Source organism: Leclercia sp. LSNIH1 (assembly GCF_002902985.1).
In the GTDB taxonomy this organism is placed as follows: Bacteria; Pseudomonadota; Gammaproteobacteria; order Enterobacterales; family Enterobacteriaceae; genus Enterobacter.
Map to the genome: position 1 here is coordinate 2,112,722 of NZ_CP026167.1, position 55,747 is coordinate 2,168,468.

The following is a 55,747-nucleotide window of genomic DNA, read 5'->3' on the forward strand; positions in this document are numbered from 1 at the left end:
GGTACAGTGCGCCGAATACGCCGATGCGGGTGCGGTCTCCTGTGTGGGGATCAACGATGTCGACGCCTCCCAGCATGTGGTCAGCCGTCTGGCCGACGGCGGGCGACAGCGGATTGCGCTTATCAACCACGATCTGAGCTACAAATATGCCCGCCTGCGCGAGCGGGGCTATAAAAGCGTGCTGCATCTGCGCGATCTGGCGTATCAGGCGGTAGAGTATGCGAGCGATCTGAGCGCGGCGGCCGGGATGACGGCGATGAGCAAACTGCTGGCAACAGAGCCGCGCCCGGATGCGGTATTTGCGGTCTCCGATACCCTGGCCGCGGGAGCGTTACGCGCTATCGAAAAGGCCGGGCTGCGCGTGCCGGAAGATATCGCGGTGGTGGGTTTCGATGGCACCGAGCTGTCGGAGATGGTCTCGCTGACCACCATTGAACAGCCATCGCGGGATATCGGGCGCAAGGCGGTCGATCTGCTGCTGAACAAAATCGACAACCCCGATGCGCCCACGGAGCGGGTGATGATGAACTGGCGCTTTATTTCCCGCGCCAGTACCTGATTATTTCGCCAGCACGCCGGCCAGGGAGCGAATATCGTTCCCGGTGGGCGACTGGTGAATACGCAGGCCAAATTCATCGATCACCGCAAAAATATGGTCGAAAATATCGGCCTGAATCGCCTCATATTCCGCCCAGATGACGGTGTTGGTGAAGGCATAGATTTCAATCGGCAGGCCGTTGGCGTCGGGGGCTAACTGGCGCACCATCAGGGTCATATCCTGGCGAATACGCGGATGGTTGCGCAGATATTCATTCAGATAGGCGCGGAAGGTACCAATATTGGTCATCTTACGCAGGTTCAGCACCGATTCGCCTTCCCCGTTTTGCTGATTCCACAGGGTGATTTCCTCATGGCGCGTGGCCATATAGGGCTTGAGCAGCTTCGCCTGAATCAGCCGCTGCTGTTCCTGTTCGTCGAGAAAATGAATGCTGGTGGTATCAATATTCAGGCTGCGCTTAATCCGTCGTCCGCCGGAGGCTGACATGCCGCTCCAGTTGATAAAAGCGTCGGAGACCAGCGCCCAGGTCGGGATGGTCGTAATCGTGTTATCAAAATTGCGCACCTTGACGGTGGTCAGGCCGATATCGGTCACCGTGCCGTTCGCGCCATATTTCGGCATCTCCAGCCAGTCGCCGAGCTTGAGCATATCGTTGGCCGAGAGCTGAATACCCGCCACCAGCCCGAGAATGGGATCTTTAAACACCAGCATTAATACGGCTGCCATCGCGCCCAGGCCGCTAATCAGAATGGCGGGAGACTGACCGATCAGCAGAGAGATAATCAGGATCCCCACCAGAATGGCGCTCACCAGCTTGATCCCCTGGAAGATGCCTTTCAGCGGCAGCTGGGAGGCGGTCGCCATTTTTTGCGACAGGTTGAATATCACGTCCACCAGCGAGAAGAACGCCAGCAGGGCGTAAATCATCACCCACAGCTTCGCGCAGGTGGTTAATATCTCTGCCGCATCGCTGCCTTTTTGCAGCCACAATACCGCCTGAACGTTGACGATGATCCCCTGCAGGGTAAAGGCCAGGCGGTGAAATAATTTATTCTGGGTGATGATCTGCAGCCATAAATGGCTGCTGGCCCGGGCCCGTTTCTCGAAGGCCCGCAATACCACTTTGTGCAGAATAAAGTGAATAATCAGCGAAGTAAGAAAAATAATTCCAAAGATAATCACGAGGGAAGTGGTGTGATTAATTTCAATTCCTGACTCTTCGACCAGGGAAATAAACTCCTGCATAACATCTCCTGTATTAAAGCAGCCGCCATAATGGCGGCTGCGGATCGATTATGCAAACCCAGGGGCTTATCGGGACGCGTGGCAGGCTTTCGTGACCGGCAGGCTAAGACGATGGCGCAGCCGCAGGGTCGCCAGCGCCAGCACCACCATCATGCCTGTTTCTACCGCCAGGAAGAGGTTAATCGCCTCCGCGTAATCCCCGTGATGGTTTTGCAGGGCGTGGAGCAAAATCGCGCCAAATATTGCAGGCCCCAGGCCGAGCGCCGCCTGTTGCAGGGTGCTGAGAATGGCGCTGGCGGCCCCGGCGTCATCGGGCTGAATATCGCGCATGCCGATACGGTAGAAACTGTTCACAATCAGCGCCTGGCCGTAGCCCACCAGCCCGGTGGCCGGGGCGAGGGTCAGGGCGGTGTTCTCCAGTCCCCAGATGCGGAAGGCGGCGATCAGCGCCAGCAGGCCGGTTATCTGGATTGCCAGGCCGGTAAGCAGAAGGGTGCTGGTGCTGTAGCGGGCAATCAGGCGCGGGGCAAACCACGCCGAGACAAAATAGGTCACGCCCAGGGCGATAAAGCTGTTGCCGGACTGCCACGGCGCCATCCCCAGACCGGTCTGCATGGTCAGCGCCATGCAGAACATAAACCCGGACCAGACGCTGAAAAAGAGCAGCGCAATCAGCACGCCAAAGCGGATGCTGCCGAGCTGCATTAAGCGTGGCGGGATCAGCGGGTGGGCCCCTTCGCGCTCTTTTTTACGCGCGTTCAGCGCCATCAACCAGGCCAGAGGGACAATAGCGACCAGCATCGCCTTCAGCGGCCACGACCAGTGCCACTGGGGCCCCAGCGCCATCGGGAACAGCAGGCAACAGAGGATCGCGGCCAGCAGCGCAGTACCCGGCCAGTCGATGCGCGACGGCGTATCGCGACGGGTTTGCGGAACAAAACGGCGGCTCAGGGCCAGCACCAACAGGCAGATCGGCACGTTGATAAAGAAGGCGTTGCGCCAGCCCAGCCCGGCGATATCCGCCGACACCAGCCAGCCGCCGCCCATCTGCCCGACAATAAAGGCGATCCCGCCGATGCCGCCAAACAGGCTGATGGCTCTGGCGTGGGCGGTGCCTTTCAGGGTCACGTGAAGGGTGGCAAGAATTTGCGGCACGATCAGCGCTGCGCCCGCGCCCTGCACGATGCGCGCGGCCAGCAGTTGCTCGATATTGCCCGCCATCCCGCACAGCAATGAGGCCAGGCCGAAGCTCGCCACGCCCCACATAAACAGACGGCGGCGCCCGAGGTTATCCCCCAGCTTGCTCCCGAGCGCCAGACAGACGGCGAAGGCCACCCCGTAGAGCGCCACAATCAGCTCCAGCTCGGTGGCGGTGGCATGCAGCGAGTGGGTGATGGAATCCAGCGCCACGTTGGTGATCGAGGTATCGATCAGCGGCAGCATCTGGCCGGTTAACAGCAATATCAGGCCTGCCCGGCCCGGTGAAACAACTGACCTATTCATGGTGACTCCATTGCGTCAAACAGCGTAGCGTCGTAGCATCAACCATCTGATAAACGGGTACCAGTTCTTGCTTATACTGGTATTGGCACTACCATGCAGGGGGCACTATGGCGCTGATGTCTGAACCGGTCACCGCACTGCAGGATGACACCCGAAAACAGTTGGGGGCTTTTCTACGCGCCCGACGCGAAAGCCTCGATCCGCAGCGTCTTGGCCTGCCGCGCAGCGGTCGCCGCCGCACGCCGGGCCTGCGGCGTGAAGAGGTGGCCATGCTGGCGGATGTGGGCGTCACCTGGTACACCTGGCTCGAGCAGGGCAGGAATGTGAATCCGTCCAGCGCGGTGATGGCGGCGGTAGCGAAAGCGCTGCAATGTACCCCGACCGAAGCCCGCCACCTCTTTCTGCTGGCCGGCCTGCCGCCGGGCGAAGCGCCGCAGGCGGTCTGCTGTGAGGGGATCAGCGAAGGCACCCGCCGTCTGCTCGATACCCTGATGCCAAAACCCGCCAGCATCCAGAAACCGAATTTCGATATCGTGGCGTGGAATGACAGCTTCGGCCACCTGATGGGCGTCGACTTTAACGCCATTCCGCCGGAAGATCGCAACTGTATCTATCTCTTCCTCACCCATCCCGCGTGGCGCGCCCGGCTGGGCAAGCGTGATGACGTGTTGCCCATTTTTGTCTCCTATTTTCGCGCGGCGATGGCCGAGCACCGGGGCGACCCGCAGTGGGAGGCCAAACTGGCACGCTTCTTTGCAGTATCTGAAGAGTTTGAAACCCTGTGGCACCAGCGCAACGACGTGCGCGGCGTGGAAAACCAGCTCAAGCTCTTTACCCATCCCGAACTGGGCGATTTTCATCTCCAGCAGATGTACTGGTACTCTGCTCCGCGCAACGGCTCGCGGCTGCTGGTCTATCTGCCGGTGGATGAGGCGGGAGAGAGGGCAATGGCGTGGCTGGCTGCACAGAAATAATTTCTGCGAGGGGCTTTCAGGGAATAGAAGTCACTCCGGTCTGACCTGGATAAAGGGGGTAAGGTAAATCACGAAAGGCAAAATTAGCCTTTAATGCAAATTGCCTTACATGCTAATATCTTCAGGGATGAAAAATCGTGTTCAGACTTATCGTTCATCAGGCAGTCAGAGAAGAGATCCTCTCGTTGCCTGCAGGCGTACAGGCGAAGCTGATTCGTCAGCTTGATAAATTGCGTGCTAACCCAACGGCACTTCGGGAGCCCGACAGCAAGCCATTACCCCATGGTTTGTTTGAAATAAGAACCGTCGGTCTGATTCATAGTCGCGGGATCTATGTGTATCAGCGGGAAAAAACAATTTATCTGTTGCGTGTATTTATCAAGAAGATGAAGAAAACGCCTTCTGCTGAAATCCGTCTGGCACTGAAAAGACAACAGGAGATGTTGGATGAGCAAGAAGATCATTGACTGGGATACGTTAAGAGCGGAGCTGTTAAGCGATTCAGATGTGCAGGCTGCCTTTGACGCCGAAGAGCGTAAGGCGCGGCTGCAGGAGATGCTGGCACAGTGGCGCAAACAGGCGGGACTGACGCGTGCTCAGGTGGCGGAGCGCATGGGGGTCAGCGCGCCAACCGTCTCCCGAATGGAAGCCAATATTACCCGGGCGAGTCTGGATACCTTAACGCGTTATGCGTTGGTGTGCGGCGTTAAGCATCCGCAGATTACGCTCTATTGAAAACAGGCACGCCGGAACCCAGCGTGCCAGTAGTCATTAGCACTCAGTCACAATCGTGCTCAGCGGCAGACGCGATTTCGGCAGCGTGGCGTTGAAATCTTCCACGCTGTGATGCCCGACCGGCACGACCACCAGGCTGGTGAAGCCTTTCTCTTTCAGACCAAACTCTTCGTCGAGGATGGCGGCGTCGAAACCTTCAATTGGCACCGCGTCCAGACCCATTGCGGCCACGCCCAGCAGGAAGTTGCCGACGTTCAGGTAAACCTGTTTTGCCATCCACTGGTGGTCATCTTTCAGATCGACACGGTGCATATCGGCGAAGAAGGTGCGGCCCTTGTGGTTAGCGGCTTTCGCTTCCGGGGTGGCGAAACGGCCATCGGCCTCTTCCTGATCCACCACGCGGTTCAGCCAGGCATCGTCCATCGCGGTTTTGGCGCAGAACACCACCACGTGAGAGGCATCCAGCATTTTGCGTTCGTTGAAGACAAAGCCACCGGCTGCGGATTTCGCCACGCGCGCTTTGCCTTCTTCGGTGCTGGCGACGATAAAGTGCCACGGCTGCGAGTTGGTACTCGACGGGCTGTACTGCAGCAGGGTTTTAATCTGTTCCGCCTGGTCGGCAGTCAGTTTTTTACTCGGATCAAAGGCCTTCGTTGAGTGACGCTTTAAGGCAACAGAGATGATATCCATAACGACTCCTGGGGTTTAATGCAAAAGGGAAAATGATACAAAGGGAAAGGAACAAAGGTAAGGGCATTCCGAGCGCTTAAGGGCCCGGACGCAGACGTTTTTGCTCTTTTTTTGGCAACTTATCCACCACCAGATGCCACGAATCATTGACCAGATCGGCTATCAGCTCAGGAGTGATATCCTCCGCCGCGTAAACCGAGATCCAGTGCTTTTTATTCAGATGGTAGCCAGGCTCAATGCCCCGGTAGATCTGCTGGTTGAGCAGCGATTTTTGCGGGTCGGACTTCAGGCTGACATGCAGGCGCCCGTGTGCGACGCCAATCAGCATAAAAATCTTGCCGCCAACCTTAAACACATCGTAGTCCGGGCCAAACGGCCAGCACTGTTCGGTAAAGGGCAGCTCCAGGGCCACCTGTTTTGCGCAGGCGGCGAGGGTTTTACTGTCCATCGCTATCCTCTTCGGCCAGCGCGCGCCACATCGCTTCAAAACCCAATGCCTTAAATTCGGCTGCGCGGGCCGGTTCGCGAGTAGCGAAGGACATGGTGGTCTCCGCCAGGGATAAAAAGAGCGCGTCGCCAAACAGCCGGAACTCTTCCGACATAAACACCGGGCGGATATGGCGACGGCACAGCTCGTGCAGCTCCGGGAACATCTCGTGTACCGCCTGCTCGGTTTCGGCGTTGATCTTCTCGCTCACCCCAAGCTGGCGGATGGCGCCGTGGGCCACCGGATTGCGGATCCCCCAGTCAACGTAGCTGTTCCAGATATTGCGGGTATGCTCTTTTGGCTGGGTCAGGGCGCGATCCATATTCGCCAGCATAGTCTGGCACAGATCCTGCTTCAGGTGCAGGTAGAGGGCGTTAAGCAGGTCGTCTTTGGTAGCGAAATAGCGAAACAGGGTGCCTTCTGCCACGCCCGCACTGCGGGCGATTAACGCGGTAGAAGCCGCAATGCCGGACTGGGCAAACGCGCTGGTTGCCGCGTCCAGCAACGCCAGTTCTTTATCTTCACTTTTCGGACGAGCCACTGCATTTCCTCCAGGTAATGTGCAAAAACCCCGATTGAATCATGCCCTTTGTGGGGCTGCAACGTGGAATGTCAAAGATCTTAAAACGTCTTGACGACTTTCACATCACTTCTATAATGAGTGCTTACTCACTCATAATCAAGTTTTGCCCGCGCAGGCCATCGGATGGGGCGCGAATTCGGGTCGGGATATGAAAAAGCGTTTTATTGTTAGCGTGGTGGTAGTGATGATGATTGCATCCGCGGCGAGTTTGCCGTTTGTACTCAATGCCGGGTTCGGCCAGCCGCCACAGGGCGCGCAGCTGAATGAGTTTGCCGCCTCGCCGCAATATCGCGACGGCCAGTTCCATAACACCTTGCCGACGCCCGGCTTTACCGGCAATAAGAACATGCTGGCGGCGTGGTGGGATTTTCTGGTGACGAAGCGTGAGAACGCGCGTCCGGCCCAGCCGCTGCCGCTGGTGAAAACCGATCTGGCGCAGCTGCCCCTGGATCAAGAGACGCTGGTCTGGCTCGGCCACTCCTCGTGGTATCTACAGCTGGCAGGCAAACGCATTCTGATCGATCCGGTATTCAGCAACTATGCCGCACCTTTCTCTTTTCTCAATAAAGCCTTTGCCGGGGAGTACCCGTGGCGTGCCGAAGAGATGCCCGATATCGATCTGCTGATTATCTCGCACGATCACTACGATCATCTCGACTACGCCACCATCAAAGCCCTGTTGCCCAAAGTGAAGCGCGTGGTCACGCCGCTCGGGGTGGGATCGCACCTGCGCTACTGGGGCATGGAGCCCTCGATCATTGAGGAGAGGGACTGGGAGCAGTCGGTGCGGATCAGCGACGATCTCACCGTACATGTCCTGCCGGCGCGCCACTTCTCCGGGCGCTGGCTCAAGCGCAACCAGACGCTGTGGGGCAGCTTTATGTTTGTCACCCCAGAGACGAAAGTGTTCTACAGCGGTGATTCTGGCTATGGCTCGCACTTTAGCGCCATTGGCGAGCGCTTCGGCGCCGTCGATCTGGCGATCATGGAGAACGGCCAGTATGACCAGGACTGGAAGTACATCCACATGCAGCCTGCCGAAACGGCGCAGGCGGCGGCGGATCTTAATGCCAACGCGGTCGTACCGGGCCACTCCGGGCGCTTTGTGCTGGCAAAACACACCTGGAACGACCCACTGATCCAGCTTACGCAGGCCAGCAAGGATAAAAAATATCGCCTGCTGACCCCGGAGCTTGGTGAGCCGGTCAGGGTAGATGATGCCACGCAACAATTTCGTGCGTGGTGGGAATAATGTTAAATCGAAGAGCAGAGGGGGAGAGCAGCATGACTATTTCCGCTCAGGTTATCGACACCATTGTCGAGTGGATCGACGACAACCTTCATCAGCCGTTGCGTATCGAGGATATCGCCCGACATGCGGGCTACTCCAAGTGGCACTTACAGCGGCTGTTTATGCAGTACAAAGGCGAGAGTCTGGGGCGCTATATTCGGGAACGTAAGCTGCGGCTGGCGGCGCGGGATCTGCGTGAATCGGATGAAAAGGTCTACGATATCTGCCTGCGTTACGGCTTTGACTCCCAGCAGACCTTTACCCGCGTCTTTACCCGCACCTTTAACCAGCCGCCTGGGGCGTATCGCAAGGATAACCACAGTCGCGCGCATTAACGGCAGGCTTAATGCGCAAACCAGCGGCGCCAGATGAACCGCAGAATAAAGAATTCAATGGCGCCGAGCAGTAAAAACCACAGGCAAAAGATGATGGTGTAAAGCTGATTCAGATCCATCAGATGGAAGAGGGTCATCAGCTTTTGCGCCACCACCAGCCCCAGCGACGGCGCAGGCAGTAACAGAACGGAGAGAAAGGCCATCAACAAAATGCCGCCTGCCGTTAACAGCGATTCTAACGGGTGTCTCATGATTATGTTAATCGTCAGTTAAAAATAACATTGTCACGGATAGGGCTTCGTAAAGCAATATCAACCGTCAGACGCAGGCGCGATAAATAATTGTCCGCTAATTCACTGTTATTTCCCCCGCCAGAAAGATCTCTATTCAATTAACCTGCATTAATGTCAATTATTGTCACCCTCCGGCAAAGACTTTTACAAAGGTATAGGTGCTCATTCCAATTAACGTCGCAATAACAATGGCAACGAAAATATATAACGCCAGACGTCGTCCTCGATAAATCCCAAACATGGTTCCCTCTCGTTTAGTTTCGGTTTAGAAATAATTTGTAAAAATCGCTCTGGTGAAATGAGACGTTACCGGTTTAATGCCGCCGACAACAATAATAGTGCGATAAATTAATTTTCCTGACAACTCAATATTGTCGACAGATTTATAAAAGCAGAGATGGAATTCAGGCTTTTGCTCACCGCAAACTGAAGGAGCTGAAATATGACCAAAATGCACCACACCCAGACGCCGCCTCCTACCACGCCAGACATGGCCTATCAGCAGACCGTAGAGCAGACGCTTGCCGCGCAGCAGAGCACCGCGGCGGGTCTGAGCCGCGCACAAGCACAGGCGCGGCTGGACAAACATGGTCCCAACGCGCTGCCGGAGAAAAAAGCCAGACCGGCCTGGCTGCGTTTTCTGGCTCATTTTAACGATGTGCTGATTTATGTATTGCTGGCCGCTGCACTATTAACGGCAATAATGGGCCACTGGATCGATACCCTGGTTATTCTGGGTGTGGCGGTCATTAACGCGTTGATTGGTCATATTCAGGAAAGTAACGCCGAAAAATCACTGAACAGCATCCGGAATAAGCTCGCCAGCGATGCCCGTGTTATTCGTGACGGCGATCATGAAACAATACCCACAACTGAAATAGTTCCCGGGGATATTATTTTCCTGCGTGCCGGGGATCGTATTCCGGCCGATATGCGTTTAATTGAGGCACATAATTTACGCGTTGAAGAGGCTATTCTCACCGGCGAATCGACGGTGGTGGATAAACACACCCAGCCGCTGAACGGGGAATTACCGCTCGGCGACCGCACCAACCTGGTCTTCTCCGGTACCACGGTGAGCGCAGGCGGCGGCGTTGGGGTGGTCATTGCCACCGGCCAGGAGACCGAACTGGGCCACATTAACCAGATGATGGCCGGGATTGAAAAGCATCGCACCCCGCTGCTGGTGCAGATGGACAAACTCGGCAAGGCCATCTTCGGGATCATCATGGCGATGATGGCCGCGCTGTTCGTCTTTAGCCTGCTGCTGCGCGACATGCCGATCGGCGAGCTGCTGCTCTCTTTGATTAGCCTGGCCGTGGCGGCGGTGCCGGAAGGTCTGCCTGCCATTATCTCGATTATCCTGTCGCTGGGCGTGCAGGCGATGGCCCGCAAGCGCGCCATCATCCGTAAACTGCCCACAGTCGAAACGTTAGGAGCGATGACCGTGGTCTGCTCGGATAAAACCGGCACCCTGACCATGAACGAGATGACCGTTAAGGCGATCATCACCGCCGACAGCTGCTACCGCGTTGAGGGCGACAGCTATGCCCCGGAAGGCAACATCTCTCTGGAGGGCAGCGACGAGCCGGTGAAGATCCAGCCCGGTACGGTGCTGGAGCACTATCTGCGTACCATCGACCTGTGTAACGACAGCCAGATGATTCAGGACGAGCGCGGCCTGTGGCGTATCACCGGCGGGCCGACCGAAGGCGCGCTGAAGGTGCTGGCGGCAAAAGCGCAGCTGGCGCCGGTCACCACCACGCTGATTAACAAGATCCCGTTCGACTCCCAGTATAAGTACATGAGCACCCACTATCGGATAGGGGATGAGGAGCAGATCCTCATCACCGGCGCGCCGGACGTTATTTTCGCTCTCTGCGCCCGGCAGCAGACCCGTAACGGTGCCGAAGCCTTTAACCGCAGCTACTGGGAAGCCGAGATGGAGCGTTATGCGCGCCAGGGGTTGCGTATGGTGGCGGCGGCGTACAAACCGGCGAACGGTGAGCAGACCTTAACCCACGACGACCTCAGCCACGGCCTGATCTTCCTCGGTATCGCCGGGATGATGGATCCGCCGCGTCCGGAAGCGATCGACGCCATTCATGCCTGCCAGCAGGCGGGGATCCGCGTCAAGATGATCACCGGGGATCACCCGCAGACGGCCATGAGCATCGGCCAGATGCTGGGGATCGCCAACAGCGGCCAGGCGGTGACCGGCTCCCGGCTGGAACAGATGGATGATAGCGAGCTGGCACAAGCGGCGGTGGAGTACGATATCTTCGCCCGCACCAGCCCGGAGCATAAGCTGCGTCTGGTGAAAGCCTTGCAGGAGAAAGGTGAAATCGTCGGCATGACCGGCGACGGCGTAAACGATGCCCCGGCGCTGCGCCAGGCGGACGTGGGCATCGCGATGGGCATTAAGGGCACGGAAGTGACCAAAGAGGCGGCGGATATGGTCCTGACGGACGACAACTTCGCCACCATCGCCAGCGCGGTGAAAGAGGGGCGTCGCGTCTACGACAACCTGAAGAAGACCATTCTGTTTATCATGCCGACCAACCTCGCGCAGGGGCTGCTGATTGTGATTGCCCTGCTGGCGGGGAACATCATTCCCCTGACGCCGGTGCTGATTTTGTGGATGAACATGGCGACCTCCGCCACGCTCTCCTTCGGGTTGGCATTTGAGGCCGCCGAGCGCAACATCATGCGTCGCCCGCCGCGTCAGACCGGGCAGCACGTGATGGATGGTTATGCCGTCTGGCGCGTGGCCTTCGTCGGCACCCTGATTGCCGTCGCCGCCTTTGCGCTGGAAGCCTGGCTGGCTCCGCGCGGCCACAGCGCGGAGTTCATCCGCACCGTGCTGCTGCAGATGCTGGTCTGTGCCCAGTGGGTCTACATGATTAACTGCCGCAACACCGAAGGCTTCTCCCTGAACCGCGGTTTGCTGGCGAACAAAGGCATCTGGCTGGTGACGGGCGTGCTGTTGCTGCTGCAGCTGGCGATTATCTACCTGCCGTTTATGCAGATGCTGTTCGGCACCGAAGCGCTGCCGCTGCGCTACTGGGGTGTAACCCTGGTGACCGCGGGCGCAATGTTCTTCATTGTCGAAATCGAGAAGCGACTCACCCGCAGGTTCCGTAAGGCGGCATAACGTTTGCCCCTCTCCTTTGGGAGAGGGGGAAAGAGAGCGATTACGGACTCGTCGCCCACAGCTCGGCATGTTTTTGCACCAGAGAAATGAGCGAGCCGCCGTCGGCGATAAAGTCCCGCATGCGCTGCGCCTCGCTCTTCTCCTGTTTCAGGCTCTGGGCAATCTCTTCAATCGCACTCGACGCCCCGAGCTTTGCGGCAGAAGGCGCGACGCGCTCCAGCAGCCAGGCGAGATCTTCTGCAATGGTTTTCTGCTCCCCGGTATGGACGTCCGTCAGGATCCCCTCCAGCCCGTAGCGGCAGGCCTGAAAACGGTTAAAGCGGTAGAGCAGAAAATCCCGCTCCTGATGCTTGTAAGGCCGGGTGGTGAGCAGCCAGTGGGAGGTGGCCTGGATCAGCCCGGCGATATTGATGGCATGGGCGAGGGTCAGCGGCGTGTCCATCACCCGTACCTCTACGGTGCCAAAATGGGGGCTGGGGCGAATGTCCCAGTGCAGATCTTTAATGCTGTCGATCATGCTGGTATGGCTCAGGCGGCGGAACAGCCCTTCGAACTCCTGCCAGCTGTTGACCCACGGCATCAGGCCGTTATCCGGAAAGCCGGAGAAGATATTGAGGCGCGAAGAGGAGAATTTGGTGTCGGTACCCTGCATATAGGGCGAGCTTGCCGCCAGGGCGATAAAGTGTGGCACGAAGCGCGACAGGCCGTGCAGCAGGTAGATGGCGTCATCGCCAGTGCGACAGCCCACATGAACGTGCTGGCCGAAGACCGTGGCCTGCAAAATCAGATAGCCAAAGCGCTCCAGGGTGGCGTTATAACGCTCGTCCTCGCACACCTCCTGACGCTGCCATTTCTGAAACGGATGCGTGCCGCCGCCGCAGATCTGGATATGGTGCTCCGCCGCCGCGCGCAGGATACTCTGCTGCATGGCGGAGAATTGCGCCGCCGCCTGGTCGATGTTCTGGCAGACGCCGGTGGCGATCTCCAGCATGCTTTCGGTGATATCGTGCTTCACTTCACCGCTTTTGATGTCATCTTTCACGGCGGCGATCAGAGCGGATGAGTCCTGGCTCAGATCGTAGCCCGGCGGGTTGACGACCTGGAGTTCAAGCTCAATGCCGAGGGTGTAGGGTTCAGAGGATTTAAAATCGGGTAAAGGCATGGCGCACTCCGTTGTCTGTGATGAGTTGAGTATAGACAATGGGTGAAGTTCTCCCTTTCCCTATGGAACAGGCCCAGTCTACCTTGACGCTCCAGAGTCGTTATCGCTATTAATATTGGCCTGATTATTAACATTAAGGTGCAAGTAATGGTCTCATTTCGACCCCTGACAGAGGATAAGTATCCTGCTTATCTGGACTATTTTATTGATGATTATGCCGGGGAGATCGCCTCAAACTACGGACTCTCTCAACACGATTCTCTTGCCAGAGCGAAGCAGGAAATTGCTGAAATGCTTCCTGAAGGCGTGAATACGCATGGACACGTTTTACTCTCTCTTGTTGCGCCGATAGATCAGACCAACAGGCCTGTCGGTTATCTCTGGTACAAACCCGATACGATGATGCGTTCAGTGTTTATCTACGATTTTCATATTTTCACCTCTTGTCAGGGGGAGGGGCTGGGTAAACAGACTCTTCGCGTTTTTGAAGCGCATCTGCGCGAAAGGGGCTTTAAAGAGATCAGACTGCGGGTGGCAGGGGATAATGCCCGTGCCCGGCATCTTTACGAGACCAGCGGTTTTGGCATTACCGGAGTCAACATGAGCAAGTCTATTGTGGCGCCCGCGGAAAAAATATTGTGAGGATGCTAAAATCCTCGCAACAACTGACACCCTGAGGATAACGCATGAGCAACGACGTACCGATTAAATACTATGACATCGTGGATGAGTACACGACGGAAGCCGCCGAACCGGTCAACGAGTCAGAGCGTGATTCGCTGGCGCTCTATTTCCAGTTGCTGATCACTCGTTTAATGAATAACGAAGAGATCAGCGAAGCGGCGCAGACCGAGATGGCGGTGGAAGCCGGCATCAACACCCAGCGCATTGACGATATCGCCAATTTTCTGAACCAGTGGGGCAATGAGTAGTTCCTGCATGAAAGACATAGTCTGCGCAGGCGTTGTGCTTTACACTGCGCGCGGCAAAAACTGAGTTAGTAACGATTAATTAGGCGGTAACGGCAATGGCGATGAACGGAACAATCACAACCTGGTTTGCAGATAAGGGCTTTGGATTTATCAAAGATGAAAACGGCGATAACCGCTATTTTCATGTGATTAAGGTCGCCAATCCCGATCTGATTAAGAAAGATGCCGCGGTAACGTTTGAACCGACCACCAACAACAAGGGGTTGTCGGCGTATGCGGTGAAGGTGATCCCCGAGAGCAAATATATTTACCTCGATGGCGAGCGTCATAAGATCACCTCCATCAAATCTTACCTGGTCTACAGCGAAGAAGAGCCCGCCGAAACCCGGATTGATAAAGAGAACGGCGTGCTGTCGGTGAAGAGCCTGATGGGCAATATCGCGCCGAAATCAACGGCCAAAGCGGGCGAAATGCGCACGGTAAGAAAACTGGCTATCACCACCTTCCAGGGCAAAACCTTTATCTTCTCCGAAGATGAGATTGACCTGGACGCCACGGTGAAAATGCTCAAGAACCTGAAGTAATCTGCATCCTGCCGGGTAGCGGCTGCGCCTTACCCGGCCTGCAAACCAAAGCGGCGCGAAACGCAGGCACGTGCAAGCGCAGCGCCGTCCTCTCATCGACCTTCTCTCCTGATACATCGCCAGTATAAAGAATTATTTACGCGATTAACGCGCCCGGCAGTACTGTTATGCAGACAATCCTGTATTGTGAAATAACAAACCGTTAACAAAGAAGGGGGTAGCAGCGTGCCGGAGATGAATATCTGGGGACAGATGGTTAACGATCCTGTTCCCGGCTGGCAAGGGGCCAGTGTACTGGAGCGTGGGGTGCTGGAAGGGCGTTTTTGCCGCCTTGAGCCGCTGAATGCGCACCAGCATGCGAGCGATCTGTTCGAGGCCTACGCGCTGGGCGACGACAGCGACTGGACCTGGCTTGCCAGCAATCAACCTGCCAGCGTGGAAGAGACCGCCAGCTGGGTGCAGGGCAAAGTGCAGGATAAGGCGCTGGTGCCTTTTGCAGTGATCGATCGCCAGAGCGAGCGCGCCGTCGGGCTGGTCTGTTATATGGCCATTGAGCAACAGCTGGGTTCGGTGGAGATAGGGCATGTCACCTGGTCGCGCAAAATGAAAAACAGCCCGCTCGGCACAGAGGCGATCTGGCTGCTGCTGAAATATGGTTTTGAGCGAGGCTATCGCCGTCTGGAGTGGAAGTGCGATTCGATGAACATCCCCTCGCGCCGGGCCGCAGAGCGGCTGGGCTTTACCTGGGAAGGGCGGTTGCGCCAGAAGCTGGTGCGTAAAGGCCGTAACCGCGACAGCGATATGCTCTCCATCATCGATAGCGAATGGCCGGAGCGGGACGCGGCTCTGCGTGGCTGGCTGGCCGCAGATAATTTTGATAACGATGGACGGCAGATCAAACGCCTTGAGGCGTTTCACGCTCGCCCCGAAACGGCATAACAGTGAGTTTATAGCAGGCGCCCCTCTGAAAAGGGGCCCCTGCACCGTTTATTTTCTTTTGCCATTAACAATATTATTTATTCAGATTACTCCGCAATTAAAAGTATACATTTATTATCTTTAGCAGCCCGAATTAATACGCCTTATTATCACCCCGCTGGTATTAATTGCGCGGATGATAGCACTCAGCGGAAATAACCAACCTGTCTGTAAAACGTTCGTGGAGCGCAGCCTTTTCGGCTGGCGCAACCTTGTGCCGCGCGGTGAGGCCAGGCGTTTCTTTGTCGAAAGCCGTCATAATTCATGGTGATGTGAATTAATTATTAAATCCTTTACTTAATTGAAAAGAGAAATTTGAAATGGGCATAATTAAAAAAATTCTTCTGGCTATTGTCATCATTGCTGGCGTGCTGAATATCTCCAGACAGGCTCACGAATATGGCCTCGATATTGGCTTGCAGTTGCTGACAGTATTTATCATGAGTACCACTTTCCTGTGGCGCTGGGCGTCCGGCCACCTGCCACATATCGGGAAACCAGTCGCGATTACGATCATGATGGTAACCATGCTGATCGCGCGGGTAATTGTTGAGTATGCCATCGCCGATCTTCTGCACGTTGACCTGGTGGAGGTCATCCATACCAGCCTCAAATACAGCCCATGGCTCTGGCTGGCGATGTTCCTGGGTTCGGGTGTGAAGGTCTTTTTCTGGCGCTGGCTGTTTGCGGGCGTGCACCAAGAGAACAGATCGGATGTTACCGCCTGAGGGCAGGGCAGAAACCGGCGCGGGAACGCGAGCACGATCGTAAGGCGCGCTACAACCATCATCACCACCGTTAAACAGGTCAACCCACCTCTTTGGTGGGCATGATATCGTCCGGTTACCGCACTTTATGAGCCTTGACTCATTTGACTAAAGTCAAACTTTATTGACTTATTTAATTGTCTTAATAATGTTATTTAGTGACGGTTTTTAAAAAGTTGTTACTAGATAAAATAGTCTTTAACTAGTCTTTTGCTCTGGTTGAGTTTGACGGGGTTATCTGAAGAGTTCAGCTCAAACGCATAGGGTATCGGGTCATTCTCTCTGAGTATCACTCTCGTCAGGCACATAACGCTCTGGTGCGCCTGACATTTGCGCAATCCCGGTAAAGATGACCACTTTGACAATCATTGAAGTCTTCTTCATGAAGTCTAATCGCAAACATAATGTTCTGCGCTGCCTGTCTATTGTAAGACATATCATTTTCTTTCATTTGAAAATAATCTATCGATAAAGTCTTTCTGATTTAACACATCTTCAACAAGATATGTCTCAGATTTTGAATATTGACATGTTTTAAGCAGACTTTCATATTTCAGGACATGAAATAACTGCATGCTTAAGACGGAGGGAGTGTGGAGAAAATCAGAAGTTATCCATCAAAGCGCAGACCGCGAGGTGAAAGTAAAAATGCCCGGTTAACCATGCTGAGCGCACGTATCGATGATGAGCTTTGTGAATACGTGCAGGCCACCGCTTACGAAACGCGTAAAAGCAAACAGGACATCATCGCAGAAGCCCTGATGCTTCATCGCCAGCACTATCAGCTTAACCCTGGTAACTGAAGCACGCCTCAGCGTACAGGTTCGTCAAACGAAAAAGGTTGTACAGAATGAGGTTTCTACGCTTCTGGCATGATTGCACCTTGCCCGGTGATGACGTCGATGTAACCCACTTCATGCCAGCATCTAAACGTTTTCTGAAAAAGTAATTTAACTGGATAAATAACCAGTGGAAAGGAGGTTTTTTCACCGGTACGAGCGTAGTATTGCAGCGGGTGCCTGATGCTTTCTGAGCTCAGGCAGGTCTGGAGATGCAGAAAGCAAAAGCCCCGGAGATGTTTCCATCAACCGGGGCTACCACTCCAAACCCAGACAATTTGGATGGTAGCCTCTTCTTAGCAAGGAGGCAATGACATGCTTAACAAGTACGCCTTTTGGGCGATCCTGGTGCTGGCTTTAACTGTGCTGGGCGTCACGTTTCTGGTTCGCGAAACGTTATGCGAGCTGAGCTTTAAGGAGCGTGATGTGGAAGTGAAAGCTGTTCTCGCTTACGAAATGAAGAAGTAGCGGTATGCGGGGAGCAATCCCCGCTTATCCGGTTGTCGGTTTGGTACAGGCACCCGTTTTTTTGCCCCGTCTGGCGATGAGCCGGACGGGGCATTTTTATTTCAACAGCGTTGTAGCATCCATCTTAAGGCAAGTCTCTATTTTCGGACGGTTTGTTGAGGTTTTGGGGGATAATATATAAATGCCTTCCGACCTTTTATGCGGTGCTTAATATGGCGTTATGTCAATTAACCTGATGTCACGTCCGCTATGAGCGAGGAGCGGACGTTGCATCTTGCATCTAAACGCGCTTTAACTCAGGCGTTCCCTGATGGAATATCAATTGCCATTGGCCATTGCCACTCATTTCCCAGCATGAGGAACGAAGAGAGGCATTACTGCCATCTGGATCAAAAGTTCTGTAATGCAATATGGCGAAATTTTTTCTAACGATGATAAGTCTAAAGTCGTCACTGTGAATTATTGGACTTTTATCTTCAGTAGAAAGTGCCTCTATTGTTTCTGCCCTATCAACTAACATGCCAGATCGCGTTATCTCTCGAAATTCCTCATGAAGTATCTCTTCAAGCCATTCCCGATCGTTCCGCTTGTCATCATGAAGAGAACATTCGAGACTTTTTAATCTCTCAAGGAGCATAGTATTGTCCTTATTACATTGGGCCATTAACTTTTAGGACAATGAACGCTGGAAAGCAACATCCGCTCCTGACACAAAGCGGACCATTATAAATTTTCTGATGCAGGCGGTAATCGCGACTTTTTCAGGCTTTCCACCTGCAATGCAACCTATAGAACTCTTCAGTCTTAGGGCTATATCAGCACCGCTGAACGCATCGCCCTCTTTTGCATGGCCGTAACAGAGCAGACTGATTCCTCTGATATCGGGTTTAAAAGACGTTCAGGATTGTTCCATTAAAAAACGTAAAAACCTGAGTTGCATTATTTGTAATAGGCAGAAGAGAGGATGAATAAGGGCACATAATGAAGCGTGCGTGAAAAAACGCTAATTCATCCCCTTAAGTTAAATTAACGCCAATTAACAGAGCCCCAGGCGAGACATTGTGTAAGTGGTTGTTAAGATTAATCTTAGAATGAACGGCGATAAGGACTAATCATTAGAGATGCTAAATGTTTTGGCGTAAATTCATTCGCAAAAATTATGTTACAAATCCTGCGAATTTATTCACAACCAAGGACGTTTAGCGTATGGGGATTTTAAAACCTGGTTTATTACTGACCGCTTTTGTGTTGACTGCATGTGGTGGTGGTAGCGGCGGGGGTGGTGGTGGTGGCGACAGCACGCCTCCGGTAACCACTGCGCCTGTGCAAACGGATAACGGCAATACGGGTACCACCCCGGAAACCCCTGCCACGGCACCGGTCAGCCTGACCACCGGCGGTACCCTTTCTGGTTGGACCTACACCACCCCTGAGGGCCGTGAATATGTTATGCGCGGCACCGGGATCTCTGCGGGCCTGGTGCAAACCCAGCGGCTCACCCGTGACGACCGTTCCCCGGTCTCCTCAACGTCATGGTGCTGTGGCCGGATGAGTTACACCACATTCGGTACCTGGACACAGTATGAAAAAGGTCAGCATGAGGTCTTCTACACCGGAGATGCCACGCTCGCGGCTAACGTGCCAACCCAGGGCACTGCGACCTATGTAGGTCACGGTATGCGTGAAAATATCCTGAGCGATGCCAGCTTTAACATTGATTTCGCCGCGAAAACCATCAACGGCACTATTGCCGGCAATGATACCTTTGGTAGCGAAATTGCGATGCAGGGCAACATTGCCAACGGTGGATTCACCGGTAATGCGCAATCCGGCGGGCAGGCGGGGACCTTCACCGGACATTTCAATGGTCCAACAGCTGAAGAGTTAGGCGGTCTGGCGCAGTTTGCAGACACGACTAAAAACGCATCCTTTGGCGCGACACGTCAATAAAACGTTTTCCGGTCAGCCAGGCTGACCGGACCTTCAGATGGTAAGCCTTTCTATGAATATTTTGCGTACTGGCGCACTGAGTTTGCTCTGCCCGCTCAGCGTTGCGTTTGCTGCGCCGCCGGAAACCGACTCAATTCCTGCAGCTCCCCACCTTGAACGACTGACCACGCCGGACAAGCGCACCGGGCCTGGCGATAAGACGCTGCATGTTACCAATGCGCAACTGGCGGAACAGCCAGAGCTGGCAATGGCGATGCTCGATCAGGCCATTCGTGAAGAGAAGTGGCCGATGGTTCGTGCCATTTTACCTGTCTATGCGGCCTCACCCAATCCGGATTCAACCCTGATTCATTTTGCAAAAGCCGGTCTGGCGCGCAGTCAGGGGCATTATGCAGAGGCGATCGAACACTATCGCGCTATTCTGAGCAGGCATCCTGACTTTGCTGCGGTGCGTCTGGATTTAGCGCGGGCCATGTTTGAAAATCGTCAGTTTGACGCGGCTGATTATCAGTTTCGTCGGGTATTACAAAGCAATCCGCCTGAGAATATTCAGCAGGTCATTGCGCAATATCTTGAGCGCATTCAGCAAGGCAGCGCATTAACGGGTTCCTTCAGCGTGAGCTATCTGAATGACAGCAATGTGAATAATGCGTCATCGGGTAAAACCATTCGGGTTGGCGATCGTCTTTTTATTCGTAATAAAGAGAGTTTCCCTCAGCGCGGGGAAGGTTTCTGGTTCAATGGCGCATTACAAAAAGATGTTCAACTCTACGATCAGCATGGCTTGCGATTTATTGGTACGGTAAACGGTAAGAGTTACTGGAATAACCATGATTTTGATGATATTACCACCCGCGCTTATGCTGGCTATCAATGGCGTAATTTCCGACAACAATTCGCCCTGTTACCTTTCTATGAAAAAAGATGGTATGGCACCGAGGCCTATTCTTCTGGCCCTGGCGTCCGCGCCGAATACAGTTATTTACTTACGCCCACCTGGCAGGTGAGTCAGGCGCTGGAATATCAGAAACTGGATTATGATAATGAAGATTATCGATTCCTGCACGGGCAAAATCGTTACTCCTCCACAACCCTGTCCCATGCCTTCAGTAACCGGGTGTCAGGGTTTGCCGGCTTCGATCTGCTCGATCAGCAGACCTTCACTCGCAGTGAATCTAACCATCGGGTAGGTTTACGCAGCGGGGTGCAGGTGGATATGCCCTGGCAACTCTCTTTTGCCGCCACCACGGCCATTGCCAGACGCAATTACCAGGCCGACAGTGATATCTTCTCGACGCGACGGAAAGATAACGAACAGATCTATAATCTCTCGCTCTGGCATCGCGACCTCTATTTCTTTGGGGTGATGCCGAAACTGAATTTCACCTGGAAGCAGGTCGACAGCAATATCGATTTCTATGATTATCGACAGAGGAATGTCCTGCTATCGCTGGATAAGAATTTTTAACAGACGTTTACCAGGCCATTTTACTGAGTGTGCAGAAGAAGTCTGATACGAAAGGGTGAAATTAAGATGAAAAGCACGCTTCGGCGTGTTTTTTATTTTATGGATTGGTAAAACTTCAGCGTGGCTGCTAACTTTTTTGAGCGGCGTTCAGGTCCTTTTTTTAAAGCAAATAGTCTTTTATTGAATAATGATAAATACGAATAAAGTATGAGATTTTAAATTTTTCGGTGCTTTTTAGTTTCTTGTTTAGCTATTGCATTTTCGTCATCTTTTAGCCATGAAAAAATGAAAGGCTCATGTTAAAACAGAGATAAAGGGATAGCTATGCTCAGAGTTTCCTGCCCCTCTTGCGTTATTAATCCCTTGCGTTCGGGACGATATTTATTAATGGTGAGCATGTTATTCCCGACATGGGTATACGCTGAGATGTCGACCTACGACGAGCTTATTATTCAGGCGCGGGATGGTGACCGCCAGCCTTTATTGCAATACCTGGCCGTTCGGGAAAAGGAGACGCAGTTAACAGCGGGAGAGATTGCTGACTGGCTTCAGGTTTCCTCATGGGCTAATAATGATGCGGAGACGCTGGCGGTATGGGAGCGTTATCGCCAACACATGGCCATCCCTGCCAGAGGGCAGGTCGCTGCCGCCCGCGCGCTGCGTAACCAAAAGCAGTGGAATGCCTCGCTGGCCGTCTGGGAAAGCGTTCTGCAAGATGAACCCGGCAATAGCGACGCCCGCACCGGCTGGATAATGACGCTCGCAGATGCCCATCGCAACGAGCAGGCCGTCACCGAAGCCCGGCGCTGGGCAGACGAGGAGCCGGGGCCAGAGAGAGAGGCCCTGCTGGCTTATGTTTATCATGCTCAGGGGAAAAACTGGGATTCTGTACTGGCGGCCAGCCACCTCGATACCGATTCAGACCGCAACAAAAACGTGGTGCCCACGCTGTTGGCTGCGATGTCGGCCAGCCGCATTGCGGGCCCTGCGCTGACCCTTTCAGAGCGCTTTCCGCAGCCTGATGCCATTAAACGTCAACTTGAACTGGATGCGGCGGCGCAAACCGTCCGCGCTGCGTTCACGCCCACCCGCAATGAAGATGAACGATTTCTGGTGGCAGATAAAGCCCTGGCTCGCTATGACGCGCTGATTGCCGCATGGGAACACCTTCCCGAGGCGCAAGCTGATGTGCGACGCGCCAGAATTGACCGGCTGGGGGCGCTGGTTATTCGTAAACGCATGGCGGAAGCGATCGCCGAATTTGAATCGCTTGAGGCGAACGGAACGCCCGTGCCTGACTACGCCAGAAGATGGGTCGCTTCTGCCTATCTTGCGCAGAAGCAGCCGGACAAAGCCGAGTCGCTGCTTGAAAGCATCTATTTTCCGCGTGGCTCGACCCTGGCATCCACGCCGCTGACTATGGACGATCAGCAGGAACTGCTCTATGCCCGTCTCGATAACAACCATTTCGACGAAGCGAAGCAGCAACTGGATGACTACAGCAAAGAGAGCCCTTACCTGCGAAAGATCTATGGCTCTCCTACGCCGCAGCCCAATGACAACTGGCTGCTGGCCAGAACCTTACAAACCGAATATCTGGTGGCCGTTAATGATTTGCCCGCAGCCGAGAAGCATGCGGAGCGGTTGGCGCGCACAGGATCGGGTAACCAGGCACTGCGTATTGCCTATGCCTCAGTGCTGCTGGCGAGAGGATTACCGCGTGCCGCAGAGGGCGAACTTAAGCTTGCTGAAGTCATTGAACCCAGCAACCTGGCGCTGGAAAGGCAGCAGGCATGGACGGCCATGGAGCTACAGGAGTGGCAACAGGCCGAGGAACTCACAAAAGATGTGGTCAGCCGTAGCCCGGATGATGCCGCCACGTTGCAGCTTGAACGACTGATGGCGGTGCATAACAAAGCGGAACTGCGGATAGCCGGATCTCAGGGCATCTCATCCGACAATCCGGTCAGTGGCAAAGATGATTTTACCCTCAACACTGCGCTTTATAGCCCGCCTGTTAACCAGAACTGGCGGCTGTTTACCGGCTACAACTTTGCCCGCGGCGAGTTTGAGGAGGGGAAGGGAATAAGCCGGGACCTGCTGGCGGGCGTGGAATGGACCTCAAGGAATAGCTGGGCCGAAATGGAGATCTCCGGGCGCAACGATAACACCGATCAGAAAATCGGCGGACGCCTCTCCGGCTGGTACGATTTCAGCGACAACTGGCGGGTCGGAGGCTCGGCGGAGCGGTTATCCCGTAACACGCCGCTGCGTGCCCTGCGCAATGGGGTAAACGCCAACGGTGGCGATCTGTGGTTACGCTGGTATCAGAACGAACGACGGGAATATCAACTTTCCCTTTTCGGTGCCCATTTCACCGACGGCAACGATCGCCTGGAGTATGGCATCAGCGGTAAAGAACGCCTCTGGACGTCGCCACGTTTTACGCTGGATTTTATCCCTGGCATCGGCGGCAGCCACAACAGCAAAGAAGATGTGCCTTATTACAACCCCAAACGCGATCTTTCGGCAGTGGCAGGGCTGCGTGCCGAACAGGTGCTGTACCGCCATTACGACACGGTCTGGAAGCAGCAGTTTGAAGCGGGGGCGGGCAGTTACTGGCAAAAAGGGTACAGCGCTGGGGCCATCAATCAGTTTGGTTACGGGCAACGTATTCAATGGAATAACGTAGTGGATGCCGGGGTGAAACTGACCTGGGATAAGCGTCCTTACGACGGGAAGCGGGAGCGCAATATTGCCCTCGCATTTGATCTGAATGTCAGGTTTTAAGGGCGCATCATGATGAAACGATGGCTTCTCGCCGCGAGGGTAATCGTCGGGTGGATGATGATGAGCATGTGTGCACTGGCCGCGGCACCACGTTATCTTCCTCCCGCCGAACGGCCGGCGCTCTATGCGGACCAGCCCTGGCCCAAAAACAGCTTTCTTGTGCTGGCCTGGCACGACGTGGAGGACGGCGCCGCCGATCAGCGCTATCTCTCCGTGCGCACCAGCGCCCTGAACGATCAGTTTGCCTGGCTGCATGATAACGGCTACCACCCGATTAGCGTGCAGCAGGTGCTGGATGCCCATGCAGGAAAAAGCACCTTGCCGGAAAAGGCGGTGATGCTGACCTTTGATGATGGATACAGTAGCTTCTCGACGCGCGTTCTGCCGCTGCTTCGGTTGTTCAGATGGCCTGCTTTGTGGGCGCCAGTCGGCAGTTGGGTGGATGCACCGGAACATTCGCTGGTGGATTTTGGCGGACTCAAGACGCCGCGGGAAAAATTTGCCACCTGGAAGATGGTACGCGAGGCGAGCGAGTCGGGGCTCGTGGAAGTGGGTGCGCACACCTGGGCATCCCATTACGGTCATCAGGCCAATCCGCAAGGCAGTCAGGAGCCCGCAGTCGCTAACCGTTTCTACGATAAAACCCGCGGGCAGTACGAAACGGATGCGCAGTTTGAAAAGCGTATAAATGCCGACCTGGCGCGTATTACGGGCAAAATCAAAGAGGTCACCGGGAAAGCGCCGCGCGCCTGGGTCTGGCCCTACGGTGCGGCGAGCGGAACAACGCTGAAGCTTGCGCATCAGCAGGGCTACCAGATGGCTTTCACCCTAAACCAGGGGCTGGCGAATGCCGCCAGGCTGGAAGACGTTCCCCGGGTGCTGATTTCCAACAACCCTTCGCTGCGTAGCTTCGCCAGCCAGATAGCTCAGGTCAGAGAACCTGAAAACATGCGGGTTATGCATGTCGATCTCGACTATGTCTACGACAAAAACCAGGCTCAACAGCGTAAAAATATCGATCTGCTCATCCAGCGTGTTTTCGATATGAAGATCACCCATGTCTTCTTACAGGCCTATGCCGATCCGAAAGGGGACGGCAACGTCAATGCGCTCTATTTTCGCAGTCGCTGGCTACCGATGCGGGCGGATCTGTTTAACTTCGTCTCCTGGCAGTTACAGACCCGTGCCGGGGTGAAGGTTTACGCATGGATGCCGGTACTGGCGTTTGGGTTAGACCCCTCGGTGCCTCGCGTGGCGGCATGGTCGCCAGACAACGGACGCATTGCGCCAGATAACCAGCATTATTTGCGCTTATCACCCTGGAATGCGGTTGCCCGGCAGAGAATCAACGACATCTACGAAGACCTGGCGCGCCATGCCAACTTCAACGGCATCCTGTTCCATGATGACGCTTTTTTAACCGACTTTGAGGATGCCTCCCCGGATGCGCTCAAAGCCTATCGTGCAGCAGGCTTCCCGGATAACCTCGCGGAGATACGCGCCAATCCGCAACTGCTGGCGCGCTGGACGCGCTTTAAAAGTCGCGCCCTGATTGATTTTACCCGACAGCTCACGCAAACCGTGCGTGCCGTGCGCGGCCCGCAGATCAAAACTGCCCGCAACATTTACGCCATGCCGGTACTGGATCCGCAGAGCGAAACCTGGTTTGCGCAGAATCTGAATGATTTTCTCAGCACCTACGACTGGACAGCGCCGATGGCGATGCCGCTGATGGAAAATGTCCCGGTCAACGAGGCCAATGCCTGGCTGGACAGACTCGTCGGGCAGGTCGCCCGTTTCCCTGGCGCGCTGGATAAAACGGTCTTTGAACTTCAGGCGCGGGACTGGCGTAAGGGGGCAGGGCAGGACGCTATTAGCGGTGAAATGCTTAACGGGTGGATGCGACAGCTCAAGATGAGCGGTGCCGGAAACTATGGCTACTACCCGGACGATTTCATTAACGATCAACCCCGGATGGCAGAGATCCGTTCTGCTTTTTCCTCTTACTGGTATCCGCAAAAATGACCGATCGCCTCATCGCCTTCCTGATCCTTTGCCTGATGTTCAGTTTTCCGCTCGGCGTGGCGGTGATTTTTACCGGTGAAGTGATCCTTAATTTCGTCTTTTTCTGGCCGCTGTTTATGTCGGCCCTCTGGATAAGCGGTGGGCTTTATTTCTGGCTTCACCGCGAGCGCCACTGGCCGTGGGGGCCGGGCACACCGCCCCCTACACTCGCAGGCAATCCGCTGATTTCCATTCTTGTGCCCTGCTTTAACGAAGGGCTGAATGCACGCGAGACTATTGAAGCGGCGCTGGCGCAGCGTTATGAAAATATAGAAGTGATTGCTATCAATGACGGTTCTATAGACAACACCGCGACCGTGCTGGACCAGTTAGCGAGTAAATATTCGCGGCTGCGGGTGATTCATCTGGCGGAAAATCAGGGCAAAGCGGTCGCCCTGCAGGCAGGTGCCGCGGCGGCGCGCAGTGACTTTCTGGTGTGTATTGATGGTGATGCGCTGCTGGACAGAGATGCGGCGGTGTATATGGTCGCACCGCTGCTCAATTACCCTCGCGTGGGGGCCGTGACCGGTAATCCGCGTATCCGTACCCGTTCAACGCTGATTGGGCGAGTCCAGGTGGGGGAATTTTCATCTATCATCGGCCTCATCAAGCGTACCCAACGCGTCTATGGTCAGGTCTTTACCGTTTCCGGTGTCATTGCCGCTTTTCGCCGTCGCGCCCTGGCAGAGGTGGGGTACTGGAGCCCGGATATGATCACGGAAGATATTGATATCAGCTGGAAGTTACAGCTGCGCCATTGGTCAATTTTCTTCGAACCTCGGGCGCTGTGTTGGATTTTGATGCCCGAGACGCTGAAGGGGCTCTGGAAACAGCGTCTGCGTTGGGCGCAGGGGGGCGCGGAGGTGTTTATTGTCAATATGCGTCGCTTGTGGAGCTGGGAGTACCGGCGCATGTGGCCTCTGTTTCTTGAGTTTTGTATGTCAACCGCATGGGCCTTTGCCTATGCCGTCAGCATCCTGCTGTTTCTCATCGGGCTGCTTATTCCGATGCCCGATTCTTTATATGTTCAGCACCTTTTCCCACCGGCTTTTACTGGCCTGATGCTGGGCGTGGTCTGTCTGTTGCAGTTCGCGGTCAGTCTGTTTATTGAACGACGCTACGAGAAAGGTATTGCGGCGTCACTGTTCTGGGTTATCTGGTTTCCGGTGGTGTACTGGATGTTGAGCCTGTTCACTACGCTTGTGGCTTTCCCGAAAGTGATGCTGCGCCGTAAACGCAGCAGAGCGCGTTGGGTGAGTCCCGATCGCGGTATTGGGAGATTAAAACCATGATCCAACCATTAATTTTTACTGAACAACGGCTGTTTCCACGCGCGCTGGATTTGCTGTTGACGATCGTTGCCTGGCTGGGGTTTAGCTGGCTGATTTACAGTGGTCTGATAAGCGCGATTGAACATGATCCGTTTATGGGGACCAGGCCGTTCTACACCACGCTCAGTACGTTGAGTATCTACCTGCTGGTGGCCTGTCTTATCGATCTGGCGCTAATCTGCTGGGCAAAATATAACCAGCTGCGCTTTCGTGTTGAACGTCGTAAGCGTCGGCCTGGACTTGAGCGCCATGAAGTGGCGGCAAGTTTCAATATCACCCCCGAACTGGCGCTAATGATGAACCAGGCCCAGGTTTTTACCCTCGCCCATTATGATACGGGGGCAATAGACCGCGTGTGGATGGCGAAAATTCTTGCTGACGTGCGAAGCGAGTAACGAAAAACCGTGCCCCGTCTGGCGTATCACCAGACGGGGCATTTTTACCGCCGCACCCGGGCAACCGTCTCCTGCCAGGCCTGCCAGCGGGTCTGTAGCCGGGCGTGACGCGCCATGTCTGGCGTAAAGGTGACATGCTCCGGCAGATACTGGCGCAGCTGGGCGGTGGTCAGGTTAAACAGCGCCTTACGCGCCAGCAGTGCCGCCCCCATCGCTGAAAGTTCCGCCACGTCGCTGCGCATCACCGGGCAGCCGAGCAGGTCCGCCTGGTACTGCATCAGCCAGTCGTTTTTTGTCGGCCCGCCGTCCACCATCAGCGCGTTCAGGGTGAAGCCCGGATGGGCGCGCATCGCCTGCACCACGTCGGCAATCTGATAGGCGATCGACTCCAGCGCCGCGCGGATCAGGTGCGCCCGCTTCACGCCGCGGCTCAGGCCGTGGATCATGCCGCGGGCATTCTCATCCCACCACGGGGCGCCAAGGCCGGTCAGCGCCGGCACAAAATAGACGCCGAGCGTGGAGTCCACCGAGCGGGGGAGGGTGTTGAGCTCATGGATAAGCTCCGCCTGCGACAGCTCGCTTAGCCCGGTGCTGTCCGCCATCCACGCCACCGCGTCGCCGGTGTGGGGGATATTCCCCTCCAGCCCGTAGACCAGCGTCTCGCCGTCGTGCCAGGCCACGGTGGTGGCCAGGGCGCTCACCTCGCTGCGGGCGGAGGCCACCGGCGCCATCACCGACGAGCCGGTGCCGTAGGTCGCCTTCACGCAGCCTTCCGCCCCCAGACCGTGGGCAAAGAGCGCGGCGTGGGAGTCGCCGATCATCGCCATCACCGGCAGTCCGTCCGGAATGGAGGGGCAGCCGCGGGTGTAACCAAACAGACCGCTGGAGGGTTTAATCTCCGGCAGGGCCGCGCGGGGGATGCCAAACAGCGCCAGCATCTGCGGGTCCCAGTCGGCGGTATGCAGGCTCATCAGCTGGGTGCGGGCAGCGTTGGCGTAATCGCAGCTAAACGCCTGCCCCTGGGTCAGGTTCCACAGCAGCCAGCTGTCAACGGTGCCGAGGCAGATCTCACCCCGGGCGGCACGCGCTGCGCCGTCGGGGATGTTATCCAGCAGCCAGCGCATTTTGGAGGCAGAAAACAGCGGCGCGATGGGCAGGCCCGTGGCCGCTCTAATCTCCGGGCCGTGGCCCTGCTCACGCAGCTGGTGGCAAAAGGCCGCGGTGCGGGAACATTGCCAGCTCAGCGCCGGGGCAATGGGTTTGCCCGTTGCCCGCTCCCAGCCCACCACGGTTTCACGCTGATTGCTGATCGCCAGCGCCGCCACTCTCTCTACCCCGACGGTGGCCAATGCGCGGGCCACCACATCCAGAGAGGCCTCCACCAGCAGGTCGGCGGATTGTTCAACCCAGCCTTCGTGGGGCGTCTGGATTGCCAGCGCCCGGGAGAAGCTCGCCACCACATGCCCGCTGGCATCCAGCGCCACCGCTTTGGCATTGGTGGTGCCCTCGTCGAGGGCGATGATAATGTCCTTGTTCACCGACATAGCGGCCTCCAGCCTTAACGATGAAGGTAAGTTGAGACGCCAAGGTAGCGGGTAAAGGCTTCATGCAGGATCTCCGCGCTGGCGGAGTGGTTCATCGCCACATGATGCTCAAAACCGTTGCGGCAGATCCAGTTCAGCAGGTTCTCCAGATGCGGCACCTGGATCACCGCCCGGCAGCCCACCGTGTCGAGCGGATCGTCCACCGACTGGCCCTGGCCCACGTAGGCTTTAATTTCCCCGGTCAGATCGTCGGTGCTCAGGCGGAAGTAGGTCAGCGGCCCGCTTTTCAGACGACCATGCACCGCGCCGCAGGTGTTCTCTTTCCCGACCGTGGTGCCGATGATGTCGGCGGTGCCCATATGCGGGGATTCAAGGCTTTCGGCGGCGAAGTTACCGCAGTGGAACAGCACGCACTTGTCGCGCTCGTCGCCGAAGTTATTGTTCCAGTCGGCAATGGAGGCCGGGTTCATATTGCTGCTGGCCAGGGCGTACATAGAGAGGGCGCCCATCACGTCCACCTCGCAGGCGCTTGGCATCAATTGCCCGGACATCACGCTCATGATCGAGCAGACGTTGATGCCGAGGTTCTCCTGCAGCGAGGTCCAGCACTGGATGGCGGTAGTGTCGATATCGTTGGCGACCACCCACTCGCTGATCACCACAAACAGCTTCGCCATGGTCACCAGCTTGTCGGCCGGAATACGGCTGGCGTCGGCGTTATCGATCAGGATCCGCCGTTTTTCATCCACGCGGATGTCATCGTCGCGCAGGGTTTTGATCCGGGTAAAGACTTCTGACAGGTCGAGCGTCTCCACGGCGATGCCGAGGCGTTCGAGCAATTTTTCGCTGTAGCGCACGGTGTTAAAGCCCGCCGGACGGGCACCGATTGCCCCCACGCGCACGCCGCGCATGCTGCTCACCACGCGGCAGACCTGCTCGAAACGCTGCAGATCCTGCGCAAACACCTCACCGTTGAGGGCGCAGACGTGCTGGGTAGTAAGGGTAAAAGGAATGCCGTACTGACGCAGGTTGTTGCACAGGGAGATTTTGCCGCAGAAGCTGTCGCGGCGGGTTGCCAGCCCCATTTTATCGAGGTTGTCCTCCTCGGCCTGCACCAGCACCGGCACGTTCAGGCCGGAGAGACGCAGGGTCTCGGCGATGGCTTTTTCATCGCCAAAGTTAGGCAGCAGCACCACCACGCCGTGAATGCTGTCGCGGTGGGCGCGAAACAGCTCGGCGCAGGCTTTCGCATCCTGACGGGTCTCCACGCCGCCGAGTTCGGTCTGGCTGGGGTCGAGCATAATGGTGTTAATACCCAGACGGCCAAAGAGGGCGATCGCCTGCTCGCGCGCTTCCGCTACCAGATAGCTCGGGAAGAACCCCCGGTTGCCGATGACCACGCCCATTGTCAGTTGTTGAGGAATTCGGGACATTGCTTTTCTCTCCAGTAAGATGTTGTTGTTATTTTCAGCAAACCTGTCGCGTCAGCATTTCCCGGGCGTGCTTCACCACCCCAGCGACATCAATCTCGTGGCGTGCCCGCGTTGACGCTCTGTCGGCAGCAATCGCGTATTGTCCATCCGGGATCCCCAGCCGTTTCAGCGGCACGGCGCATCCCGCTTCGGCCAGCACTTCCGCCACCAGGCTGCCGACGCCGCCGTTGACGTTATGCTCCTCGACGCTTACCACCGCCCTGCACGGGGCGAGGGCGGCCAGCAGCTGTTGGGTATCACAGGGACGAATAGATGGAATGCTGATAACAGTGGCGTCAATACCTTCTTCCGCGAGTTGTGCAGCAGCTTCCACAATTTCATGTACCGTCGAGCCCATTGCCACCAGCGCCACGTCGTGGCCGCTGCGCAGGACGTCAATCTTGCCCGGCGCAAAACGGTAGCTGTCGTCATGCAGTTCCGGCAGGTTTTTCCCGTCGAGACGGATATAGACCGGGCCCACATGATCGAGGGCGTAATCGATGATCTGGCGGCACTCGTTCGGGCTCGACGGGGCGTAAATTTCGATATTGCCGAAGCCGCGCATAATGGCGATATCGTCGATGCTGTGGTGGGTGCTGGCGAGCGGGCCGTAGCTGGCCCCCGCGTTCAGGCCGAACAGCTTGACATTGGTGTTGTTGTAGCAAATGTCGACTTTGATCTGCTCGTTAGCCCGCGAGATCAAAAATGGCGCGGCGTTGCAGGTGACGGCGATCTTACCGCCGATTGCCAGACCGGCAGCGGCGCCCACCAGCGTCTGCTCAGCGATGCCGACGTTGACCAGGCGGCCCGGAAAACGCTGCATAAAGGGGGCGATTTTCGCCGTGGAGGTGGAATCCGCCACCACCGGCACCAGGTCCACGCCGCGTTCAACGGCGTCAATAAAGGCATTCACCATCACCGTGGCGAGGTGTTCGCTATTACTCATCTTTCAGTTCCTCCAGCGCCAGTTCAATCTCTTCCCCTTTCGGCACCCGGTGGTGCCATTCAGGCCGTCCCTCAATAAACGAAATTCCCGCGCCCTTGGTGGTGTGGGCGATCACCACATGGGGTTTGCCGTTGGGTTTCAGCCCTTCCAGGGTGGCGACCACGTCCGCCATGTCGTTGCCGTTGCAGGTGGTCACCTCCAGGCCGAACGCTTTCCATTTCTCATCCAGCGGATCGGTATTGAGGATCTCTTTTGTGGAGCCCGCCAGCTGGAGGTTGTTTTTGTCGTTGATAATAAACAGGTTATCCAGCTGATAATGGGCGGCGACCAGCGCGGCCTCCCAGTTGCTGCCTTCCGCCAGCTCTCCGTCGCCGGTCACCACAAACACCCGGCGCGCGCTGTTGTTGCGTTTTGCCGCCAGGGCGATCCCGACCGCCACTGGCAGACCATGCCCCAGCGCGCCGGTATTCAGCTCAATGCCCGGCGTTTTATGTTTCACCGGATGGCCCGGCAGGTGAGAGTCGGCATGCTGATAGGTGGCGAGCCACTCAACGGGGATAAACCCGGCCTCGGCCAGCACGCAGTAATAGCCGCCCACCGCGTGGCCCTTCGACTGGATATAGATATCGCGTTCATCGCTATCCTGAAGCGCCGGGGAGCAGTTCAGAATGCGGAAGTAGAGGGCGGTGAGCAGTTCGACCTGCGACAGATCGGCCCCGGTGTGGCCTCCCGCCGGGCTTTCGGCATTCAGCACGATGATCCGGCGACGAATCGAGCGCGCCCGGGTTTCGAGCTCCGCGATGGAGAGCGAAAACGGATTCATAACATACCTCCTGAATTTATAATCTGTTGTGAATAATTATTCCAGCCGGGTAAGTTATTCCCCTGTTCTCTCTGTCAGAGCAGGGATTTATAACTGCTTTGAATATATATTCAATGCTGATTTATTATTCATGCTATGTAAGATATGCCCAGTCAGGAGGTTTGTCTACGGTTTGAGCGGGCAAATTTCGAAGAAAGGAGAAAAGGATCACATTTGCCCGGCGGATCGGGCGGGCGCTTGCTTGTTAAATATTCAGTGATGAATAAAAATAACGACAGCCGATTAAGGGGAACGTTATGTCGAAACAGGATGAACAGCGATTGCTGGTGAAGATCGCCACACTTTACTACAGCGAGAATAAAAAGCAGTCCGAGATTGCCTCGCTGCTGCACCTCTCACAATCCTTCGTGTCGCGGGCGCTGACGCGTTGCCAGAAAGAGGGGCTGGTCAAAATTACCGTCGTTCAGCCTACCAATATTTTTGTCTCGCTGGAAAAGGCGCTGGAGGAGCAGTACGGCATCCGCCAGGCCATCGTGGTGGACGTGGGCGAGAGCCCGTCCAGTGCCCAGATCAAGCACGCCATCGGCAGCGCGGCGGCGCACTATGTCGAAACCCGCCTGCGTCCGGAAGACCTGGTGGGGATCTCCTCCTGGAGCAGCACCATCCGCTGCATGGTGGATGAGATGCACCCGCAGAATATCCGCGCCGCGGGGGTGATCCAGCTCCTGGGCGGCGTGGGTCCCAACGGCAACGTGCAGGCGACCATTCTTACCCAGCAGCTGGCGGCGCACCTTGGCTGCCCGGCGTGGCTGTTGCCGTCGCAAAGTATTGAGCACTCGGTAGAGGAGCGCGCCCGGCTGGTGAGCAGCCCGGACGTGGCGGCGGTGGTAAGCAAATTTGCCGAAGTGGATGTGGCGATCGTCGGTATCGGCGAGCTGGAGCCGTCGCAGCTGCTGAAGAACTCCGGCAACTATTACAACGAAGAGATGCTCAAACTGCTGGCCGAACGCGGGGCGGTAGGGGATATCTGCCTGCATTACTACGATGCGAAAGGCGAGCCGGTGCTGAGTGCCGAAGAAGATCCGGTGATTGGTATGGAGCTGGCGCAGATCCGCGCCTGCCCGCAGGTAATCGCCCTGGCGGGCGGGGAAGAGAAACGCAACGCCATTCGCGGGGCGCTGGAAGGGAAGTATATCGACGTGTTAATCACCGATTACCCGACGGCGCGGAGTTTATTGAAGACATCGTAAGCAGTGCATTTTGCCCGGCGGCGGCTTCGCCTTGCACGGGCCGACATGTTGTGCCGTTGTAGGCCGGGTAAGCGTAGCGCCACCCGGCATAAACCCCGCACAATGTCGCTACTTTCCTTCCATCACCGCCTTCTGCGCCACCACCGCCGCTTTCTGCTGCATCCGGTTTTGCATCTGGTCGATAATCACCGCCACGATAATCACAATCCCTTTGATCACCATCTGCCAGAACTCGCTCACCCCCATCATCACCAGGCCGTCGGCCAAAAAGCCGATGACGAAGGCGCCGATCAGGGTGCCGAGAATGGTGCCGCGGCCGCCAGCAAGCGAGGTGCCGCCCAGCACCACCGCGGCGATGGCGTTCATCTCAAAGGCGGTGCCGTTGGCCGGATGGCTGGCTAACAGCTGGGCGGAAACCACAATCCCGGCGATGGCAGCGCAGAACCCCGACAGGGTATAGACCAGCACTTTCACCTGCTTGACCCGCACCCCGGAGAGTTCTGCGGCGCGCTCGTTATCGCCGATGGCGTAGACGTGGCGGCCAAAGGGCAGGCGGCGGGCGATGTAGGCGATGACCAGCGCCAGCACGATCATCATCCAGATGGCCCACGGAATGTCGAGGAACGTGCCTGCGCCAATCTCATCAAAGCCGGTATTCCCCAGCTGCGGGTTACCGGAGAGCCCCGGGAAGGTCTGGCCGTCGGAGGTCAGCATCGACGCGCCGCGCAGCACGTACATGGTACCCAGCGTGCAGATAAAGGGCGCGACGTTATAGCGGGTGATGATCCAGCCGTTCACCGCCCCTATCAGTGCGCCGATCAGCAGCACCACGGGCACAATCACCCACACGCTCGGGAAGATGGCGATGCCAAACATCGGCAGCACAATCCCTTTGGTGATCATCCACCCGGCGATCATCCCGCACAGCCCCAGGGTAGCGCCGATGGAGAGGTCGATCCCGGCGGTGATGATCACAAAGGTGATCCCCAGCGCCAGGAAGGCGTTGATGGCGATATGTTTAATCATGATCACCAGGCTGCCGGTGGAGAGAAAGCCCGGCACGGTCATGGTGAAGAAGCCGACAATCAAAAACAGCGCAATGAAGGTGCGCATTTTCAGCAACAGCAGCAGAACATTTTCCCGGGAAAGCGAGGCCCCTTTATGCGGCGCCAGCGCGACAGACTGTGTCGTTTTCATCTTAGAACCCCTGAGCACTTGCGGTTACCAGTGCCGACTCTTCGGCCCGATCGCGAACAATATCGGCGGTCAGTTTGCCGCCGGACATCACCAGAATGCGGTCAGATACCGCCATAATCTCTTTCAAATCCGAGGTAGAGAAGACCACCGCGATCCCCTCCTCAGAGAGCTGCACCATCATGCGGAATACGTCCGCTTTGGCCCCCACGTCGATGCCGCGGGTCGGCTCATCAAGGAAGAGCACCTTCGGGTTGGTCAGCAGCGAGCGGCCAATCACCACCTTTTGCTGGTTGCCGCCGCTGAGCGCCTGGATCTCTACTTCCGGGGTGGAGACCTTAATCGACAGGTTGCCGATGGTGCTGGCGACGACCTGCTGCTCCGCCTTTTGCGCGATGGCAAAGCCGCGCTGCAACCGACGCCAGAGGCTGGCGATGGTCAGGTTGCTGGCCACCGACGAGCCGGGGAAAATGCCGGTGCGTTTGCGGTCTTCCGGCACCAGGCTCATCCCCATGCGGATACGCTCGGCGGTGGTTAAGCGCTGGGGCACCGGTTTACTGTCGAGCCACAGCTTGCCCAGATAGTTGCGCTCGGTGCCGAGCATGCACTCAAAAAGCTCCGTGCGTCCGGCCCCCATCAGGCCGTAGATGCCGACGATCTCCCCGGCTTTGACCTGGAAGCTGACGTCGTTGACCACCGTATTCCCGGCTGCGTTGACGCAGGTGATGTGCTCCGCCTCCAGCACCGGCGCGCCGAAGGTGCGGCCCGGCTCAAGGAAGTTACTCACCGGGTCGCTGCCGAGCATCTCGCGCACAATCCACGGCACGTCGATATCCTGCACCTTCGCTTCGGCCTGGAATTTGCCGTCGCGCAGAATGGTGATCACATCGCCTATCGCCATCAGCTCTTCCAGGCGGTGGGAGATATAGATGATGGAGACCCCCTGACGGGTCAGCTCGCGGATCACCCGAAACAGGATCTCCACCTCGGTTTTACTCAGCGCCGAGGTGGGCTCGTCGAGGATCAGGATGTCGGCATCCTCGGCCAGCGCCTTGGCGATCTCGATCAGCTGCTGCTGTCCCACCTTCAGGTTGCCCACCAGTTCGCGCGGGGAGATAGGCTGATCGAGGCGTTTCAGCAGCTCCGCGGTGCGGGCCTCCTGTTCTGCCTCGTTGATCGGCGTTACCCCTTTTTGCAGCTCGCGGCCAAGGAAGACGTTCTCCGCCACGTTGAGGTTCTCAAACAGGTTCAGCTCCTGGTGTACCATGCCAATGCCGTGGGCGGCGGCATCCCGGGTACTGGCGAACGAGACCTGTTTGCCGTTGAGCCACATCTCGCCGAGGCTGGGCTGCTGGACGCCAGCGAGGATCTTCATCAGCGTCGATTTCCCGGCGCCGTTCTCGCCGATAATCACGTTCACTTTGCCGCGCCAGACGCGGTAATCGACCTTATCCAGCGCCACGGTGCCGGGAAAGAGCATCGAGATCCCGCGGGTGCTGAGGATAATGTCGTCTGCCGGGGTATCGCTCATCACGGCGTCTCCTGTTTCAGTTCCAGCGCTGCCGCCTCATTCGCCTTGCCGCCCGTCAGGGTGGTGGCGAACAGCACGGTGGCATTTTTGCCGCTCCAGCTGTCGTCGATTTTCGGCAGATGCTTCGCCGCCTCGCGGTTGAGGGCGCGGGAGAGCTGGGCATACTGAACCTGGTTGGTAAATTCATCGAAGCGGAATCCGGCGGCGTCGCGGATGGCGTTGCCGCGCATCACCGGCCCGCTCTGGATCTCCACCGGCTGGCCGTTCACCGTCATCACCAGCTTCTGCTCACGCGCGTTGCTGGCATCCACGCGCTCCACCTTGCCGGTAAGGCGCACGAAGACGCTCTGCGGTGTGGCTGCGGGCGTGTTCAGCTGGGTGGAGAGGGCGCTGGCGTCCAGGGCATGATTTTTCGCGGCGTCGAGGATCCGCGGCTGCCAGGTTTGTTGCGCGATCTGCTGTGGGGTCTGGTTGTCAAAGCTCGCTTTGGCGTTGGGATCGGCAGGCATGATCGGCTTGCCGTTCTCATCCAGATCCACCACGGTGCAGGCCGTCAGCAACAGGGCGGCTGCGCCTGTCAGCGCGGCGCCCCATTGTGTTAATCGCATACTGCCTCCGCTTATTTGCTGAGGTTAAACAGATTCAGCTTGCTGGCGTTGGATTCGTCGATGAGCACGCAGTCCATCAGCTGCTTCTCATCTTTTTGCGCTTTGCCGTTTTTCAGGTAGTAGTCGGCCTGCTCAACGGCCATCTGCGCCTGCTGCCAGCCTGGCTGCAGCACCGTGGCTTTGATGTTGCCGTTCTTCAGGATCGAGTCGCGGGTGTAGTCGCTGCCGTCAAAGCCGACCACAATCACGTTGTTCTTCCCGGCGGCCTTCAGGGCGGCTTCGGCGCCCAGCGCCATGGTGTCGTTACCGGAGATCACGCCCACGATATCGGGGTTGGTCTGCAGGATGGCTTCCATACGGGTGAAGGCTTCGGTCTGGCTCCAGTTGGCGGTCTGCTGCGCCACCATCTTCATCTCCGGGTAGTCGTCGATGACGTCGTGATAGCCCTGGGAGCGCACGTGGGCGTTGGTGTCCGACGGACGGCCCAGCAGCTCAACGTATTTCCCTTTGCCGTCCAGCAGCTTGACGAATTTCTCCGCACCGAGCTGCGCCCCCTGATAGTTGTTCGAGACAATCTGCGCTACCGCCACGCCGGTTTTGTTGATTTCACGATCGATCAGGAAGGAAGGGACGCCTGCCGCTTTGGCCTTCTCCAGCGGACCGACGGTGGCATCCGCCCCGGCGTTATCCAGAATGATCGCTTTCGCCTTACGGGCGATGGCGGTCTCAATCAGCTGGTTTTGTTTGTTCACGTCATCGTCGTGCGAGGCGACAAGGGTGGTGTAACCCAGCTCCTTTGCCTTCGCCGCCGCGCCGTCGGCTTCAGCCTTGAAGAACGGGTTGTCGTGTGAGGGGGTAATAATCGCAATGAGTCCGTTATCGGCGGCAAACAGGGAACCGGAAGCGGCGATCATTGAGGCCAGTAAAGCGGATTTTACAAAGGTCGTGTTCATTCTTTTTCTCCACATTGAATATTTATTCAATAATGATTTATTATTCAATGTAACGATAAGACTGCCTGATAAAACTGTCTACGGTTCAGGCAGCTAATTTGTTTAAAAGGAGAAAAGGATCACGATCCTGAGCAATTATTCATCACAGATCAGCGTCACGACCGTCGCGTCTTTATGGAGCCAGTGCGCGGTAAATACCTGATTTTGTGTGAAGGGAGGAAGCGGGCGGGTCAGCATTAAGGTCAGCGCGTCGGCGGTCAGGGAGGTGACGCGCGCGCACTCAAACCCCATCCACGCCTGTACCTGAGGGAAGAGCGCTTTGAACAGGCTCTCTTTGGCGCTAAAGGCCAGGGTGAAGGCGAGCGCGAAGGGAAGACCGCAGTCGGCCAGCACCTGGGCTTCCGCAGGATCAAGCACCCCATCCTGAATCTCACGCGCTTCGTTTTCCGCGATAATCGCTTCGCAATCGATCCCCACCAGGCCATTATCGCGACAAATCGCTACCGCCTGCGTGCCGCTGTGGGAGAGGCTGCCCCGCACCCCGGCAGGCCACAGCGGTTCCCCGCTGCTGCCGATGCCGGGAATGACCTGCCGGTTCAGGGCATGAAAGGCGGCGATGCGCCCGGCCAGATGATCGGCTTTGCGTTTGCGTCCGGCGTCAGAGAGCTGGTGATGGTGCGGCAGCCAGAGCAGATCGGCCTCGGTGAAGGTGGCGGGATCGAAGGTGACGCGGTGAATGGTCTCTCCGGCGAGAAGAAATGTGGCGTGGGTGGTCTGCATGTTCTTCTCGCGGTGGACAAAAGGAGCGCTATCTTAACCTGTTTGCGGCCCGGTTGCTCAGAAGAGGGCGTTTTTGTCGATCCCCAGGCGCTTCATGCGCGACAGCAGGGTGGTGCGTTTCAGCCCCAGACGCTGGGCCGCGCCTCGCGGTCCGGCGATCACGCCGTTGGTCTCTTTCAGCACCCGCACAATGTGCTGATACTCCTCCTCGCCTTCGCGAATTTCGCTTACCACGGTCTCCGGCGCGGCACTGCTGGCGCGATGAAAATCGATATCCGGCATCGAAAGCTGCAGGACGTTGCCGCGGGTGAGCAACACGGCACGCTCAATCACGTTTTCCAGCTCGCGCACGTTGCCCGGCCACTCCATCCTGCTGAGCTGGCGCAGGGTCTCCGCCGGAATGCTGTCGATATTGCGCCCCAGCCGGTGGGCAATCTTAAAGGTGAAGGATTTCACCAGCAGGGGAATATCTTCCGGGCGTTCACGCAGCGGCGGCAGGAAGATTGGAAAGACGTTAAGACGATAGTAGAGATCGCTGCGGAATTCGCGGTCGGCCACCATCTGCGTCAGATCGCGGTTGGTGGCGGCAATCAGCCGCACGTCGGTGTGGATGATGCGGTTGCTGCCGAGGCGCTCAAACTCCTGCTCCTGGAGCACGCGCAGCAGCTTGGGCTGGAGCTCAATGGGCATATCGCCCACTTCATCCAGAAACAGGGTGCTTTTGTCCGCCAGCTCAAAGCGGCCAATGCGCTGGGCGCTGGCGCCGGTAAAGGCCCCGCGTTCGTGGCCAAAGAGATCGCTCTCCAGTAGCCCGGCAGGCATCGCCGCGCAGTTCATCTTCACCATCCGCCGGTCGCTGCGCCCGCTCTGGTTGTGAATGGCGCGGGCAATCAGCTCCTTACCCGTGCCGGTCTCGCCGAGGATCAGCACGGTACTGTTGCTCCGGGCGACCATCTCCACCTGCTTCATCACCGTCATCATGGCGCTGCTGCGGCCAATGATTTCGCCAAAATCGGTGGCAACGTTGTTGATCTGCTCGGTCAGGGCGAGGTTTTCGTCGATCAACCGCTCCTTGAGATGGCTGATTTCCCGGTAGGAGAGGGCGTTATCCACGGCGATGGCGACACGTTCGGCAATCTGGTTCAGCAGCTTCAGATTGGACGGGGTAAACACCTGGGCGTTGCACTGCGCCAGCTTCAGGGTGCCGAGCACCCGGTCGCGGAACATCAGCGGGAACAGGCAGAGGGTCTGATCCTGCTCGCCCCACATATCAAACAGCATGCGTTCATAGGGGGCGTGCTGATCCCGGTGATGCAGGTTAAGCATCAGCATCTGCCTGTTGCGCATCACTTTTTCGGACAGGGTGCCCTTTTCATCCACTTCGCTCTGGTCGTGCAGGGGCGCCTCTTTATCGAGATAGTGGGTGGAGTAGACGAGAAGCTTCCCTTTGCGATCGCTGCGCAGCACCATGCTGATGGAGTCGATGCCGAAGTTGCGCTGGATCTCCTGCGCCACCTCCGACACCAGTTCATCAAGGTCGAGCTTCGACAGCACGGCGTTGGTGATCGCCACCAGCAGGCGAAAATCGTTACGCTCCCGCCAGAGCAGGTCGTAGTTGTCGCTGTTGTGCAGCCGCGCCTGGATCTGCTCCACGGCCAGCCCGGCCGCCTGGGTGAGGGTTTGCAGGCGGGAAAAATCGCCGTCGCTCCAGGGGTTCTCCTGGGTGCGCAAAAACTCGCAGCCGCCGAAGATGCGGCCATCGGCGGCGATGGGCGTCAGGCAGTAGTGGGCAAATGAGGGATAACGATCGAGGGCGGCAAGCTGCGGCCAGGTCTCGTTAAAGGTCGCCGCCGTGCAGTGCAGCACGTCCGGGCGGGAAAGCATGCGGCGAAAAGGGCCGCTCGCCAGCAGGGGCTCATCTTCGTAGCGGATATCACAGCCCTGTTCGTCGGTGCTGTAGAGACAGACCCGGCGCGATTCCGACTGCCAGAGCAGAATATGAACGCTATCGGCGAGGTTTATCTGCCGGACATGCTGGGTCAGCGCCTGCGCCAGGGCGCAAAGATCGGTCTGTTGCAGCAGAGTACGGGTAATGTCGAACAATCCGTGATCGACAGGATCGTTGGTGGGTGTATACGACATGCGTTTTATCCAGAGTATCCAGAAAAATAAGAGACGAATGCGCCGCCCGGATCAGCAAATTCGCGGCAGTGGCTCGCTGTGGGGCAAATTCAGCGACCGTTTTACGCCGTATAGTCCGGTAAGTCGTACCCCTTTGTGCTCAACCACCTCACCAATAATAGCGGCGTTCACGCCCAAAGGATGCGCCCGCAGCCGGGCCAGCACCCGTTCGGCCGCCTGGCGTTCCACCACGATAGCCAGCTTGCCTTCGTTGGCGAAGTTGAGCGGGTCAAGCCCCAGCAGTTCGCACGCGCCGCGCACGGCAGGTTTCACCGGCAGGCTGGCTTCTTCTATTTCAATCCCGCAGCCGCTGCTGGCGGCAAACTCATGGGCCACGGCGTTCACGCCGCCGCGGGTGGCGTCGCGCAGGGCTTTGATGCCGGGCTCGCCACGCAGGGCCTGGATCAGCGGCGTCAGTACCGCGCAGTCGCTCTGCAGATCGCCCTCCAGACCTAACCCTTCGCGCAGGTTAAGGATGGTGGCGCCGTGATCGCCGAGCGTGCCGCTCACCAGCAGCACATCCCCGGCCTCAATCTGGCGCATACCCCAGTTTACCCCCTCGGGCACCGAACCGATACCGGCGGTATTAATAAACACTTTATCTGCCGCGCCGCGCGGTACCACCTTGGTATCGCCGGTGACGATGGCAATGCCCGCCGCCGCCGCGGTGGCGGCCATGCTGGTGACGATGCGCTCAAGGGTCGCCATCTCCAGCCCCTCTTCGAGGATAAAGCCGCAGGAGAGCCAGCGCGGGATCGCCCCGCTCACGGCGACATCGTTGGCGGTGCCGCAGATGGCCAGCTTGCCGATATCGCCCCCGGGGAAGAAGAGCGGGTCAATCACGTAGCTGTCGGTGGAAAAGGCCAGCCGGTCGCCGTGGGCGGTCAGCTCGTGCAGCGGGATCCGGGCCTGGTCTTCCTGTTCGTCCAGCAGTGGGTTGGCGAAGGCGCGCATGAAAAGCTCGCCGATCAGCTGCTGCATCGCCTGTCCGCCGCTGCCGTGGGCGAGGGTTATCTGTTTCAACTTTCACACTCCTGAGAACGGTACTGATACCAGGCGCTGCACGCCCCTTCCGATGAGACCATCAGCGCGCCAAAGGCGCTTTGCGGCGTACATTTGCCGCCAAACAGCGGACACTGCGCCGGTTTACAGCGCCCGGTGAGTACCTCGCCGCAGCGCGCCTCGGGATCGTCGCAAATCTGTTGCGCCCGGGGGCGGAAGTGACGCTCGGCGTCAAACTGACGATAGGCTTCGGTGAGATGCACGCCGGAGTGCGAAATCACCCCCAGCCCGCGCCACTCACTGTCGCCTTCAATGCCGAACACCTCGGCGATGGCCGCCTGGGCCACGGCGTTGCCCGCTTCCGGAACGATACGGCGATACTGATTTTCGACCTGGCTTATGCCGGCAATCTTCTGCTCCACCAGCATCAGTACCCCCTGCAGCAGATCCACCGGTTCAAAACCGGCCACCGCCAGCGGGCGCTGATGTTCGGCGGCGATAAAGTCGTAGGCATGGGTGCCAATCACCATGCTGACGTGCCCCGGCGCCAGGAAGGCGTCGATGCCATTTTCCGGCTGCGCCAGCAGGCTTTTCAGCACCGGGATCAGCGTGATGTGCTGGCAGAAAAAGAAGAAGTTCTGCACGTTAAGCGCTTTTGCCTGGCGCAGGGTCAGGGCGGTGGCGGGCATGGTGGTTTCAAACCCCAGCCCGAAGAAGACCACCTTGCGATCCGGGTTCTGCCGGGCCAGCTTGAGCGCGTCGGCGGGGGAGTAGATGATCCGCACATCCGCGCCGCGCATGCGGGCGTCGAGCAGCGAGCCATTTTGCCCCGGCACCCGCATCGCATCGCCGAAGGTGCAGAAGATCACCTCCGGATGGCTGGCGATTTCGATGCAGGTATCGATCCGCCCCATCGGCAGGACGCAGACCGGACAGCCGGGGCCGTGAATAAACTCGATGTTGTCGGGCAGGAGCTGATCCAGTCCGAACTTAAAGATGGCGTGGGTGTGACCGCCGCACACCTCCATAATGCGCAGCGGACGGGCAGCGGTATAGGCCAGCAGCCCGGCCCGGGCCTTCAGGGCCTCGATCAGCTGCATCACCTTTTGCGGGTCGCGGTATTCATCAACAAAGCGCATCAGCGGGGCTCCTCGCCAAACAGCAGCGGGCCAACGTCCGGCTCCACCTCAAACATGTTCTGCAGGGCGGCGAGGGTATCCAGCGCCTCCTCTTCGTTAATCACGCTCATGGCAAAGCCGACATGCACCAGCACCCACTGCCCGAGACGGCTCTGGCCCTTTTCGTCGCAATCGCCAACAAGGGTCAGATCCACATCGCGCAGTACGCCGCACACCTCCACGCTGGCCTGCATGCCGTCATGGATGGCGCTGATCTTTCCAGGAATGCCTATGCACATCGCTGCGCCTCCAGCCAGTCGAGCCAGGCGTCCATCCCGTCGCCGCGGGTGGCGGAGACCAGCAGAATCGCAATCTCCGGGTTCACTTCCCGGGCGGCGGCGAGGCATTTCTCCACGTCAAAATTCAGATAGGGCAGCAGGTCGACCTTGTTCAGCAGCATCAGCGAGGCGGCGGCGAACATGTGCGGGTACTTCAGCGGCTTATCCTCGCCTTCGGTAACGGAGAGCACCGCCACCTTATGGCGTTCGCCAAGATCGAAGCTCGCCGGGCAGACCAGGTTGCCGACGTTCTCAATAAACATAATGCCGCCATCCTCCAGCGGCAGGCGCGTCATCGCATCCGCGATCATCTGCGCGTCGAGATGGCAGCCCTTGCCGGTGTTGACCTGGATGGCGGGGGTGCCGGTGGCGCGGATCCGCTCGGCGTCGTTCACCGTCTGCTGATCGCCCTCGATCACCGCGCAGGGTACGCGCTGCTGCAAACGTTTTAAGGTCTCGGTCAGCAGGGTGGTTTTACCGGAGCCGGGGCTGGAGACCAGGTTCAGCGCCAGCTGGTTGCGGGCGCTGAATAGCGCGCGGTTGCGCCGGGCGAGCGCATTATTTTTGCCCAGCACGTCCATCTCGATCTCCACCATTTTGCGCTGGCTGAGGCCGGGCGCATGGGTGCCCGCCTCGCCGTGGCCGTAATCCAGCTGGCCTGCCAGGGGCTCTGTCGGGGTAAAAGCCTGAGCGTCCACGCGGGTGATGCGCAGCGCCGGACGGTGTGCCGGCGCAAAGGGGGCGCTGCGAAAAGCGGAGTGCGGATTATGCTCATCGCCTTCAATATAGAGGTTGCCCTGATCGCAACCGCAGGTGGTACACATGGTTTACTCCTGTTCAATTTCCAGACGCGTGATATGCAGCCCGTCGTCAGCGACGATATTCAGGTTCGCCCCGCCGCACTGCGGGCAGCGTCGTACGCGGTGGGTCACCAGCTCGACGTAGGCTTTGCAATCCTGACACCAGCATTCCGCCTGCTGTTCTTCGAGATGCAGGGCGCAGCCTTCGGCGACCGTCTCGCGGCACACCAGCTCAAAGCAAAACTGCAGGGCGCTGCTCTCCACGCAGGAGAAGGCGCCGACGCGCAACCAGACGCCCGTCACGCGTTTCGCCTGATGCTGGTGAGCCTGTTTTTCGATCAATTCCAGCGCCTGCTGGCAGAGGGTGATTTCGTGCATTGTGCTGTTCCCGGTAAAGTCTGGCCGGATTAAGCAATATTGATGCCATCTTTTAGCAGCAGGGTGGCGAGAGCGGACACGCTGCCCGGTCAAAGATGACGAAATGACATGTCATTTTGTGTGATCTTTTCGGCTTTAAAAATAATTTACCTTAAAATTCAAAAAATTAAAAAATGGCACGAAACGTGCTTAAGGGAGCGAACTCTTTACACATTACGCATCAGGTACGTCACATGACACTTTCCGAATTAAGTGAGAAGGCCACCATCATTGCCGGACAGCAGCGGGTGCTGCGATCCCACTGGAACCACTACGGCAATTCGTTGATTCAGGCCATCACCCTCTCTAAAGCCAGCCTGCACCTTACCGTGGGCTGCAACACCGACAGCGGGCTCGGCTTCTGGCTGTTCGACCACTTCCTTATCCGCGTCACGCCGGAGCAGGCGTTCAACGGCCATATCTTCAGTTACACCGTTGAAGAGCGCGATAACCCCGAAAGCGTGCTGATTGGCCACGCCCGTCTCGGGGACGATGGCATGCTGGATGGCGAGATCAACGTCGACCAGCGTGAGGCGGTGCTGAACCATTTCCTGAACAAAATCAGCGGGGTTTACGCCGCGATCTGGCAGGCAACGCAACGCGGCGAATCCCTGACCCTCGCCGTCCTCGCGCAGCACCACGCTGCGGTCTGAGCCGGGTGTCGACAGGTGTCGAAAATGACACTTCCGCCCGTTTTTCGTCAAAAATGACTATCACCAGAGGAAACCAGGTGAATCGTTTTGTAATTGCTGATCCCTCGCTCTGTATCGGCTGCCACACCTGTGAGGCGGCCTGTTCAGAAAACCATCGCCAGCATGGCCTGCAAAGCCAGCCGCGGCTGAAAGTGATGCGTAACAGTAAAGACTCCGCGCCGCAGCTCTGTCATCACTGCGAAGACGCCCCCTGCGCCCAGGTCTGCCCGGTCAACGCCATCACCCGCGTTGACGGCGCTATCCAGCTCAATGAAAGCCTGTGCGTCAGCTGCAAGCTGTGCGGCATCGCCTGTCCGTTCGGCGCCATCGAGTTTGCCGGCAGCCGCCCGCTGGCGATCCCCGCCAACAGCAACACCAGCAAAGCGCCGATGGCGCCCCCGGCTCCGGCCCGCGTCAGCCCGTTCCTCGACTGGGTGCCGGGCGTGCGCGCCATCGCGGTGAAGTGCGACCTGTGCCACTTCGACCCGGACGGCCCGGCGTGCGTACGCACCTGTCCGACCAAATCCCTGCGTCTGGTGAATAACCAGGATATCGCCCGCGCCAGCAAGCGCAAACGCGAGCTCACTATCAATACGGATCTGGGCGATCTGTCGTTGTTCCAGTCGCAACAAGGAGAGCGCTGATGAATGCCTTTTCGTTAATTAACCAGGCGCTGGGCTGGTACCTCGTCAGCGCCGTGCTGGCGCTGGTGTTCAGCGCCAACCGCACGCTCAGCGGCGCCATCACCGGCTTTGGCGGGGCGATTGCCAGCGCCCTGGCGGTAACCGCGGGGGGAATTGCGCTGCTGGCCGCGCCGCACATCTCCCAGCCGGGGGAGATCGCCTGGCTTCACGTCAACATCCAGATGACCGGTATCCGGGCGGTGTGGCTTATCGCCATCGGTCTGCCGGCGCTGCTCATCAGCCTCTTTACCGTCGCCTGGCATCGCCACCCGCAGGCTAAAAGTAACGGCCTGCTGACCAACCTGCTGATGGCCGCCGCCGTCGCCGCGATCATGGTTGATAACCTCGGCTGGCTGGTGGTGATGGCGGAGATCATGGCCCTGTGCGGCGCGTTTCTTACCGGCTGCGCTCAGTCCGGCAAGCTCTGGTTTGTGCTGGGGCGTCTGGGGACGCTGCTGCTGGCCTTCGCCTGCTGGCAGGCGTGGCGCTACTACGGCACCCTGGACTTTGCGGTAATGGGGGCGATGGCCTCTGACCAGGCGCCGGGAGCCAGCATCTGGCTGCCGGGTCTGGCGGGCTTTGGCCTGCTGGCGGGGGTGATCCCGCTGCACGGCTGGGCACCCCAGGCGCATGCAAACGCCAGCGCGCCTGCCGCGGCGCTCTTCTCCACGGTGGTGATGAAGGTGGGCCTCTACGGCATGCTGACCGTCGCGCTTTGCGGGGCGCTGCCGCCGCTGTGGCTCGGGGTGCTGCTGCTGGTGATGGGCATGATCACCGCCTTTGTCGGCGGACTCTATGCCCTGATGGAGCACAACATCCAGCGCCTGCTGGCGTACCACACCCTGGAGAACATCGGCATTATCCTGCTCGGCCTGGGGGCAGGGGTGAGCGGCATCGCGCTGCAAAGCCCGCTGCTGGTGGCGCTGGGCTTTACCGGCGGGCTCTATCACCTGGTGAACCACGGCCTGTTTAAAACCACGCTCTTCCTCGGCGCGGGTGCGGTGTGGTATCGCACCGGCCATCGCGATATCGAGAAGCTGGGCGGCATCGGCAAAAAAATGCCGCTCATCTCCCTTGCGATGCTGGTGGGGCTGATGGCGATGGCGGTGCTGCCGCCGCTGAACGGGTTTGCCGGGGAGTGGGTGATCTACCAGTCCTTCTTTAACCTCGGCACCCACGATGCCTTTGTTGCCCGCCTGCTGGGGCCACTGCTGGCGACCGGCCTGGCGATCACCGGCGCGCTGGCGGTGATGTGTATGGCGAAAGTCTACGGCGTCACCTTCCTCGGCGCACCGCGTACCCCGGAGGCGGAAAACGCCTGCTGCGCCCCGTGGCTGATGACCGCCAGCACGGTGCTGGCGGCGCTCTGCTGCGTGGCGGGCGGCGTGGCCGCGCCGTGGCTTCTGCCGGTGATTGGCCGCCTGTTCCCGGTGAACGGCGGGGCGGTGAACACTGTCTCCCAGCCGATGATCACTCTCCTGCTGCTGGCGGGGCTGCTGCTGCCCTTTATCGTTCTGGTGCTCTTCAAAGGCAACCGCCTGGCGAACCGCGCCCGCGGCTTTGCCTGGGTGTGCGGCTACGACCACGAGCAGTCGATGGTCATCACCGCCCACGGCTTTGCCATGCCGGTTAAGGAGTCCTTCGCGCCGGTGCTGAAGCTGCGCAAATGGCTCAACCCGGTGCGCTTTATCCCCGGCTGGCAGTGCGACTGCACCGCCGTGTTGTTCCACCGTATCGCCCTGATTGAGCTGGCGGTGCTGGTGGTTGTCGTTATCTCCCGAGGAGCCTGAACATGACTTTGATCTACGCACTGATTCAGGCGCTGGTGCTCTTTGCCGCAGCGCCGCTGCTGGCGGGCATCACCCGCGTGGCCCGCGCCCGCCTGCATACCCGTCGCGGGCCGGATATCTTCCAGGAGTACCGCGATCTCATCAAGCTGCTGGGCCGCCAGAGCGTGGCCCCGGCCGCCTCCGGCTGGGTCTTCCGCCTGATGCCGTGGGTGATGGTGGGGGTAATGTTCGCCATCGCCAGCGCGCTGCCGGTGATCACGCTCGCCTCGCCGCTGCCCGCGCTGGGGGATCTCATCACCCTGATCTACCTCTTCGCCATCGCGCGCTTCTTCTTTGCCATTGCCGGGCTCGATACCGGCAGCCCGTTCACCGGGATTGGCGCCAGCCGCGAAGCGATGCTCGGCGTGCTGGTGGAGCCGATCCTGCTGCTCGGTCTGTGGGTTGCCGCTCAGGTGGCAGGCACCACCCACATCAGCGCGGTGACCGCCACCATCTACCACTGGCCGGCGGCGCACACCGTAACGCTATTCCTTGCTCTGTGCGCCTGCGCCTTCGCCACCTTTATCGAGATGGGCAAGCTGCCGTTTGACCTTGCCGAAGCGGAGCAGGAGCTGCAGGAAGGGCCATTGTCGGAGTACAGCGGCGCGGGCTTTGCCCTGCTCAAGTGGGGCATCAGCCTGAAACAGCTGGTGGTGCTGCAGATGTTCGTCGGGGTGTTTATCCCCTGGGGCCAGATGAGCCACTTCTCCGCAGGCGGCCTGGCGTTGGCCGTCGTCATTGCCGTGGTCAAGCTGGTCGTGGGCGTACTGGTGATCGCCCTGTTCGAGAACAGCATGGCGCGCCTGCGCTTTAACGCCACCTCACGAATTACCTGGACCGGTTTTGGTCTGGCATTTTTAGCTTTCGTCTCCTTGCTGGCGGCGTGACTGTAGAGAATACCCATGTCTGAAGAAAAAATTGGTCAACACTATCTCGCCGCACTGCACCAGGCCTTTCCTGGCGTGGTGCTGGATGAAGCCTGGCAGACCAAAGATCAAATCACCGTCACGGTGAAAATTAACTACCTGCCGGAAGTGGTCGAGTTCCTCTATTACAAACAGGGCGGCTGGCTGTCGGTGCTCTTTGGCAACGATGAGCGCCAGCTCTGCGGCAGCTATGCCGTCTACTACGTGCTGTCGATGGAGCAGGGCACCCGCTGCTGGCTCACCGTGCGCGTGGAGGTGGATGCCGATAAGCCGGAATTTCCGTCCGTCACCCCGCGCGTACCTGCCGCCGTCTGGGGTGAGCGCGAAGTGCGCGACATGTATGGCCTGATCCCGGTCGGGCTGCCGGACGAGCGCCGTCTGGTGCTGCCGGACGACTGGCCGGACGAACTCTATCCGCTGCGTAAAGACAGCATGGATTACCGCCAGCGTCCGGCGCCGACCACCGACAAAGAGACCTACGCGTTCATCAACGAACTCGGCGACAAAAAAAATAACGTGGTGCCGATTGGCCCGCTGCACGTCACCTCCGACGAGCCGGGCCACTTCCGCCTGTTCGTTGACGGCGAGAACATCATCGACGCCGACTACCGCCTGTTCTACGTCCATCGCGGCATGGAGAAGCTGGCCGAAACCCGGATGGGCTACAACGAAGTGACCTTCCTGTCGGATCGCGTCTGCGGTATCTGCGGTTTTGCCCACAGCACCGCCTACACCACCTCGGTGGAGAACGCGATGGGGATCGTGGTGCCGGAACGCGCCCAGATGATCCGCGCCATTCTGCTGGAGGTGGAGCGTCTGCACTCGCACCTGCTCAACCTCGGCCTGGCCTGCCACTTCGTCGGTTTTGACTCCGGCTTTATGCAGTTCTTCCGCGTGCGCGAGACCTCCATGAAGATGGCGGAGATCCTCACCGGGGCGCGTAAAACCTACGGCCTGAACCTGATCGGCGGCATCCGTCGCGATCTGCTGAAAGAGGACATGATCGCCACCCGCCAGCTGGCCCAGCAGATGCGTCGTGAGGTGCAGGATCTGGTGGATATTCTGCTCAGCACGCCGAACATCGAACAGCGCACCGTGGGCATTGGCCGCCTCGACCCGCAGATCGCCCGCGACTTCAGCAACGTCGGCCCGATGGTGCGCGCCAGCGGCCACGCCCGCGACACCCGCGCCGATCACCCGTTTGTCGGTTACGGTCTGCTGCCGATGGAAGTCCACAGCGAGCAGGGCTGCGACGTCATCTCCCGCCTGAAGGTGCGCATCAACGAGGTCTTCACTGCCCTGAATATGATCGATTACGGCCTGGATAACCTGCCGGGCGGCGCGCTGATGGTGGAAGGCTTCACCTACATCCCGAACCGCTTTGCGCTGGGCTTCAGCGAAGCGCCGCGCGGGGATGATATCCACTGGAGCATGACCGGCGACAACCAGAAGCTGTGGCGCTGGCGCTGCCGGGCGGCCACCTACGCCAACTGGCCGACCCTGCGCTATATGCTGCGCGGCAACACCGTCTCCGACGCGCCGCTGATTATCGGCAGCCTCGACCCGTGCTACTCCTGCACCGACCGCATGACGGTGGTGGATGTGCGCAAGAAGAAGAGCCAGGTGGTGCCGTACAAAGAGCTGGAGCGCTACAGCATTGAACGCAAAAATTCGCCGCTGAAATAAGGACTTGCCATGTTTACCTTTATCAAAAAAGTGATCAAAACCGGCACGGTGACGGAGTCCTATCCCCTCCAGCCGATTGCGGTCGACAAAAATATGCGTGGCAAGCCGGAGCACGATCCTCAGCAGTGTATCGGCTGCGCGGCCTGCGTGAACGCCTGCCCGTCGAATGCCCTGACGGTGGAGACGGATCTGCAGTTCGGCCAGCTGGCCTGGCAGTTCAACCTGGGGCGCTGCATCTTCTGCGGCCGTTGCGAGGAGGTCTGCCCGACCACCGCCATTAAGCTCTCCCAGGAGTATGAGCTGGCGGTGTGGAGCAAAGCGGATTTCCTGCAGCAGTCGCGCTTTGACATCTGCCACTGCCGGGTCTGCAAGCGCCCCTATGCGGTGCAGAAAGAGATTGATTACGCGATCGCCCTGCTGCGCCATAACGGCGACCAGCGCGCCGAATCGCATCGCGAGAGTTTTGAAACCTGCCCGGACTGCAAGCGCCTGCAGGGGCTGACCCCGGCGGACAAGATCCAGCTGACCCGGGAAATGGAGGAAGCGACACGATGAGCGAACTGTTAGGGCCACGTAACGAGCAGGGGATCCCGGTCCCGGTCACGGTGGACGAGTCCATCGCCAGCATGAAGGCCTCGCTGCTGAAAAAAATCAAACGCTCCGCCTACGTCTACCGCGTGGACTGCGGCGGCTGCAACGGCTGCGAGATTGAGATCTTCGCCACCCTGTCGCCCATCTTCGACACCGAGCGCTTCGGCATCAAGGTGGTGCCATCCCCGCGTCACGCCGACATTCTGCTGTTCACCGGGGCGGTGACCCGCGCCATGCGCTCCCCGGCGCTGCGGGCGTGGGAGTCGGCCCCCGATCCGAAGATCTGCATCTCCTACGGCGCCTGCGGCAACTCCGGCGGCATCTTCCACGACCTGTACTGCGTCTGGGGCGGCACCGACAAAATCGTGCCGGTGGATGTCTACATTCCCGGCTGCCCGCCGTCGCCTGCTGCCACGCTCTACGGCTTTGCCATGGCGCTGGGGCTGCTGGAGCAAAAAATCCACGCCCGCGAGCCAGGCAGCCAGGACAACCAGCCCGCCGAACTGCTGCATCCGGAGATGGTCCAGCCCCTGCGGGTACGCATCGACCGCGCCGCCCGCCGCCTGGCGGGCTACCGCTATGGCCGCCAGATCGCCGACGACTTTATGCGTCATCTGATTGAGGGCGACGAGAGCGTGGCCCGCTGGCTGGCAAACGAGAACGATCCGCGCCTGAACGAGATCGTGGGCAACCTCCTCGAGGTGGTCGGGCAGGAGCGTGTGTGATGAGTGAGACGGTGGTATTCAGCCAGCTCAGCCGCAAGTTCATTGACCAGAATGACAACACGCCTGCTGATGCCCAGCAGGTGATCTACTACGGCCTGGCCATCGGCCATCATCTGGGGGTGATCGACTGCCTGGAGGCGGCGCTCACCTGCCCGTGGGAGGATTACCTGGCGTGGATCGCCACCCTCGAAGCGGGGAGCGAGGCGCGGCGCAAGATGGAGGGCGTGCCGCGCTACGGGGAGATTGTCATCGACAGTAACCATATTGTGATGCTGGCCAGCGCCTTTGACGCCGCGATAGCGCGCCAGACGGCGCAGCAGCAGGAGTGGAGCGAGGCACTGCTCGTGATGCTCCACGCCATTCACCAGGAGAACGCCATCTACCTGATGGTGAGGAGGCAACGTGACTGATGTATTACTCTGCGTCGGCAACAGCATGATGGGCGACGACGGCGCCGGTCCGCTGCTGGCTGAGATGTGCCGGGAAGCCCCTCGCGGCGACTGGGTGGTGTTTGATGGCGGCAGCGCCCCGGAAAACGACGTGGTTGCGATCCGCGAGCTGCGCCCGGCGCGCCTGCTGATTGTCGATGCGACGGATATGGGGTTAAACCCCGGTGAGATCCGCCGTATCGATCCGGACGACATCGCCGAGATGTTTATGATGACCACCCACAATATGCCGCTCAACTACCTGGTGGATCAGCTGAAGGGGGATGTGGGGGAGGTGGTGTTTTTGGGGATTCAACCGGATATTGTGGGGTTTTATTATCCGATGACGGAGAAGGTGAAGGCGGCGGTTGAGAAGGTTTATGAAAGTCTGCTGGACCGGGATGGGGTGCTGGGGTTTGAGGAGTTGTAGCGCGTAATCACGAAGGTACCTCTCTGGAAATGCCCGGTGGCGGCTAGCGCCTTACCGGGCCTACGTTTATTGATAGCGTGGGTTTTGTAGGCCGTGCAAGGCGTCAGCCGCCGCCCGGCAAGTGCGAGCACAATATTAAAACCGGGTTGCTGACTGCGTGTACCTCTATGAAATATCCAGTGGCGGCTTACGCCTTACCGGACCTGTGCCTGTGTTTTTTATTAGTTCTGATTTTCGTAAAGTGGTAAACCGAAATTAATTTTAACGGATATATGAGCACAGGAGTTTAAGGCGTGAGATCGCATGAAAGAGTAGGGAAGATGTTTACGCTTGCCGTTGTGGTCAGCCTTGCGGCGGGTTGTGCGCCGTTACAGCCTTCTGGATGCCACAAAACCACCGCGATGGGGAGTTGCAGTTCTGGCCGCTGGGACGATCAGGATGCGTGGGGCGCGCAGGCGCGGGGGATTAGGGCGGCGATAGAAGATAAAATTGCTGAGCCACAACGCTGGAAGGGCAAAAAATGCCGGCTGCATATGGAATTTGCGCAGGATGGTACGGCTTTAAAGGTATCAACCAGCAAGGGCAACAAAGAGTATTGTGAGGCGGTGAAACTGGCGGCCCAAAAAGCGAAGTTCCCGACGTTTAGTAATCCGGAGGTGTATAGGGATTTTCAAAAGGCTGGGTTTGATATGCAGGGGTAGGTGGCGGACTATTGTTGAAATGTCCGCTTTGTGCCAGAAGCGGACGTTGTTAAGCTCATGCAGTATGGATTCACGAAGAACAGACGTTATATTTTGTCCTGATTGACACGGGATGAAAGCTCCTGATGGCTCTCTTTTCGCTCGCTGTAACGATCCGCAAGATAACCGGTTTGTCCCTTAAGCAGCAGTGTGATTTTAAACAGCTCCTCGGCTACATCGACGATGCGGTCATACCATGACGAAGGTTTCATTCGGCCGTTTTCGTCGAACTCTTGCCATGCCTTGGCTACGGAGGACTGGTTGGGGATCGTAAACATCCGCATCCAGCGACCCAGAATGCGCATCTGATTCACGGCATTGAAGGACTGCGAACCGCCGCAAACCTGCATTACCGCAAGCGTTTTACCCTGTGAAGGACGCACTGCGCCTTCACTTAAGGGTATCCAGTCGACTTGTGCCTTCATAACTGCGCTCATTGCGCCATGCCGCTCCGGTGAACTCCACACCATCCCGTCACACCATCTGACAAGACCGCGCAGCTCGGTAACTTTAGGGTGCGTGTCCGGCGCATCATCCGGCAGGGGTAAACCGGAGGGGTTAAAGAGTTTCACATCCGCGCCCATCGCCGTCAGCAGGCGACCGGCTTCCTCCGCGGCAAAACGGCTGTAGGAGCGCTCCCTTACTGAGCCATACAGGATCAGAATCCGTGGCGGCTCCTGCAGGTGCAGGCGTTCGGCAATGTGTTGATCAAAGCATTCAGTATTCAGTATTCAGTATTCAGGGCAGGAAATTGTTCCATTTTTCTCCTCCGGAGAGAACAGGTGATTTCAAAATAAATACATATGATTTAACATATGTGTATTCTAATGGGAACGGAGTGAAAAATGCTACAACCTGTTCAGCTTTTCAAAATCCTGTCGGATGAAACCCGGCTCGCCATCGTGATGCTTCTCCGGGAGTCCGGAGAACTGTGCGTCTGCGATATCTGTGCGGTCACCTCCGAATCGCAGCCCAAAATATCGCGACATATGGCTATTCTGCGCGAGGCCGGGCTGGTACTTGACCGTCGGGAAGGCAAATGGATCCACTATCGTCTGTCACCCCACATACCGGCATGGGCAGCAGAGACAATCACGACGACCTGGCAGTGTATGCGGGAGGATGTGCGTGAATGGCTGGATAAATCAGCCTGCACCACCTGCTGAGAAAGGAAAACACATTTACATAATCATATATAACGGAGTCTGAGATGCTTTTGGCAGGGAGTATGTTTTTACTGACGCTGGTACTGGTGATCTGGCAACCCAGAGGCCTGAGTATTGGCTGGAGCGCGAGTATCGGGGCTGTGCTGGCGCTGGGAACCGGTGTCATCCATATCGCTGATATTCCCGTTGTCTGGAATATCGTCTGGAACGCGACAGCGGCATTTATTGCGGTCATCATCATCAGCCTGCTGCTCGATGAGTCCGGCTTCTTTGAATGGGCCGCACTGCACGTCTCCCGCTGGGGTAACGGACGTGGCCGCCTGCTTTTCACCTGGATAGTCTTGCTCGGTGCTGCTGTTGCTGCGTTGTTTGCCAATGACGGCGCCGCGCTGATCCTGACGCCGATTGTGATTGCGATGCTGCTCGCACTGGGGTTCAGCCAGGGCACGACACTGGCCTTTGTCATGGCCGCAGGATTTATTGCAGATACGGCCAGCCTGCCACTCATTGTGTCTAACCTGGTTAATATCGTCTCGGCGGACTTCTTCGGTCTGGGCTTTACGCAGTACGCCTCCGTTATGATCCCCGTGGATGCGGCAGCGATTGCGGCCACGCTGGTCATGCTGCATCTCTTCTTCCGCAGGGATATTCCGGCAACGTATGACGTTTCGCTGCTGAAGACGCCTGCCAGCGCGATCAAGGATCCGGCAACCTTCAGGGCGGGCTGGATTGTCCTGTTATTGCTGCTTGTCGGTTTCTTTGTTCTGGAGCCGCTGGGGATCCCGGTCAGTGCGATAGCTGCGGCTGGCGCAGCAGTGCTGTTTGTGGTGGCGAAAAGAGGCCATGCCATCAACACCGGGAAAGTCCTGCGCGGTGCGCCATGGCAGATCGTTATTTTCTCGCTGGGCATGTATCTCGTGGTCTATGGCCTGCGCAATGCAGGGCTCACGGAGTACCTGTCTGGCGTGCTGAATCTGCTGGCAGACAAGGGGTTATGGGCAGCGACGTTCGGCACCGGCTTCCTGACGGCATTTCTCTCATCAGTGATGAATAATATGCCGACGGTGCTGATTGGTGCGCTGTCGATTGACGGGAGTACGGCGACTGGCGTAGTGAAAGAGGCAATGATTTATGCCAATGTGATTGGCTGCGATTTAGGCCCGAAAATCACCCCGATTGGCAGTCTGGCAACCCTGCTGTGGCTGCATGTGCTTGCCCAGAAAAATATGACGATCACCTGGGGATATTATTTCCGTACCGGCATTGTCATGACTGTGCCGGTGCTGTTTGTCACTCTGGCCGCGCTGGCGTGGCGGC

57 protein-coding genes (2 of these 57 cut by a window edge) are annotated in these 55,747 nt (G+C 57.9%); 33 read left to right on the forward strand and 24 right to left on the reverse strand.

Features of this window, described 5'->3' with window-relative positions; translation table 11 throughout:
- Positions 1-559, forward strand: the 3' portion of a protein-coding gene (locus tag C2U54_RS10425; protein WP_103178554.1) for a LacI family DNA-binding transcriptional regulator. 416 nt of this gene lie to the left of the window's left edge; only the last 559 of its 975 coding nucleotides appear in the window; the start codon falls outside the window, past its left edge; its stop codon occupies positions 557-559.
- Here C2U54_RS10425 and C2U54_RS10430 read toward each other — a convergent pair whose 3' ends face one another.
- Positions 560-1,804, reverse strand: coding sequence for a mechanosensitive ion channel family protein (locus C2U54_RS10430; RefSeq protein ID WP_103178555.1), 1,245 nt, complete (start codon positions 1,802-1,804; stop codon positions 560-562).
- Between the two features lie 66 nt (positions 1,805-1,870).
- A complete protein-coding gene (locus C2U54_RS10435) occupies positions 1,871-3,307 on the reverse strand; it encodes an MFS transporter (protein ID WP_103178556.1) in 1,437 nt (478 codons plus the stop codon).
- 107 nt (positions 3,308-3,414) lie between these two features.
- Between C2U54_RS10435 and C2U54_RS10440 the strand changes: the two genes are divergently transcribed.
- The 3 genes from C2U54_RS10440 to C2U54_RS10450 all read left to right on the forward strand — a co-directional run bounded on the left by C2U54_RS10440 (position 3,415) and on the right by C2U54_RS10450 (position 5,016).
- Positions 3,415-4,281, forward strand: a complete 867-nt coding sequence (locus C2U54_RS10440; protein ID WP_103178557.1) for a helix-turn-helix transcriptional regulator — start codon at positions 3,415-3,417, stop codon at positions 4,279-4,281.
- A 137-nt stretch (positions 4,282-4,418) separates the two neighbouring features.
- Complete coding sequence (locus C2U54_RS10445) at positions 4,419-4,748, forward strand: type II toxin-antitoxin system RelE/ParE family toxin (RefSeq protein ID WP_103178558.1); 330 nt, start codon at positions 4,419-4,421, stop codon at positions 4,746-4,748.
- On the forward strand, positions 4,729-5,016 hold the full coding sequence (locus tag C2U54_RS10450) for a helix-turn-helix domain-containing protein (protein WP_103178559.1): 288 nt from the start codon (positions 4,729-4,731) through the stop codon (positions 5,014-5,016). The genes C2U54_RS10445 and C2U54_RS10450 overlap by 20 nt, the downstream gene beginning before the upstream one ends.
- Before the next feature lie 36 nt (positions 5,017-5,052).
- On the opposite strand, the gene nfsB is transcribed toward C2U54_RS10450, so the two are convergent.
- From nfsB to C2U54_RS10465, 3 genes are all read right to left on the reverse strand, one after another.
- Positions 5,053-5,706 (reverse strand): oxygen-insensitive NAD(P)H nitroreductase, encoded by a 654-nt coding sequence (gene nfsB, locus C2U54_RS10455; RefSeq protein WP_103178560.1) that lies wholly within the window; start codon positions 5,704-5,706, stop codon positions 5,053-5,055.
- Between the two features lie 76 nt (positions 5,707-5,782).
- On the reverse strand, positions 5,783-6,154 hold the full coding sequence (locus C2U54_RS10460) for an MmcQ/YjbR family DNA-binding protein (RefSeq protein WP_103178561.1): 372 nt from the start codon (positions 6,152-6,154) through the stop codon (positions 5,783-5,785).
- Positions 6,144-6,734 carry a TetR/AcrR family transcriptional regulator gene (locus C2U54_RS10465; protein WP_103178562.1) on the reverse strand — a complete coding sequence of 197 codons (591 nt, stop codon included), beginning with the start codon at positions 6,732-6,734 and terminating at the stop codon, positions 6,144-6,146. The genes C2U54_RS10460 and C2U54_RS10465 overlap by 11 nt, the downstream gene beginning before the upstream one ends.
- A 190-nt stretch (positions 6,735-6,924) precedes the next feature.
- On the opposite strand from C2U54_RS10465, the gene C2U54_RS10470 reads away from it, so the two are divergent.
- Both C2U54_RS10470 and C2U54_RS10475 read left to right on the forward strand, forming a co-directional pair.
- Positions 6,925-8,028, forward strand: a complete 1,104-nt coding sequence (locus C2U54_RS10470) for an MBL fold metallo-hydrolase (protein WP_103178563.1) — start codon at positions 6,925-6,927, stop codon at positions 8,026-8,028.
- A 32-nt stretch (positions 8,029-8,060) separates the two neighbouring features.
- Positions 8,061-8,402 carry a RamA family antibiotic efflux transcriptional regulator gene (locus C2U54_RS10475; protein ID WP_103178564.1) on the forward strand — a complete coding sequence of 114 codons (342 nt, stop codon included), beginning with the start codon at positions 8,061-8,063 and terminating at the stop codon, positions 8,400-8,402.
- Positions 8,403-8,410: 8 nt separating this feature from the next.
- Here the strand turns inward: C2U54_RS10475 and C2U54_RS10480 are convergent, their stop codons facing one another.
- Positions 8,411-8,653: a DUF1158 domain-containing protein gene (locus C2U54_RS10480; RefSeq protein ID WP_103178565.1), complete on the reverse strand. Its 243-nt coding sequence runs from the start codon at positions 8,651-8,653 to the stop codon at positions 8,411-8,413.
- Between the two features lie 493 nt (positions 8,654-9,146).
- Here C2U54_RS10480 and C2U54_RS10485 point away from each other — a divergent pair, with 493 nt between their 5' ends.
- A complete protein-coding gene (locus C2U54_RS10485) occupies positions 9,147-11,849 on the forward strand; it encodes a cation-transporting P-type ATPase (RefSeq protein WP_442786164.1) in 2,703 nt (900 codons plus the stop codon).
- A gap of 40 nt (positions 11,850-11,889) precedes the next feature.
- Here the strand turns inward: C2U54_RS10485 and C2U54_RS10490 are convergent, their stop codons facing one another.
- Positions 11,890-13,011, reverse strand: a complete 1,122-nt coding sequence (locus tag C2U54_RS10490; RefSeq protein WP_103178567.1) for a YbdK family carboxylate-amine ligase — start codon at positions 13,009-13,011, stop codon at positions 11,890-11,892.
- Positions 13,012-13,158: 147 nt separating this feature from the next.
- Between C2U54_RS10490 and C2U54_RS10495 the strand changes: the two genes are divergently transcribed.
- The 7 genes from C2U54_RS10495 to C2U54_RS10520 all read left to right on the forward strand — a co-directional run bounded on the left by C2U54_RS10495 (position 13,159) and on the right by C2U54_RS10520 (position 17,579).
- Positions 13,159-13,653 (forward strand): GNAT family N-acetyltransferase, encoded by a 495-nt coding sequence (locus C2U54_RS10495; protein ID WP_103178568.1) that lies wholly within the window; start codon positions 13,159-13,161, stop codon positions 13,651-13,653.
- 44 nt (positions 13,654-13,697) lie between these two features.
- Positions 13,698-13,943 carry a YmjA family protein gene (locus C2U54_RS10500; protein WP_103178569.1) on the forward strand — a complete coding sequence of 82 codons (246 nt, stop codon included), beginning with the start codon at positions 13,698-13,700 and terminating at the stop codon, positions 13,941-13,943.
- Between the two features lie 95 nt (positions 13,944-14,038).
- The gene (locus C2U54_RS10505) at positions 14,039-14,527 is read left to right on the forward strand and encodes a cold-shock protein (RefSeq protein ID WP_103178570.1); all 489 of its coding nucleotides are present in this window, start codon (positions 14,039-14,041) and stop codon (positions 14,525-14,527) included.
- 225 nt (positions 14,528-14,752) lie between these two features.
- Positions 14,753-15,466 carry a GNAT family N-acetyltransferase gene (locus C2U54_RS10510; protein ID WP_103178571.1) on the forward strand — a complete coding sequence of 238 codons (714 nt, stop codon included), beginning with the start codon at positions 14,753-14,755 and terminating at the stop codon, positions 15,464-15,466.
- Positions 15,467-15,825: 359 nt separating this feature from the next.
- Positions 15,826-16,233 carry a hypothetical protein gene (locus C2U54_RS10515; RefSeq protein ID WP_103178572.1) on the forward strand — a complete coding sequence of 136 codons (408 nt, stop codon included), beginning with the start codon at positions 15,826-15,828 and terminating at the stop codon, positions 16,231-16,233.
- A 701-nt stretch (positions 16,234-16,934) separates the two neighbouring features.
- Positions 16,935-17,075 (forward strand): hypothetical protein, encoded by a 141-nt coding sequence (locus tag C2U54_RS27450; protein WP_180210385.1) that lies wholly within the window; start codon positions 16,935-16,937, stop codon positions 17,073-17,075.
- A gap of 351 nt (positions 17,076-17,426) precedes the next feature.
- Positions 17,427-17,579 (forward strand): Hok/Gef family protein, encoded by a 153-nt coding sequence (locus C2U54_RS10520; RefSeq protein WP_103178573.1) that lies wholly within the window; start codon positions 17,427-17,429, stop codon positions 17,577-17,579.
- A gap of 280 nt (positions 17,580-17,859) precedes the next feature.
- On the opposite strand, the gene C2U54_RS10525 is transcribed toward C2U54_RS10520, so the two are convergent.
- The gene (locus C2U54_RS10525) at positions 17,860-18,216 is read right to left on the reverse strand and encodes a nuclear transport factor 2 family protein (protein WP_103178574.1); all 357 of its coding nucleotides are present in this window, start codon (positions 18,214-18,216) and stop codon (positions 17,860-17,862) included.
- A 569-nt stretch (positions 18,217-18,785) separates the two neighbouring features.
- Here C2U54_RS10525 and C2U54_RS10530 point away from each other — a divergent pair.
- The 6 genes from C2U54_RS10530 (at position 18,786) to pgaD (ending at position 27,577) form a co-directional block, all read left to right on the forward strand.
- Positions 18,786-19,529 (forward strand): Slam-dependent surface lipoprotein, encoded by a 744-nt coding sequence (locus tag C2U54_RS10530; protein WP_103178575.1) that lies wholly within the window; start codon positions 18,786-18,788, stop codon positions 19,527-19,529.
- Positions 19,530-19,566: 37 nt separating this feature from the next.
- Positions 19,567-20,997, forward strand: coding sequence for a surface lipoprotein assembly modifier (locus C2U54_RS10535; protein WP_103178576.1), 1,431 nt, complete (start codon positions 19,567-19,569; stop codon positions 20,995-20,997).
- A 387-nt stretch (positions 20,998-21,384) separates the two neighbouring features.
- Positions 21,385-23,787, forward strand: coding sequence for a poly-beta-1,6 N-acetyl-D-glucosamine export porin PgaA (gene pgaA / locus C2U54_RS10540; RefSeq protein WP_233210483.1), 2,403 nt, complete (start codon positions 21,385-21,387; stop codon positions 23,785-23,787).
- Positions 23,788-23,796: 9 nt separating this feature from the next.
- Positions 23,797-25,812: a poly-beta-1,6-N-acetyl-D-glucosamine N-deacetylase PgaB gene (gene pgaB / locus C2U54_RS10545; RefSeq protein WP_103178578.1), complete on the forward strand. Its 2,016-nt coding sequence runs from the start codon at positions 23,797-23,799 to the stop codon at positions 25,810-25,812.
- Positions 25,809-27,143: a poly-beta-1,6-N-acetyl-D-glucosamine synthase gene (pgaC, locus tag C2U54_RS10550; RefSeq protein ID WP_103178579.1), complete on the forward strand. Its 1,335-nt coding sequence runs from the start codon at positions 25,809-25,811 to the stop codon at positions 27,141-27,143. Before pgaB ends, pgaC begins: the two co-directional genes overlap by 4 nt.
- Positions 27,140-27,577, forward strand: a complete 438-nt coding sequence (gene pgaD / locus C2U54_RS10555) for a poly-beta-1,6-N-acetyl-D-glucosamine biosynthesis protein PgaD (protein WP_103178580.1) — start codon at positions 27,140-27,142, stop codon at positions 27,575-27,577. The genes pgaC and pgaD overlap by 4 nt, the downstream gene beginning before the upstream one ends.
- Positions 27,578-27,621: 44 nt before the next feature.
- Here the strand turns inward: pgaD and C2U54_RS10560 are convergent, their stop codons facing one another.
- Genes C2U54_RS10560 through C2U54_RS10575 form a run of 4 tightly spaced genes read right to left on the reverse strand, consistent with a single transcriptional unit; the run spans position 27,622 to position 32,362 of the window.
- Positions 27,622-29,121: an FGGY family carbohydrate kinase gene (locus tag C2U54_RS10560; protein ID WP_103178581.1), complete on the reverse strand. Its 1,500-nt coding sequence runs from the start codon at positions 29,119-29,121 to the stop codon at positions 27,622-27,624.
- Positions 29,122-29,135: 14 nt separating this feature from the next.
- Positions 29,136-30,554: an L-fucose/L-arabinose isomerase family protein gene (locus C2U54_RS10565; protein WP_103178582.1), complete on the reverse strand. Its 1,419-nt coding sequence runs from the start codon at positions 30,552-30,554 to the stop codon at positions 29,136-29,138.
- A 34-nt stretch (positions 30,555-30,588) separates the two neighbouring features.
- Entirely contained in the window at positions 30,589-31,539 is a 951-nt protein-coding gene (locus C2U54_RS10570; RefSeq protein ID WP_103178583.1) for a transketolase family protein, read from the reverse strand.
- Entirely contained in the window at positions 31,532-32,362 is an 831-nt protein-coding gene (locus C2U54_RS10575; protein ID WP_103178584.1) for a transketolase, read from the reverse strand. Before C2U54_RS10575 ends, C2U54_RS10570 begins: the two co-directional genes overlap by 8 nt.
- 296 nt (positions 32,363-32,658) lie before the next feature.
- On the opposite strand from C2U54_RS10575, the gene C2U54_RS10580 reads away from it, so the two are divergent.
- A complete protein-coding gene (locus C2U54_RS10580; protein WP_103178585.1) occupies positions 32,659-33,612 on the forward strand; it encodes a sugar-binding transcriptional regulator in 954 nt (317 codons plus the stop codon).
- Positions 33,613-33,720: 108 nt separating this feature from the next.
- Here C2U54_RS10580 and C2U54_RS10585 read toward each other — a convergent pair whose 3' ends face one another.
- From C2U54_RS10585 to hypA, 11 genes are all read right to left on the reverse strand, one after another.
- Positions 33,721-34,809: an ABC transporter permease gene (locus C2U54_RS10585; protein ID WP_103178586.1), complete on the reverse strand. Its 1,089-nt coding sequence runs from the start codon at positions 34,807-34,809 to the stop codon at positions 33,721-33,723.
- 1 nt (position 34,810) lies between these two features.
- Complete coding sequence (locus C2U54_RS10590; protein ID WP_180210766.1) at positions 34,811-36,337, reverse strand: sugar ABC transporter ATP-binding protein; 1,527 nt, start codon at positions 36,335-36,337, stop codon at positions 34,811-34,813.
- The gene (locus C2U54_RS10595) at positions 36,337-36,945 is read right to left on the reverse strand and encodes a DUF2291 family protein (RefSeq protein WP_103178587.1); all 609 of its coding nucleotides are present in this window, start codon (positions 36,943-36,945) and stop codon (positions 36,337-36,339) included. Before C2U54_RS10595 ends, C2U54_RS10590 begins: the two co-directional genes overlap by 1 nt.
- Before the next feature lie 11 nt (positions 36,946-36,956).
- Positions 36,957-37,898 (reverse strand): D-ribose ABC transporter substrate-binding protein, encoded by a 942-nt coding sequence (locus C2U54_RS10600; RefSeq protein ID WP_103178588.1) that lies wholly within the window; start codon positions 37,896-37,898, stop codon positions 36,957-36,959.
- Positions 37,899-38,033: 135 nt separating this feature from the next.
- A complete protein-coding gene (entD, locus tag C2U54_RS10605; RefSeq protein WP_103178589.1) occupies positions 38,034-38,678 on the reverse strand; it encodes an enterobactin synthase subunit EntD in 645 nt (214 codons plus the stop codon).
- A gap of 57 nt (positions 38,679-38,735) precedes the next feature.
- A complete protein-coding gene (gene flhA / locus C2U54_RS10610) occupies positions 38,736-40,820 on the reverse strand; it encodes a formate hydrogenlyase transcriptional activator FlhA (protein WP_103178590.1) in 2,085 nt (694 codons plus the stop codon).
- A gap of 51 nt (positions 40,821-40,871) precedes the next feature.
- Entirely contained in the window at positions 40,872-41,882 is a 1,011-nt protein-coding gene (gene hypE / locus C2U54_RS10615; protein WP_103178591.1) for a hydrogenase expression/formation protein HypE, read from the reverse strand.
- The gene (hypD, locus tag C2U54_RS10620) at positions 41,879-43,000 is read right to left on the reverse strand and encodes a hydrogenase formation protein HypD (RefSeq protein ID WP_103178592.1); all 1,122 of its coding nucleotides are present in this window, start codon (positions 42,998-43,000) and stop codon (positions 41,879-41,881) included. The genes hypE and hypD overlap by 4 nt, the downstream gene beginning before the upstream one ends.
- Complete coding sequence (locus C2U54_RS10625; RefSeq protein ID WP_103178593.1) at positions 43,000-43,278, reverse strand: HypC/HybG/HupF family hydrogenase formation chaperone; 279 nt, start codon at positions 43,276-43,278, stop codon at positions 43,000-43,002. The genes hypD and C2U54_RS10625 overlap by 1 nt, the downstream gene beginning before the upstream one ends.
- Positions 43,269-44,141: a hydrogenase nickel incorporation protein HypB gene (gene hypB / locus C2U54_RS10630; RefSeq protein ID WP_103178594.1), complete on the reverse strand. Its 873-nt coding sequence runs from the start codon at positions 44,139-44,141 to the stop codon at positions 43,269-43,271. Before hypB ends, C2U54_RS10625 begins: the two co-directional genes overlap by 10 nt.
- A 3-nt stretch (positions 44,142-44,144) precedes the next feature.
- Positions 44,145-44,495, reverse strand: a complete 351-nt coding sequence (hypA, locus tag C2U54_RS10635) for a hydrogenase maturation nickel metallochaperone HypA (RefSeq protein WP_103178595.1) — start codon at positions 44,493-44,495, stop codon at positions 44,145-44,147.
- 233 nt (positions 44,496-44,728) lie between these two features.
- On the opposite strand from hypA, the gene C2U54_RS10640 reads away from it, so the two are divergent.
- The 10 genes from C2U54_RS10640 (at position 44,729) to C2U54_RS10685 (ending at position 53,225) form a co-directional block, all read left to right on the forward strand.
- On the forward strand, positions 44,729-45,187 hold the full coding sequence (locus C2U54_RS10640; RefSeq protein ID WP_158251038.1) for a transcriptional regulator: 459 nt from the start codon (positions 44,729-44,731) through the stop codon (positions 45,185-45,187).
- Between the two features lie 77 nt (positions 45,188-45,264).
- Positions 45,265-45,870 carry a 4Fe-4S dicluster domain-containing protein gene (locus tag C2U54_RS10645; protein WP_103178597.1) on the forward strand — a complete coding sequence of 202 codons (606 nt, stop codon included), beginning with the start codon at positions 45,265-45,267 and terminating at the stop codon, positions 45,868-45,870.
- Complete coding sequence (gene hycC / locus C2U54_RS10650; RefSeq protein ID WP_103178598.1) at positions 45,870-47,699, forward strand: formate hydrogenlyase subunit 3; 1,830 nt, start codon at positions 45,870-45,872, stop codon at positions 47,697-47,699. Before C2U54_RS10645 ends, hycC begins: the two co-directional genes overlap by 1 nt.
- A 2-nt stretch (positions 47,700-47,701) precedes the next feature.
- Positions 47,702-48,625 (forward strand): respiratory chain complex I subunit 1 family protein, encoded by a 924-nt coding sequence (locus C2U54_RS10655; protein WP_103178599.1) that lies wholly within the window; start codon positions 47,702-47,704, stop codon positions 48,623-48,625.
- A gap of 15 nt (positions 48,626-48,640) precedes the next feature.
- On the forward strand, positions 48,641-50,350 hold the full coding sequence (gene hycE / locus C2U54_RS10660) for a formate hydrogenlyase subunit HycE (protein ID WP_103178600.1): 1,710 nt from the start codon (positions 48,641-48,643) through the stop codon (positions 50,348-50,350).
- A 9-nt stretch (positions 50,351-50,359) separates the two neighbouring features.
- Positions 50,360-50,905 (forward strand): formate hydrogenlyase complex iron-sulfur subunit, encoded by a 546-nt coding sequence (locus C2U54_RS10665; RefSeq protein ID WP_103178601.1) that lies wholly within the window; start codon positions 50,360-50,362, stop codon positions 50,903-50,905.
- On the forward strand, positions 50,902-51,666 hold the full coding sequence (gene nuoB, locus C2U54_RS10670; RefSeq protein ID WP_103178602.1) for an NADH-quinone oxidoreductase subunit B family protein: 765 nt from the start codon (positions 50,902-50,904) through the stop codon (positions 51,664-51,666). The genes C2U54_RS10665 and nuoB overlap by 4 nt, the downstream gene beginning before the upstream one ends.
- Positions 51,666-52,076: a formate hydrogenlyase maturation HycH family protein gene (locus tag C2U54_RS10675; RefSeq protein WP_103178603.1), complete on the forward strand. Its 411-nt coding sequence runs from the start codon at positions 51,666-51,668 to the stop codon at positions 52,074-52,076. Before nuoB ends, C2U54_RS10675 begins: the two co-directional genes overlap by 1 nt.
- Positions 52,069-52,524, forward strand: a complete 456-nt coding sequence (gene hycI / locus C2U54_RS10680) for a hydrogenase maturation peptidase HycI (RefSeq protein ID WP_103178604.1) — start codon at positions 52,069-52,071, stop codon at positions 52,522-52,524. Before C2U54_RS10675 ends, hycI begins: the two co-directional genes overlap by 8 nt.
- Positions 52,525-52,844: 320 nt before the next feature.
- A complete protein-coding gene (locus tag C2U54_RS10685; RefSeq protein WP_103181040.1) occupies positions 52,845-53,225 on the forward strand; it encodes a cell envelope integrity TolA C-terminal domain-containing protein in 381 nt (126 codons plus the stop codon).
- An 86-nt stretch (positions 53,226-53,311) separates the two neighbouring features.
- Here C2U54_RS10685 and arsH read toward each other — a convergent pair whose 3' ends face one another.
- Positions 53,312-53,995: an arsenical resistance protein ArsH gene (gene arsH / locus C2U54_RS10690; protein WP_103178605.1), complete on the reverse strand. Its 684-nt coding sequence runs from the start codon at positions 53,993-53,995 to the stop codon at positions 53,312-53,314.
- 114 nt (positions 53,996-54,109) lie between these two features.
- Here arsH and C2U54_RS10695 point away from each other — a divergent pair, with 114 nt between their 5' ends.
- Positions 54,110-54,430 (forward strand): transcriptional regulator, encoded by a 321-nt coding sequence (locus tag C2U54_RS10695; RefSeq protein ID WP_103178606.1) that lies wholly within the window; start codon positions 54,110-54,112, stop codon positions 54,428-54,430.
- Between the two features lie 44 nt (positions 54,431-54,474).
- A protein-coding gene (locus C2U54_RS10700) for an arsenic transporter (protein ID WP_103178607.1) crosses the window boundary here: on the forward strand, positions 54,475-55,747 show its 5' portion. It continues 17 nt past the right edge of the window; only the first 1,273 of its 1,290 coding nucleotides appear in the window; it begins with the start codon at positions 54,475-54,477; the stop codon falls past the right edge of the window.

Coding starts and splice junctions, on each gene's coding strand:
- C2U54_RS10595 (WP_103178587.1), bottom strand. CDS start 36,945: ATGCGATTAACACAATGGGGCGCCGCGCTGACAGGCGCAGCCGCCCTG.
- C2U54_RS10685 (WP_103181040.1), top strand. CDS start 52,845: ATGTTTACGCTTGCCGTTGTGGTCAGCCTTGCGGCGGGTTGTGCGCCG.
- C2U54_RS10430 (WP_103178555.1), bottom strand. CDS start 1,804: ATGCAGGAGTTTATTTCCCTGGTCGAAGAGTCAGGAATTGAAATTAAT.
- C2U54_RS10695 (WP_103178606.1), top strand. CDS start 54,110: ATGCTACAACCTGTTCAGCTTTTCAAAATCCTGTCGGATGAAACCCGG.
- C2U54_RS10485 (WP_442786164.1), top strand. CDS start 9,147: ATGCACCACACCCAGACGCCGCCTCCTACCACGCCAGACATGGCCTAT.
- C2U54_RS10600 (WP_103178588.1), bottom strand. CDS start 37,898: ATGAACACGACCTTTGTAAAATCCGCTTTACTGGCCTCAATGATCGCC.
- C2U54_RS10655 (WP_103178599.1), top strand. CDS start 47,702: ATGACTTTGATCTACGCACTGATTCAGGCGCTGGTGCTCTTTGCCGCA.
- C2U54_RS10525 (WP_103178574.1), bottom strand. CDS start 18,216: ATGCTCCTTGAGAGATTAAAAAGTCTCGAATGTTCTCTTCATGATGAC.
- C2U54_RS10515 (WP_103178572.1), top strand. CDS start 15,826: ATGGGCATAATTAAAAAAATTCTTCTGGCTATTGTCATCATTGCTGGC.
- C2U54_RS10560 (WP_103178581.1), bottom strand. CDS start 29,121: ATGTCGGTGAACAAGGACATTATCATCGCCCTCGACGAGGGCACCACC.
- C2U54_RS10435 (WP_103178556.1), bottom strand. CDS start 3,307: ATGAATAGGTCAGTTGTTTCACCGGGCCGGGCAGGCCTGATATTGCTG.
- C2U54_RS10570 (WP_103178583.1), bottom strand. CDS start 31,539: ATGAGTAATAGCGAACACCTCGCCACGGTGATGGTGAATGCCTTTATT.
- C2U54_RS10500 (WP_103178569.1), top strand. CDS start 13,698: ATGAGCAACGACGTACCGATTAAATACTATGACATCGTGGATGAGTAC.
- C2U54_RS10490 (WP_103178567.1), bottom strand. CDS start 13,011: ATGCCTTTACCCGATTTTAAATCCTCTGAACCCTACACCCTCGGCATT.
- C2U54_RS10530 (WP_103178575.1), top strand. CDS start 18,786: ATGGGGATTTTAAAACCTGGTTTATTACTGACCGCTTTTGTGTTGACT.
- C2U54_RS10590 (WP_180210766.1), bottom strand. CDS start 36,337: ATGAGCGATACCCCGGCAGACGACATTATCCTCAGCACCCGCGGGATC.
- hycE (WP_103178600.1), top strand. CDS start 48,641: ATGTCTGAAGAAAAAATTGGTCAACACTATCTCGCCGCACTGCACCAG.
- C2U54_RS10470 (WP_103178563.1), top strand. CDS start 6,925: ATGAAAAAGCGTTTTATTGTTAGCGTGGTGGTAGTGATGATGATTGCA.
- pgaD (WP_103178580.1), top strand. CDS start 27,140: ATGATCCAACCATTAATTTTTACTGAACAACGGCTGTTTCCACGCGCG.
- C2U54_RS10665 (WP_103178601.1), top strand. CDS start 50,360: ATGTTTACCTTTATCAAAAAAGTGATCAAAACCGGCACGGTGACGGAG.
- C2U54_RS10575 (WP_103178584.1), bottom strand. CDS start 32,362: ATGAATCCGTTTTCGCTCTCCATCGCGGAGCTCGAAACCCGGGCGCGC.
- C2U54_RS10535 (WP_103178576.1), top strand. CDS start 19,567: ATGGTAAGCCTTTCTATGAATATTTTGCGTACTGGCGCACTGAGTTTG.
- C2U54_RS10675 (WP_103178603.1), top strand. CDS start 51,666: ATGAGTGAGACGGTGGTATTCAGCCAGCTCAGCCGCAAGTTCATTGAC.
- C2U54_RS10440 (WP_103178557.1), top strand. CDS start 3,415: ATGGCGCTGATGTCTGAACCGGTCACCGCACTGCAGGATGACACCCGA.
- C2U54_RS10580 (WP_103178585.1), top strand. CDS start 32,659: ATGTCGAAACAGGATGAACAGCGATTGCTGGTGAAGATCGCCACACTT.
- pgaB (WP_103178578.1), top strand. CDS start 23,797: ATGATGAAACGATGGCTTCTCGCCGCGAGGGTAATCGTCGGGTGGATG.
- C2U54_RS10480 (WP_103178565.1), bottom strand. CDS start 8,653: ATGAGACACCCGTTAGAATCGCTGTTAACGGCAGGCGGCATTTTGTTG.
- pgaC (WP_103178579.1), top strand. CDS start 25,809: ATGACCGATCGCCTCATCGCCTTCCTGATCCTTTGCCTGATGTTCAGT.
- nuoB (WP_103178602.1), top strand. CDS start 50,902: ATGAGCGAACTGTTAGGGCCACGTAACGAGCAGGGGATCCCGGTCCCG.
- C2U54_RS10625 (WP_103178593.1), bottom strand. CDS start 43,278: ATGTGCATAGGCATTCCTGGAAAGATCAGCGCCATCCATGACGGCATG.
- C2U54_RS10585 (WP_103178586.1), bottom strand. CDS start 34,809: ATGAAAACGACACAGTCTGTCGCGCTGGCGCCGCATAAAGGGGCCTCG.
- pgaA (WP_233210483.1), top strand. CDS start 21,385: ATGGTGAGCATGTTATTCCCGACATGGGTATACGCTGAGATGTCGACC.
- entD (WP_103178589.1), bottom strand. CDS start 38,678: ATGCAGACCACCCACGCCACATTTCTTCTCGCCGGAGAGACCATTCAC.
- C2U54_RS27450 (WP_180210385.1), top strand. CDS start 16,935: ATGCTGAGCGCACGTATCGATGATGAGCTTTGTGAATACGTGCAGGCC.
- C2U54_RS10495 (WP_103178568.1), top strand. CDS start 13,159: ATGGTCTCATTTCGACCCCTGACAGAGGATAAGTATCCTGCTTATCTG.
- nfsB (WP_103178560.1), bottom strand. CDS start 5,706: ATGGATATCATCTCTGTTGCCTTAAAGCGTCACTCAACGAAGGCCTTT.
- C2U54_RS10475 (WP_103178564.1), top strand. CDS start 8,061: ATGACTATTTCCGCTCAGGTTATCGACACCATTGTCGAGTGGATCGAC.
- C2U54_RS10460 (WP_103178561.1), bottom strand. CDS start 6,154: ATGGACAGTAAAACCCTCGCCGCCTGCGCAAAACAGGTGGCCCTGGAG.
- C2U54_RS10505 (WP_103178570.1), top strand. CDS start 14,039: ATGGCGATGAACGGAACAATCACAACCTGGTTTGCAGATAAGGGCTTT.
- C2U54_RS10640 (WP_158251038.1), top strand. CDS start 44,729: ATGACACTTTCCGAATTAAGTGAGAAGGCCACCATCATTGCCGGACAG.
- hycC (WP_103178598.1), top strand. CDS start 45,870: ATGAATGCCTTTTCGTTAATTAACCAGGCGCTGGGCTGGTACCTCGTC.
- C2U54_RS10450 (WP_103178559.1), top strand. CDS start 4,729: ATGAGCAAGAAGATCATTGACTGGGATACGTTAAGAGCGGAGCTGTTA.
- flhA (WP_103178590.1), bottom strand. CDS start 40,820: ATGTCGTATACACCCACCAACGATCCTGTCGATCACGGATTGTTCGAC.
- hypA (WP_103178595.1), bottom strand. CDS start 44,495: ATGCACGAAATCACCCTCTGCCAGCAGGCGCTGGAATTGATCGAAAAA.
- hypD (WP_103178592.1), bottom strand. CDS start 43,000: ATGCGCTTTGTTGATGAATACCGCGACCCGCAAAAGGTGATGCAGCTG.
- hypB (WP_103178594.1), bottom strand. CDS start 44,141: ATGTGTACCACCTGCGGTTGCGATCAGGGCAACCTCTATATTGAAGGC.
- C2U54_RS10565 (WP_103178582.1), bottom strand. CDS start 30,554: ATGTCCCGAATTCCTCAACAACTGACAATGGGCGTGGTCATCGGCAAC.
- C2U54_RS10520 (WP_103178573.1), top strand. CDS start 17,427: ATGCTTAACAAGTACGCCTTTTGGGCGATCCTGGTGCTGGCTTTAACT.